Origin of the sequence: Burkholderia sp. AU27893 (assembly GCF_002223205.1) — a bacterium.
Taxonomy (GTDB): domain Bacteria; phylum Pseudomonadota; class Gammaproteobacteria; order Burkholderiales; family Burkholderiaceae; genus Burkholderia.
Window position 1 is genome coordinate 740,360 of the sequence record NZ_NKFD01000001.1, and the last position, 57,516, is coordinate 797,875.

Annotated in this window: 48 protein-coding genes (2 of these 48 only partly in view); 24 read left to right on the forward strand and 24 right to left on the reverse strand. The window is 67.9% G+C overall.

What is annotated here, in order from left to right:
* The 7 genes from recG to ubiA all read left to right on the forward strand — a co-directional run.
* Window positions 1-1,428 carry the 3' portion of an ATP-dependent DNA helicase RecG gene (gene recG / locus CFB47_RS03510; protein ID WP_089460434.1) on the forward strand. It extends 903 nt beyond the left edge of the window, so the window shows 1,428 of its 2,331 coding nt (coding positions 904-2,331); the start codon falls outside the window, past its left edge; its stop codon occupies window positions 1,426-1,428.
* Between the two features lie 125 nt (window positions 1,429-1,553).
* Window positions 1,554-2,513 (forward strand): hydrogen peroxide-inducible genes activator, encoded by a 960-nt coding sequence (locus CFB47_RS03515; protein ID WP_043189592.1) that lies wholly within the window; start codon window positions 1,554-1,556, stop codon window positions 2,511-2,513.
* Window positions 2,514-2,906: 393 nt separating this feature from the next.
* Entirely contained in the window at window positions 2,907-3,035 is a 129-nt protein-coding gene (locus CFB47_RS41630) for a hypothetical protein (RefSeq protein ID WP_256946636.1), read from the forward strand.
* A 100-nt stretch (window positions 3,036-3,135) separates the two neighbouring features.
* Window positions 3,136-5,322: a catalase/peroxidase HPI gene (katG, locus tag CFB47_RS03520; RefSeq protein WP_089460435.1), complete on the forward strand. Its 2,187-nt coding sequence runs from the start codon at window positions 3,136-3,138 to the stop codon at window positions 5,320-5,322.
* 101 nt (window positions 5,323-5,423) lie between these two features.
* Window positions 5,424-5,564, forward strand: a complete 141-nt coding sequence (locus CFB47_RS41060) for a hypothetical protein (RefSeq protein ID WP_179243613.1) — start codon at window positions 5,424-5,426, stop codon at window positions 5,562-5,564.
* 105 nt (window positions 5,565-5,669) lie between these two features.
* The gene (gene dpsA / locus CFB47_RS03525) at window positions 5,670-6,158 is read left to right on the forward strand and encodes a non-specific DNA-binding protein DpsA (protein ID WP_089439266.1); all 489 of its coding nucleotides are present in this window, start codon (window positions 5,670-5,672) and stop codon (window positions 6,156-6,158) included.
* Between the two features lie 276 nt (window positions 6,159-6,434).
* Window positions 6,435-7,298, forward strand: a complete 864-nt coding sequence (gene ubiA, locus CFB47_RS03530; RefSeq protein ID WP_089424539.1) for a 4-hydroxybenzoate octaprenyltransferase — start codon at window positions 6,435-6,437, stop codon at window positions 7,296-7,298.
* Window positions 7,299-7,452: 154 nt separating this feature from the next.
* Here ubiA and proC read toward each other — a convergent pair whose 3' ends face one another.
* The 6 genes from proC to CFB47_RS03560 form a co-directional block, all read right to left on the reverse strand.
* Entirely contained in the window at window positions 7,453-8,265 is an 813-nt protein-coding gene (gene proC, locus CFB47_RS03535; protein ID WP_089439267.1) for a pyrroline-5-carboxylate reductase, read from the reverse strand.
* Window positions 8,266-8,317: 52 nt separating this feature from the next.
* The gene (locus tag CFB47_RS03540; protein ID WP_089461335.1) at window positions 8,318-9,016 is read right to left on the reverse strand and encodes a YggS family pyridoxal phosphate-dependent enzyme; all 699 of its coding nucleotides are present in this window, start codon (window positions 9,014-9,016) and stop codon (window positions 8,318-8,320) included.
* A 131-nt stretch (window positions 9,017-9,147) separates the two neighbouring features.
* On the reverse strand, window positions 9,148-10,374 hold the full coding sequence (gene glcF / locus CFB47_RS03545; protein ID WP_089455609.1) for a glycolate oxidase subunit GlcF: 1,227 nt from the start codon (window positions 10,372-10,374) through the stop codon (window positions 9,148-9,150).
* Between the two features lie 7 nt (window positions 10,375-10,381).
* Window positions 10,382-11,470 (reverse strand): glycolate oxidase subunit GlcE, encoded by a 1,089-nt coding sequence (glcE, locus tag CFB47_RS03550; protein WP_089455610.1) that lies wholly within the window; start codon window positions 11,468-11,470, stop codon window positions 10,382-10,384.
* 185 nt (window positions 11,471-11,655) lie between these two features.
* Window positions 11,656-13,149, reverse strand: coding sequence for an FAD-linked oxidase C-terminal domain-containing protein (locus tag CFB47_RS03555; protein WP_069247182.1), 1,494 nt, complete (start codon window positions 13,147-13,149; stop codon window positions 11,656-11,658).
* Between the two features lie 41 nt (window positions 13,150-13,190).
* Window positions 13,191-14,600, reverse strand: a complete 1,410-nt coding sequence (locus tag CFB47_RS03560) for an FAD-binding oxidoreductase (protein WP_089461336.1) — start codon at window positions 14,598-14,600, stop codon at window positions 13,191-13,193.
* Window positions 14,601-14,773: 173 nt separating this feature from the next.
* Here CFB47_RS03560 and CFB47_RS03565 point away from each other — a divergent pair, with 173 nt between their 5' ends.
* Entirely contained in the window at window positions 14,774-15,325 is a 552-nt protein-coding gene (locus tag CFB47_RS03565; protein ID WP_089460436.1) for a cob(I)yrinic acid a,c-diamide adenosyltransferase, read from the forward strand.
* A 92-nt stretch (window positions 15,326-15,417) separates the two neighbouring features.
* On the forward strand, window positions 15,418-16,626 hold the full coding sequence (gene hmpA, locus CFB47_RS03570; RefSeq protein WP_089460437.1) for an NO-inducible flavohemoprotein: 1,209 nt from the start codon (window positions 15,418-15,420) through the stop codon (window positions 16,624-16,626).
* A gap of 72 nt (window positions 16,627-16,698) precedes the next feature.
* On the opposite strand, the gene CFB47_RS03575 is transcribed toward hmpA, so the two are convergent.
* The 6 genes from CFB47_RS03575 to CFB47_RS03605 all read right to left on the reverse strand — a co-directional run bounded on the left by CFB47_RS03575 (window position 16,699) and on the right by CFB47_RS03605 (window position 25,596).
* Window positions 16,699-17,088, reverse strand: a complete 390-nt coding sequence (locus CFB47_RS03575) for a type II toxin-antitoxin system VapC family toxin (protein ID WP_089460438.1) — start codon at window positions 17,086-17,088, stop codon at window positions 16,699-16,701.
* On the reverse strand, window positions 17,085-17,354 hold the full coding sequence (locus CFB47_RS03580) for a type II toxin-antitoxin system Phd/YefM family antitoxin (protein ID WP_089439272.1): 270 nt from the start codon (window positions 17,352-17,354) through the stop codon (window positions 17,085-17,087). The genes CFB47_RS03575 and CFB47_RS03580 overlap by 4 nt, the downstream gene beginning before the upstream one ends.
* 123 nt (window positions 17,355-17,477) lie before the next feature.
* Window positions 17,478-18,551 carry a 3-deoxy-7-phosphoheptulonate synthase AroG gene (gene aroG / locus CFB47_RS03585; protein WP_089424547.1) on the reverse strand — a complete coding sequence of 358 codons (1,074 nt, stop codon included), beginning with the start codon at window positions 18,549-18,551 and terminating at the stop codon, window positions 17,478-17,480.
* Between the two features lie 402 nt (window positions 18,552-18,953).
* Complete coding sequence (gene tldD / locus CFB47_RS03595) at window positions 18,954-20,420, reverse strand: metalloprotease TldD (RefSeq protein WP_039361365.1); 1,467 nt, start codon at window positions 20,418-20,420, stop codon at window positions 18,954-18,956.
* Between the two features lie 85 nt (window positions 20,421-20,505).
* Window positions 20,506-21,333: a carbon-nitrogen hydrolase family protein gene (locus tag CFB47_RS03600; protein ID WP_089439274.1), complete on the reverse strand. Its 828-nt coding sequence runs from the start codon at window positions 21,331-21,333 to the stop codon at window positions 20,506-20,508.
* A 63-nt stretch (window positions 21,334-21,396) separates the two neighbouring features.
* Complete coding sequence (locus tag CFB47_RS03605) at window positions 21,397-25,596, reverse strand: YhdP family protein (RefSeq protein WP_089460439.1); 4,200 nt, start codon at window positions 25,594-25,596, stop codon at window positions 21,397-21,399.
* Between the two features lie 226 nt (window positions 25,597-25,822).
* Between CFB47_RS03605 and glnE the strand changes: the two genes are divergently transcribed.
* Together glnE and CFB47_RS03615 are read left to right on the forward strand one after the other, a co-directional pair.
* Window positions 25,823-28,609 carry a bifunctional [glutamate--ammonia ligase]-adenylyl-L-tyrosine phosphorylase/[glutamate--ammonia-ligase] adenylyltransferase gene (gene glnE / locus CFB47_RS03610; RefSeq protein WP_089461337.1) on the forward strand — a complete coding sequence of 929 codons (2,787 nt, stop codon included), beginning with the start codon at window positions 25,823-25,825 and terminating at the stop codon, window positions 28,607-28,609.
* 137 nt (window positions 28,610-28,746) lie between these two features.
* Window positions 28,747-30,990 (forward strand): carbohydrate-binding protein, encoded by a 2,244-nt coding sequence (locus CFB47_RS03615; RefSeq protein WP_256946637.1) that lies wholly within the window; start codon window positions 28,747-28,749, stop codon window positions 30,988-30,990.
* A gap of 200 nt (window positions 30,991-31,190) precedes the next feature.
* Here CFB47_RS03615 and recN read toward each other — a convergent pair whose 3' ends face one another.
* Window positions 31,191-32,840, reverse strand: a complete 1,650-nt coding sequence (gene recN / locus CFB47_RS03620; RefSeq protein WP_089455617.1) for a DNA repair protein RecN — start codon at window positions 32,838-32,840, stop codon at window positions 31,191-31,193.
* A gap of 19 nt (window positions 32,841-32,859) precedes the next feature.
* Window positions 32,860-33,762, reverse strand: a complete 903-nt coding sequence (locus CFB47_RS03625) for an NAD kinase (protein WP_039361361.1) — start codon at window positions 33,760-33,762, stop codon at window positions 32,860-32,862.
* Between the two features lie 131 nt (window positions 33,763-33,893).
* Here CFB47_RS03625 and hrcA point away from each other — a divergent pair, with 131 nt between their 5' ends.
* From hrcA to CFB47_RS03640, 3 genes are all read left to right on the forward strand, one after another.
* A complete protein-coding gene (hrcA, locus tag CFB47_RS03630) occupies window positions 33,894-34,916 on the forward strand; it encodes a heat-inducible transcriptional repressor HrcA (RefSeq protein ID WP_031399637.1) in 1,023 nt (340 codons plus the stop codon).
* 157 nt (window positions 34,917-35,073) lie between these two features.
* Complete coding sequence (hemH, locus tag CFB47_RS03635) at window positions 35,074-36,138, forward strand: ferrochelatase (protein WP_089439277.1); 1,065 nt, start codon at window positions 35,074-35,076, stop codon at window positions 36,136-36,138.
* A gap of 5 nt (window positions 36,139-36,143) precedes the next feature.
* A complete protein-coding gene (locus CFB47_RS03640) occupies window positions 36,144-36,551 on the forward strand; it encodes an RNA-binding S4 domain-containing protein (protein WP_089455618.1) in 408 nt (135 codons plus the stop codon).
* Here CFB47_RS03640 and CFB47_RS41065 read toward each other — a convergent pair.
* Complete coding sequence (locus CFB47_RS41065; protein WP_006476841.1) at window positions 36,523-36,684, reverse strand: hypothetical protein; 162 nt, start codon at window positions 36,682-36,684, stop codon at window positions 36,523-36,525. The two genes, CFB47_RS03640 and CFB47_RS41065, sit on opposite strands and share 29 nt — an antisense overlap.
* Before the next feature lie 356 nt (window positions 36,685-37,040).
* Here CFB47_RS41065 and grpE point away from each other — a divergent pair, with 356 nt between their 5' ends.
* The 5 genes from grpE to CFB47_RS03670 all read left to right on the forward strand — a co-directional run bounded on the left by grpE (window position 37,041) and on the right by CFB47_RS03670 (window position 43,496).
* Window positions 37,041-37,586: a nucleotide exchange factor GrpE gene (grpE, locus tag CFB47_RS03650; protein ID WP_089424554.1), complete on the forward strand. Its 546-nt coding sequence runs from the start codon at window positions 37,041-37,043 to the stop codon at window positions 37,584-37,586.
* A gap of 10 nt (window positions 37,587-37,596) precedes the next feature.
* A complete protein-coding gene (locus CFB47_RS03655; RefSeq protein WP_089460440.1) occupies window positions 37,597-38,037 on the forward strand; it encodes a thioredoxin family protein in 441 nt (146 codons plus the stop codon).
* A 147-nt stretch (window positions 38,038-38,184) separates the two neighbouring features.
* Window positions 38,185-40,137, forward strand: a complete 1,953-nt coding sequence (gene dnaK, locus CFB47_RS03660) for a molecular chaperone DnaK (RefSeq protein WP_089460441.1) — start codon at window positions 38,185-38,187, stop codon at window positions 40,135-40,137.
* 265 nt (window positions 40,138-40,402) lie between these two features.
* Window positions 40,403-41,539, forward strand: coding sequence for a molecular chaperone DnaJ (dnaJ, locus tag CFB47_RS03665; protein WP_089430628.1), 1,137 nt, complete (start codon window positions 40,403-40,405; stop codon window positions 41,537-41,539).
* A 13-nt stretch (window positions 41,540-41,552) separates the two neighbouring features.
* The gene (locus CFB47_RS03670) at window positions 41,553-43,496 is read left to right on the forward strand and encodes a chorismate-binding protein (protein ID WP_089460442.1); all 1,944 of its coding nucleotides are present in this window, start codon (window positions 41,553-41,555) and stop codon (window positions 43,494-43,496) included.
* A gap of 120 nt (window positions 43,497-43,616) precedes the next feature.
* Here CFB47_RS03670 and panB read toward each other — a convergent pair whose 3' ends face one another.
* Genes panB through hda form a run of 6 tightly spaced genes read right to left on the reverse strand, consistent with a single transcriptional unit; the run spans window position 43,617 to window position 48,706 of the window.
* Window positions 43,617-44,432 (reverse strand): 3-methyl-2-oxobutanoate hydroxymethyltransferase, encoded by an 816-nt coding sequence (gene panB, locus CFB47_RS03675; RefSeq protein ID WP_089460443.1) that lies wholly within the window; start codon window positions 44,430-44,432, stop codon window positions 43,617-43,619.
* Window positions 44,433-44,477: 45 nt separating this feature from the next.
* Entirely contained in the window at window positions 44,478-45,164 is a 687-nt protein-coding gene (locus CFB47_RS03680) for a deoxynucleoside kinase (protein WP_089460444.1), read from the reverse strand.
* Window positions 45,161-45,703, reverse strand: a complete 543-nt coding sequence (folK, locus tag CFB47_RS03685; protein ID WP_089439282.1) for a 2-amino-4-hydroxy-6-hydroxymethyldihydropteridine diphosphokinase — start codon at window positions 45,701-45,703, stop codon at window positions 45,161-45,163. Before folK ends, CFB47_RS03680 begins: the two co-directional genes overlap by 4 nt.
* A 35-nt stretch (window positions 45,704-45,738) precedes the next feature.
* The gene (pcnB, locus tag CFB47_RS03690) at window positions 45,739-47,277 is read right to left on the reverse strand and encodes a polynucleotide adenylyltransferase PcnB (RefSeq protein WP_089460445.1); all 1,539 of its coding nucleotides are present in this window, start codon (window positions 47,275-47,277) and stop codon (window positions 45,739-45,741) included.
* Window positions 47,278-47,282: 5 nt separating this feature from the next.
* A complete protein-coding gene (locus CFB47_RS03695; RefSeq protein WP_089424564.1) occupies window positions 47,283-47,960 on the reverse strand; it encodes an HAD family phosphatase in 678 nt (225 codons plus the stop codon).
* An 11-nt stretch (window positions 47,961-47,971) separates the two neighbouring features.
* On the reverse strand, window positions 47,972-48,706 hold the full coding sequence (gene hda, locus CFB47_RS03700) for a DnaA regulatory inactivator Hda (RefSeq protein ID WP_006484992.1): 735 nt from the start codon (window positions 48,704-48,706) through the stop codon (window positions 47,972-47,974).
* Between the two features lie 250 nt (window positions 48,707-48,956).
* Between hda and purM the strand changes: the two genes are divergently transcribed.
* Window positions 48,957-50,012 (forward strand): phosphoribosylformylglycinamidine cyclo-ligase, encoded by a 1,056-nt coding sequence (gene purM, locus CFB47_RS03705; RefSeq protein WP_006484927.1) that lies wholly within the window; start codon window positions 48,957-48,959, stop codon window positions 50,010-50,012.
* Window positions 50,013-50,125: 113 nt separating this feature from the next.
* A complete protein-coding gene (locus CFB47_RS03710) occupies window positions 50,126-50,521 on the forward strand; it encodes an SgcJ/EcaC family oxidoreductase (protein ID WP_089460447.1) in 396 nt (131 codons plus the stop codon).
* Window positions 50,522-50,543: 22 nt separating this feature from the next.
* On the opposite strand, the gene tet is transcribed toward CFB47_RS03710, so the two are convergent.
* The gene (tet, locus tag CFB47_RS03715) at window positions 50,544-51,743 is read right to left on the reverse strand and encodes a Tet(A)/Tet(B)/Tet(C) family tetracycline efflux MFS transporter (RefSeq protein WP_089460448.1); all 1,200 of its coding nucleotides are present in this window, start codon (window positions 51,741-51,743) and stop codon (window positions 50,544-50,546) included.
* 57 nt (window positions 51,744-51,800) lie between these two features.
* On the opposite strand from tet, the gene tetR reads away from it, so the two are divergent.
* Window positions 51,801-52,433: a tetracycline resistance transcriptional repressor TetR gene (gene tetR, locus CFB47_RS03720; RefSeq protein WP_089460449.1), complete on the forward strand. Its 633-nt coding sequence runs from the start codon at window positions 51,801-51,803 to the stop codon at window positions 52,431-52,433.
* A gap of 5 nt (window positions 52,434-52,438) precedes the next feature.
* Here tetR and miaA read toward each other — a convergent pair whose 3' ends face one another.
* Both miaA and mutL read right to left on the reverse strand, forming a co-directional pair.
* Window positions 52,439-53,419: a tRNA (adenosine(37)-N6)-dimethylallyltransferase MiaA gene (gene miaA, locus CFB47_RS03725; protein ID WP_089460450.1), complete on the reverse strand. Its 981-nt coding sequence runs from the start codon at window positions 53,417-53,419 to the stop codon at window positions 52,439-52,441.
* Complete coding sequence (gene mutL, locus CFB47_RS03730) at window positions 53,416-55,404, reverse strand: DNA mismatch repair endonuclease MutL (protein WP_089460451.1); 1,989 nt, start codon at window positions 55,402-55,404, stop codon at window positions 53,416-53,418. The genes miaA and mutL overlap by 4 nt, the downstream gene beginning before the upstream one ends.
* A gap of 173 nt (window positions 55,405-55,577) precedes the next feature.
* On the opposite strand from mutL, the gene CFB47_RS03735 reads away from it, so the two are divergent.
* Window positions 55,578-56,261 (forward strand): DedA family protein, encoded by a 684-nt coding sequence (locus CFB47_RS03735; protein WP_179258915.1) that lies wholly within the window; start codon window positions 55,578-55,580, stop codon window positions 56,259-56,261.
* A gap of 125 nt (window positions 56,262-56,386) precedes the next feature.
* Window positions 56,387-57,516 (forward strand): IS3 family transposase gene (locus CFB47_RS03740; RefSeq protein WP_089460453.1). Its coding sequence is split into 2 segments (ribosomal slippage): window positions 56,387-56,752 and window positions 56,755-57,516, totalling 1,221 coding nucleotides (it continues 93 nt past the right edge of the window); the frame shifts between segments, so codons are not numbered across the junction.

Here is a 57,516-nt window from a genome sequence, read left to right on the forward strand (position 1 = left end):
GAGCTGCTCGCGCAGCAGTTGTCGCTCAAGCGCGCGCACGAGGAGCGCCGCACGCGTGCGGCGCCCGCGATGCCGCGCCGCAGCGCGAGCGATGCCGATGCGTTGACGACCCGGCTCTACGCCGCACTGCCGTTCACGCTGACGGGCGCGCAGGCGCGCGTCGTCGACGAAATCGCGAACGATCTTACCCTTGCGCACCCGATGCAGCGCCTGCTGCAGGGCGACGTCGGCAGCGGCAAGACGGTCGTCGCGGCGCTGGCCGCCACGCAGGCGATCGACGCCGGCTACCAGGCCGCGCTGATGGCGCCCACCGAAATCCTCGCGGAACAGCACGCGCGCAAGCTGCGCGCGTGGCTCGAGCCGCTGGGCGTCACGGTCGCGTGGCTCGCGGGCAGCCTGAAGGCGAAGGAGAAGCGCGCGGCGATCGAGGCGGCCGCGCTCGGCACCGCGCAGCTCGTGATCGGCACGCACGCGATCATCCAGGACACGGTCGAATTCGCGCGGCTCGGCCTCGTGATCGTCGACGAACAGCACCGTTTCGGCGTCGAGCAGCGGCTCGCGCTGCGTGCGAAGGCCGCGAATGCGGCCAACGGCGCGCGCGACTTCCAGCCGCACCAGCTGATGATGTCGGCCACGCCGATTCCGCGCACGCTCGCGATGACGTATTACGCCGATCTCGAAGTCTCGACGATCGACGAGCTGCCGCCGGGCCGCACGCCCGTGCTGACGCGCCTCGTCGGCGATGCGCGGCGCGAGGAGGTGATCGCCCGCGTGCGCGAGGCCGCGCTGACCGGGCGCCAGGTGTACTGGGTGTGCCCGCTGATCGAGGAGAGCGAGACGCTGCAGCTGCAGACGGCCGTCGAGACCTACGAGACGCTGGCCGCCGCGCTCCCGGAGCTGAAGGTCGGGCTCGTGCACGGCCGGCTGTCGCCGGCCGACAAGGCGGCCGTGATGGAAGCGTTCACGCGCAACGACGTGCAGCTGCTCGTCGCGACGACCGTGATCGAGGTCGGCGTCGACGTGCCGAACGCGTCGCTGATGGTGATCGAGCACGCCGAGCGTTTCGGCCTGGCGCAGCTGCACCAGCTGCGCGGCCGGGTCGGGCGCGGCACCGCGGCATCGGTATGCGTGCTGCTGTACACGGGGCCGCTGTCGCTCACGGGCCGCGAGCGGCTGAAGACGATGCGTGAGACGACCGACGGCTTCGAGATCGCACGGCGCGACCTCGAGATCCGCGGCCCCGGCGAATTCCTCGGTGCACGCCAATCGGGTGCGGCAATGCTGCGCTTCGCGAACCTCGAGACCGACGGCTGGCTGATCGAGCCGGCCCGGGAAGCCGCGTCGCGGCTGATTGCCGCGTATCCGGAGGTCGTCACGCAGCATCTCGCGCGCTGGCTCGGCGCGCGGGAACAGTATCTGAAGGCCTGATCCGCAGGTCGGGGCCGGATTTAAAACCGCCGTTTGACGCATTCCGATGCAGAGAAACTTGGCGAACCGGTGTCACAGGGTGTATAAATTAAACCTATCGCTTGTATATCTCTGATTGACCCACAATGACGCTGACTGAATTGAAATACATCGTCGCGGTCGCGCGCGAACGGCATTTCGGCCGCGCGGCCGAAGCATGCTTCGTGAGCCAGCCGACGCTGTCGGTGGCGATCAAGAAGCTCGAAGACGAGCTCAACGTGCAGATTTTCGAACGCGGCGCGAGCGAAGTGAGCGTCACGCCGATCGGTGACCAGATCGTCACGCAGGCGCAGCGCGTGCTCGAGCAGACCTTCGCGATCAAGGAGATCGCGAAGCAGGGCAAGGATCCGCTGGTCGGCCCGTTCCGCCTCGGGGTGATCTACACGATCGGGCCCTATCTGCTGCCGACGCTCGTCAAACAGATGATCCAGCGGGTCCCGCAGATGCCGCTGATGCTGCAGGAAAACTACACGCTGAAGCTGCTCGAACTGCTCAAGCAGGGCGAGATCGACGCGGCGATCATGGCGCTGCCGTTTCCGGAAACCGGCCTGATGGTGCGCCCGCTGTACGACGAACCGTTCGTCGTCGCGCTGCCCGCCGGCCATCCGTGGGAGAAGCGCGAGGAAATCGATGCCGAGGATCTCAAGCAGGAAACCATGCTGCTGCTCGGCAACGGCCACTGCTTCCGCGATCACGTGCTCGGCGTGTGCCCGGAGCTGATGCGCTTCTCGCAGACGGCCGACGGCATCCAGAAGACCTTCGAGGGCTCGTCGCTCGAGACGATCCGCCACATGGTCGCAAGCGGTGTCGGCATCACCGTGCTGCCGCGGATGTCGGTCGCCGAGGTCGGCCCGCGCGCGAACGGCCCCGATGCCGAACTGTTGTCATACGTGCCGTTCAACGAGCCGGTGCCCGACCGCCGCGTGGTGCTCGTGTGGCGCAAGAGCTTCACGCGGATGCCCGCGATCGACGCGATCAGCGACGCGATTTCCGCGTGCGAGCTGCCGGGTGTCGCGAAGCTCGACATGCCGGCGACGATGAACTGAGCACGCTGCGCCATGCGCGTGTGGCAGCATGATGAACGGGGTCTTGCGACCCCGTTTATTTTTCTCTATCGAATAGATGAAATTTATCAAATTCAATTGATCGATAGATCTATATAGAATCTTCTCCATGGATCGGCGTGAGGTCGACGACCGATCAGCACGTTGAATGCAAGCGTCAAAGGAGGATGTCATGATGCGGTCGGTATTGCAGCACGCGCAGCGGAACATCCCGTCGCGCGACGCGGTCGTACATCGCGCCAGGGCGGCGGTTCGCAGCCTGCGTCCGATTGCGTTCGCGTACCTGGCGGACCGTGTGTATGGCGGATGAGTGCCGCCGCACGCCGGTCCTGTGTGCCCCCGACTAACTGCCGCCGAGCCATGAGGGAGCATTGCATGTCCGATACCCGAAAAGCTGCCCGCGGCGCCGGCACGACGACCGCCGGCAGCCGCGTTCCCGAGCGCGCCGCCTGCGGCGCGTCGCAGCGGGAACGCGGGTCGCAGGCCGCGCACGACGTCCCGTAGTACGACAGGAGGAACCGCCTGTTCCGTTTCATCCCCCCGCAATGCTCCACGAACCGCGCCTGGCACGTGGGGGCCTATGAGCAAGACAAGGAGAAAAAGCATGTCGAACGAAACGAAGTGCCCGTTCAACCACACCGCTGGTGGCGGCACGACGAACAAGGACTGGTGGCCGAATCAGCTGAACCTGAACGTCCTGCATCGGCATTCGGCGCTGTCCGATCCGATGGACCCGGATTTCGACTACGCCGAAGCGTTCAAGCAGCTTGACCTCGAGGCGGTGAAGAAGGACCTGCACGCGTTGATGACGGCGTCGCAGGACTGGTGGCCGGCCGACTTCGGCCACTATGGCGGCCTGTTCGTCCGCATGGCCTGGCACAGCGCCGGCACGTACCGCACGGCCGACGGCCGCGGCGGCGCGGGCGGCGGGCAGCAGCGCTTCGCGCCGCTCAACAGCTGGCCGGACAACGTCAGTCTCGACAAGGCGCGCCGCCTGCTGTGGCCGATCAAGCAGAAGTACGGCCGCAACATCTCGTGGGCCGACCTGTTGATCCTGACCGGCAACGTCGCGCTCGAATCGATGGGCTTCAAGACCTTCGGCTACGCCGGCGGCCGCGTCGATACGTGGGAACCGGACGACGTGTACTGGGGTTCGGAAAAGATCTGGCTGGAACTGAGCGGCGGCCCGAACAGCCGCTACTCCGGCAAGCGCGAGCTCGAAAGCCCGCTCGCCGCGGTGCAGATGGGCCTCATCTACGTGAACCCGGAAGGCCCGGACGGCAACCCCGACCCGGTCGCCGCCGCGCATGACATCCGCGAGACATTCGCGCGCATGGCGATGAACGACGAAGAGACGGTCGCGCTGATCGCGGGCGGCCACACGTTCGGCAAGACGCACGGCGCCGGTCCGGCGTCGAACGTCGGCCCCGAGCCGGAAGCCGCGGGCCTCGAGGAGCAGGGGCTCGGCTGGAAGAGCACGTTCGGCACGGGCAAGGGCAAGGATGCCATCACGAGCGGCCTCGAAGTCACGTGGACCTCGACGCCGACGCAGTGGAGCAACGACTTCTTCAAGCACCTGTTCAGCTACGAGTGGGAGCTCACGAAGAGCCCGGCCGGCGCGCACCAGTGGGTCGCGAAGGACGCAGGCGAAGTGATTCCGGATGCGTTCGACGCGTCGAAGAAGCATCGCCCGACGATGTTGACGACCGACCTGTCGCTGCGTTTCGATCCGGCCTACGAGAAGATTTCGCGCCGTTTCTACGAGAACCCGGCCGAGTTCGCCGACGCGTTCGCACGCGCGTGGTTCAAGCTCACGCACCGCGACATGGGCCCGCGTTCCCGCTATCTCGGTCCGGACGTGCCGGCGGAACACCTGCTGTGGCAGGACCCGATCCCGGCCGTCGATCATCCGCTGATCGACGAAGCCGACGTCGCGGCGCTGAAGGCGAAGGTGCTGGCCACGGGCCTGTCGGTGTCGCAGCTCGTGTCGACCGCCTGGGCGTCGGCTGCGACGTTCCGCGGGTCGGACAAGCGCGGCGGTGCGAACGGTGCGCGGATCCGCCTGGCGCCGCAGAAGGACTGGGAAGTGAACCGTCCGGCTGAGCTCGCGAAGGTGCTCGAGACGCTCGAGGGCGTGCAGAAGGCGTTCAACGATGCGCAGACGGGCGGCAAGAAGGTGTCGCTCGCCGACCTGATCGTGCTGGCCGGTGCGGCCGGCGTCGAGCAGGCCGCGAAGAATGCGGGTATCGCCGTGACGGTGCCGTTCGCACCGGGCCGTGCGGATGCGTCGCAGGAAGAGACTGATGTCGAGGCGATGGCCGTGCTCGAGCCGGTGGCGGACGGGTTCCGCAACTACCTGAAGAGCGCGTACAAGACGCCGGCCGAGGCGCTGCTGGTCGACAAGGCGCAACTGCTGACGCTGACCGCGCCCGAGATGACGGTGCTCGTCGGTGGCCTGCGCGTGCTGGGGGCGAACGCCGGCGATGCGAAGCGGGGCGTGTTCACCGACCGTCCGGAAGCGCTGACGAACGACTTCTTCGTGAACCTGCTCGACATGGGCACGGAATGGAAGCCGGTGTCGGCCGCGAACGACGTGTTCGAAGGGCGCGATCGGGCGACGGGCCAGGTCAAGTGGACGGGCTCGCGCGTCGACCTGATCTTCGGCTCGCATGCGCAACTGCGTGCGCTGGCCGAGGTGTACGGCAGCGCGGATGCGAAGGAGAAGTTCGCGCACGACTTCGTCGCGGCCTGGAACAAGGTGATGAACCTGGACCGCTTCGACCTCGCGTAAGCGTCGCCGCGCGGTAGTGCGGTGAGGCAGTAACGGGAAACGGCCGGTCGTCCGGCCGGCCGTTTCTCCCGACCCTGGGTTTTGTTGAAGGAGTGACGATCATGACGCAAATGATGCAGAACATGCGTGCTGCCCTGGCGACGCCGGGCGAGGTCGCGCGATACGTTGTCGGATCCGCCATCGTCATCGGCGGTGCGGCCGAACTGGTGTCGCAGGCGCTGCACGCGATCGCGGCCGCCTGAGCGCGGCGTTTCGCTCGCCACGCGCGTGCGGCAGGTGTGGTATCAATAGGCAGGTAGTCCCGATTCACTTTCGTTGCCCTGCTTCATTGAATAAGGAGTCCGAACATGGCCAGGAAAGCTCAAGCTGCCCAGATCAACATCGGCATCAGCGACAAGGACCGCAAGAAGATCGCGGAGGGCCTGTCGCACCTGCTTGCCGACACGTTCACGCTGTACCTGAAGACCCACAATTTCCACTGGAACGTCACGGGGCCGATGTTCAACACGCTGCACCTGATGTTCGAGGAGCAGTACAACGAACTGTGGCTCGCGGTCGATTCGGTGGCCGAGCGCATTCGCACGCTCGGCGTCGTCGCGCCGGGCACCTTCGGCGATTTCGCAAAACTGTCGTCGGTGCCGGAAGCGAAGGGCGTGCCGGCCGCGGAAGACATGATCCGCCAGCTCGTCGAAGGGCACGAGGCCGTCGTGCGCACCGCGCGTGCGATCTTTCCGCTTGCCGATGCGGCGAGCGACGAGCCGACCGCCGACCTGCTGACGCAGCGTCTGCAGATTCATGAAAAAACCGCGTGGATGCTGCGGTCGCTGCTCGCATAGGCGCGCAACGCGCGGCAGGCTGGCCGAGGCCTGCGCATCGGGACTCCGGCCCTGATTGATCCACCGCCGCCGGGCCGAACCCAGTCCGGCGCCCGGCGCGGATCCGTGCCGGGCGCCGGCTCTGTCCCTTGATTGATGCGCGTTGCGGCTCGGCCACGTGCAGCGGGCGCGGGCCGCGCGCCGGCGTCCGGCCGTGATCGCCCGCGGGCCGCGCCGACATGACGCGAAGCACCGCTCGGCTCTAAAATGCCGGGGTTATCTTCCCGGTGCTTCGCCATGCTTGCCCGCTTTCCCCTGTATCTGCGGCTCGTCCGGATGGACAAGCCGATCGGCAGCCTGCTGCTGCTGTGGCCGACGCTCAACGCGCTGTGGATCGCGTCCGACGGCCATCCGCGCTGGCCGCTGCTCGTGATCTTCTCGCTCGGCACGCTGCTGATGCGCTCGGCCGGTTGCGCGATGAACGACTACGCCGACCGCGACTTCGACCGCCACGTGAAGCGCACGGCCGACCGGCCGCTGACGTCGGGCAAGATCCGCGCATGGGAAGCCATCGCGATCGCGGTCGGGCTCGCCTTCATCTCGTTCCTGCTGATCCTGCCGCTCAACACGCTGACGAAGCAGCTGTCCGTCGTCGCGCTGTTCGTCGCGGGCTCGTATCCGTTCATGAAGCGCTTCTTCGCGATTCCGCAGGCCTATCTGGGCATCGCATTCGGCTTCGGCATCCCGATGGCGTTCGCGGCCGTGCAGGACACGGTGCCGACGATCGCGTGGGTGATGCTGGTCGCGAACATTTTCTGGTCGGTCGCGTACGACACCGAATACGCGATGGTCGATCGCGACGACGACATCAAGATCGGCATCCGCACGTCCGCGCTGACGTTCGGCCGCTTCGACGTCGCGGCCGTGATGCTGTGCTACGCGGTGACGCTCGGCATCTACGTGTGGATCGGGGTGACGCTCGGCTTCGGCCTCGCATACTGGGCCGGCTGGGCGGCGGCGGTCGGTTGCGCGCTGTATCACTACACGCTGATCAAGGACCGCGAGCGGATGCCGTGCTTCGCGGCATTCCGGCACAACAACTGGCTCGGCGGCGTGCTGTTCGCCGGGATCGCCGTGCATTACCTGCTGGCGGGGAGCTGAATGTCGCGGTCTCACCGCAGGCGGTAGGCGGTGCGGGACGCGGTACCAACAAAAAAGCGGCCTGGGCCGCTTTTTTGTTGTTCGTGCACGTCAGCATGACGGGGCGGGGCGCCCAACGCATGAAGCGTGCGCCGGGCCGGCACCGCCGGCGCGTTTATGCGCGGCCGAGCTCGTCGCCCATTTCCTTCGCGCGCGCTTCGGCCGCGAGTGCGCCGCGCACGATCGCATCCTTCACGTGTTGCGCGTCGAACGACGCGAGCGCGGCGGCCGTCGTGCCGCCCTTCGACGTCACGCGCTCGCGCAGCACGCTTGCCGGCTCGCCCGATTGCGCGGCGAGTTGCGCGGCGCCCGTGAACGTCGCGACCGCGAGCGCGCGGCCCTGTTCGTCGTTCATGCCGAGCTGGCGCGCGGCTTCCTGCAGCGCTTCGATGAAATAGAACACGTAGGCCGGGCCGCTGCCCGAAATGGCCGTGACGGCGTCGAGCTTCGACTCGTCGTCGAACCACACGATTTCACCGACTGCACCCAGCACGTTCGACGCGAGTTCGCGGCCCGCCGCGTCGACGCCCGGCAGCGCCGCGAGGCCCGTCACGCCCATGCCGACGAGCGCGGGCGTGTTCGGCATCGTGCGCACGACGCGTGCGTAGTCGCCGAGCCAGCGCGCGAGATCGCTGCCGCGGATTCCGGCCGCGATGCTGATCACGAGCTGCGTCTTCAGGTGCGGCGCGAGCGCCTGCGCGACGTCCTTCAGTACCTGCGGCTTCACCGCGAGCACGACCGCGTCGTAGTCGGCGAGCGTCGCGTCGATGGCCGCGCCGGTGCGCACGCCGAACTGCTGGGCGGCGCGCGTGCGCACCTCTTCGTTGACGTCGATGGCATACAGGCCGTCAGCGGCGACGCCGCGCTTGATCAGGCCGCCGATCAGGGCCGCGGCCATGTTGCCGCCGCCGATGAATGCGATTTTCATGATGTCGGATTGAGCGAGTGAGTGAACGGAAAGGCGTAAAAGGGCGTGGCGTTCAGTGCGAGTAATCGCGCGCGCCGAAGATCGCGGTGCCGACGCGCACGATCGTCGCGCCTTCGAGCACGGCCGCGTCGAGATCGGCGGACATGCCCATCGACAACGTGTCGAGCGGCAGGCCGTCGGCGCGCAACGTGTCGAACAGCGCGCGCAGCGCACGATGCGGCGCGCGTTGCGCGTCGGTGTCGCCGGCCGGTTCGGGAATCGCCATCAGCCCGCGCAGCCGCAGCGACGGCAGCGCGGCGACCGCGCGCGCAACCTCGGCCACGTCGGCCGGCGCAACGCCGCTCTTCGACGCCTCGCTGCTGATGTTCACCTGCACGCACACGTTGAGCGGCGGCAGGTGCGCGGGGCGCTGTTCCGACAGGCGCTGCGCGATCTTCAGCCGGTCGACCGAATGGACCCAGTCGAAGCGTTCGGCAACGGGGCGCGTCTTGTTCGATTGCAGCGGCCCGATGAAATGCCATTCGAGGTCCGCACGCAGGTCGGCGAGCGCGTCGATCTTGTCGATCGATTCCTGCACGTAGTTTTCGCCGAACGCACGCTGCCCGGCCGCATGCGCGGCGCGCACGTCGTCGGCGGGAAACGTCTTGGACACGGCGAGCAGCGACACGGTGGCGGGATCGCGGCCGGCCGCGCGGGCGGCGTCGGCGATGCGGCGATGAACGGAGGCGAGACGGGCGGCGAGATCGGACATGACGGGCACGAAAGCAGGCACGGAAGCGGGCATGGTGCGGATGCGCCGCGGCACGCGACGCATCGATTCGCCCATTATACGGACGCCGTGCGCGACGCCCTGCGTCCCCCCGTCATTCGTATGCGCACGCGCTAGCCGTACAGCAGATGCTCGACGAGCTGGATCCAGTGGCTGACCGGAATCTGCGTGCCGCTTTGCAGGTGCGCGATGCAGCCGATGTTGCCGGAGACGATCATCTGCGGTTCGAGCGCCTGCAGCTTCAGCAGCTTCTGCTTGCGCAACCGGTACGACAGCGACGGCTGCGTCAGCGAATAGGTGCCGGCCGACCCGCAGCACAGGTGGCTGTCGGCCGGCAGCCGCACGTCGATGCCGAGCGTCTCGAGCAGGCGTTCGACCTTGCCGCGCGACTGCTGGCCGTGCTGCAGCGTGCACGGCGGGTGGTACGCGACCGTATGGATCGCGCGCCGCCGCGCGAGCGTCGCGAGCTCGGCCTCGAACGCGAGCAGCACGTCGGAGATGTCGCGCGTGAGCGATACGATGCGCTGCGCTTTCTCCGCGTAGGCCGGGTCGTCGCGCAGCAGGTGCGCGTATTCGAGCACCGTCGCGCCGCAGCCCGACGCGTTCATCACGATCGCCTCGACACCCTGTTCGACATGGGGCCACCACGCGTCGATGTTGCGGCGCGCGTCGTCGAGCGCTTCGTCGTGATAGTTCAGGTGCAGTCGGATCGCGCCGCAGCAGCCCGCGTCGGGCGAGACGACCGTCTCGATGCCGAGCGCGTCCAGCACGCGCGCGGTCGCGATGTTGATGTTCGGCAGCATCGACGGCTGCACGCAGCCGCCGAGCATCAGCATCTTGCGCGTATGCGTGAGGTGCGGCCATTCGAGCAGCCGCGTGCGCGGCGGCACCTTGTCGCGCAGCCGCTTCGGCAGCAGCGGCCGCACGTGCTGGCCGAGCCGCATCACCGGCGAGAACAGCGCCTCGTTCGGCACCAGGCTCGCGAGCAGGCGGCGCACGAGACGCTGCTGCGCCGGGCGCTGCACCTGCGCCTCGACGTGCTTGCGGCCGATCTCGACGAGCCGGCCGTACTGGACGCCGGACGGGCAGGTCGTCTCGCAGCTGCGGCACGTGAGGCAACGGTCGAGGTGCTGCTGCGTGCTGCGCGTGACGGGTGCGCCTTCGACCATCTGCTTGATCAGGTAGATCCGGCCGCGCGGGCCGTCGAGTTCGTCGCCGAGCAACTGATAGGTCGGGCAGGTCGCGGTGCAGAACCCGCAATGCACGCACTTGCGCAATATCGCGTCGGCTTCGTCGCCGTCGGGCGTATTGCGGATGAAATCGGCGAGGTTCGTTTGCATCGAGCCCTCAGAGATCGGGATAGAGCCGGCCGCGGTTGAAGATGCGCGCGGGATCGAACGCGGCCTTCAGCCCGCGGTGGATTTTCATCATCGGGGCGGGGAGCGGCGTGAACACGCCCGCGCTGCGGTCGTACGCGTCGCCCGCGCGGAACAGCGTCGCGTGGCCGCCGGCCTGCTTCGCGCTCATCCGCACGGTCTGCGCGTCGGCGTCGGTGATCCACCAGCGCTGCGCGCCTCCCCATTCCATCAGCTGGGTGCCGGGCAGGTGCATCGGTTCGGTGATCGACGGCAGCGCGAGGCGCCACAGTGCGTAGCCTGGCGGGATGCCGTTGAAGAACGGGTCGGTATGCTCGCGCAGGCCGGCCCAGAAGCGCTCGGCCTCGACCGCGTCGACGACTTCGCCGCCGAGCAGCGTCTTCGCGGCTTTCACGGCCGCTTCGGCGCCCGACAGGCGCAGCACGAGCGTGCCGTTGCGCCAGCCGCTCGCGCTGACGGGCAGCGGATGGCCGCCCCATTCGTTGAGCTTGCGCACCGCGTCGGTCGCGGTCATCTCGAACTTCAGCGTGACTTCGGCGACGGGCATCGGCAGCACCTTGATCGACAGGTCGAGCATCAGCCCGAGCGTGCCGAGCGCGCCGGCCATCAGCCGCGACACGTCGTAGCCGGCGACGTTCTTCACGACCTGACCGCCGAACCGCAGCATTTCGCCGCGGCCGTTCATCAGCGTGACGCCGAGCACGAAATCGCGCGGCGCGCCGCAGGTGGCGCGTCGCGGGCCCGCCAGGCCGGCCGCGACGCAGCCGCCGACGGTGGCCGCACGGCCGAAATGCGGCGGCTCGAACGGCAGCATCTGGCCGCACTCGGCGAGGACGGTTTCAAGCTGCGCGAGCGGCGTGCCCGCGCGGACCGTGACGACGAGTTCGGCCGGGTCGTACGACACCACGCCCTGAAACGCGCGCGTGTCGAGTATTTCGCCCTCGAGCGCCTGGCCGTACCAGTCCTTGGTGCCGCCGCCGCGAATCCGCAGCGGCCGGCCGTCGGCACTGGCGGCGCGGACACGCTCGGCCCATCCGGCGACGATGTCGTCCTCTTCCATGTTCTGTTGCTGCCTCGACTTGTTGTTCGGTCGATTGTACCGGGGTGGCGCGAATCCACATCGCGACTATCCCTAAGCCCCGTATTGCAGGCCGCAAGCTTGCGCCGTCGCTCGAGCGGGCCGCGCGGGCGCGTCCCGCCGCCGCGACCCGCCCGCCGGCACGGGCCGCGTACCGAGGGTGAGGCTCAGAAGCGCGGCAGGTCGGGGTGCGGCAGCAGCCCGCCGCGCACGTGCTGGCGACCGTACTCGGCGCAGCGCGCGCGGGTCGGGATGCCCTTGTCCGGGTTCAGCAGCCCCGCCGGATCGAACGCGCGCTTGACCGCGAAGAACGCATCGCGCTCCTGCGGCGAGAACTGTACGCACATCGAATTGAGCTTCTCGATGCCGACGCCGTGCTCGCCCGTCACGCTGCCGCCGAATTCCACGCAGCATTCGAGGATTTCCGCGCCGAACTGCTCGGCACGGTGCAGCTCGTCCGGATCGTTCGCGTTGTACAGGATCAGCGGATGCATGTTGCCGTCGCCCGCATGGAACACGTTGATGCAGCGCAGCCCGTAGCGCGTTTCGAGCTGTTCGATGCGCGCGAGCAGCGGGCCGATCGCGCGGCGCGGCACGGTGCCGTCCATGCAGTAATAGTCGGGCGAAATCCGGCCGGCGGCCGGGAACGCGTTCTTGCGGCCCGACCAGTAGCGCAGCCGCTCGCTCTCGTTGCGCGATACCTGAATGCGTGTCGCGCCATGCTCGCGCAGCACGGCCGTCATCCGCACGATCTCCTCGGCGACTTCTTCCGGCGTGCCGTCCGATTCGCACAGCAGGATCGCCTTCGCGTCGAGGTCGTAGCCGGCATGCGTGAAGGACTCGACGGCCTGCGTGGCCGGCTTGTCCATCATTTCGAGCCCGGCCGGGATGATGCCCGACGCGATGATCGCCGCGACGGCCTCGCCGCCCTTGACGACGTCGTCGAAGCTCGCCATCACGAGCTGGGCCGTTTGCGGTTTCGGGATCAGTTTCACCGTGACCTCGGTGACGATCGCGAACATCCCTTCGCTGCCGATCATCACGGCGAGCAGGTCGAGGCCCGGCATGTCGAGCGCGAGCGAGCCGAATTCGACGATCTCGCCGTCGATCGTCACCGCGCGCACGCGCATCACGTTGTGCACGGTCAGCCCGTATTTCAGGCAGTGGACGCCGCCGGAATTTTCCGCGACGTTGCCGCCGATCGTGCACGCGATCTGCGACGACGGATCGGGCGCGTAATACAGGCCGTACGGCGCGGCGGCTTCCGAGATCGCGAGGTTGCGCACGCCGGGCTGCACGGTCGCCGTGCGCGCGTAGGGATCGACTTCGACGATGCGCGTGAAGCGCGCCAGCGACAGCACGACGCCGAGCGCGATCGGCAGCGCGCCGCCCGACAGGCTCGTGCCCGCGCCGCGCGGCACGATCGGCACTTCCATGCGGCGGCAGATCTGCACGATCCGCTGCACCTGCGATTCCGTTTCGGGCAGCGCGACCGCGAGCGGCAGGCGGCGGTATGCGGACAGGCCGTCGCATTCGTACGGCGCCGTGTCTTCGTCGCGGTACAGCAGGCAGTGCGTCGGCAGCACGGCCATCAGCGCCTGCACGACTTCGCGCTGGCGCTGCGCGCGTGCCGCGCTCGACAGTTCGACGGGAGCGTTCATGGAGTCTCCTGCAGCAGGCGGCGCGGTATCGCGCCACCGTGTCAGCACGTGAAAATCTTGCCCGGATTCATCAGGTTGCGCGGATCGAGCGCGAGCTTGATCGCCCGCATCGTGTCGATCGCGTTGTCGCCGTGCTCCTTCGGCAGGAAGCGCATCTTGTGCAGCCCGACGCCGTGCTCGCCCGTGCAGGTGCCGCCGAGGCGCAGCGCGCGTTCGACGATCCGGTCGTTGATGTGCTCGGCCTCGGCGATTTCCTCGGGCTTGTCGGGATCGATCAGGATCGCGACGTGGAAATTGCCGTCGCCGACGTGGCCGACGATCGGGCAGGGCAGCGACGACGCGCGCAGGTCGACCTCGGTTTCCTCGACGCACGCGGCGAGCTGCGAGATCGGCACGCACACGTCGGTCGTCACCGCGCGGCAGCCGGGTTTCAACTGCAGCATCGCGAAATACGCGTTGTGGCGGGCGGCCCACAGACGGCTGCGATCCTCGGGGCGGGTCGCCCATTCGAAGCCCTGGCCGTTGTTCTGGCCGGCGAGCGCCTGCACGAGCTCGGCCTGCTCCTTCACGCCGGCCTCGGTGCCGTGGAATTCGAAGAACAGCGTCGGCGCTTCGGCGAGCGTCAGGTTCGAATGGCGGTTGATCGAGCGCACCGCGAGCGCGTCGACGAATTCGACGCGCGCGATCGGCACGCCGATCTGGATCGTCTCGATCACGGTGCGCACCGCGTCGCCCATCGACGGGAACGTGCAGATCGCGGCGGATACGGCTTCGGGCAGCGGATGCAGGCGCAGCGTGATCTCGGTGATCACGCCGAGCGTGCCCTCGGAGCCGACGAACAGGCGCGTGAGGTCGTAGCCGGCCGACGACTTGCGGGCGCGCGAGCCGGTTTTCACCACGCGGCCGTCGGCGAGCACGGCGGTCAGGCCGAGCACGTTCTCGCGCATCGTGCCGTAGCGCACGGCGTTGGTGCCCGACGCGCGCGTGGCGGTCATCCCGCCGATGCTCGCGTCGGCGCCCGGGTCGATCGGGAAGAACAGACCGGTGTCGCGCAGCGCTTCGTTGAGCGCCTTGCGCGTGATGCCCGGTTCCACCGTCACGGTCAGGTCTTCGGCGTTGATCGACAGCACGCGGTTCATTTCCGACAGGTCGAGCGACACGCCGCCGCGCACCGCGAGCAGATGGCCCTCGAGCGACGAGCCGGCGCCGTACGGGATCAGCGGCACGCTGTACAGCGAGCACAGCGACACGACTTCGCGCACGTCGTCCGCGCTGTGCGCGAACACGACGGCGTCGGGCAGTTGCGGGTCGAACGGCGATTCGTCGCGGCCGTGGTGGGCGCGGACGGCGTCAGCGGTCGACACGCGCTCGCCGAAGGCGGCGCGCAGCGCATCGAGCATGGCAGGGGGAAGGGGGCGGCGCGTGGCGGCCGGCCGGGCAGGGTGATTCACGTACGTCTCCTTGTCGATCCGGGTGAGCGCGTTGGCGCCGGCCCGGCTCCCGTGCTGCAGGGTTTCGGCCCATTCTACGCTGTAACGCCCGCTGCGCCCGCCTCCGCGGGCTGCGATAATCGCGTTCGAACGCAACCGGGCCGCGTCGCGGCCACGCACGAGAGGACATTCGCATGGGCAACCGCTTGAGCAAGATCGCCACGCGCACGGGCGACGATGGCACCACCGGGCTCGGCGACGGCCGGCGCATCGGCAAGGACGACACGCGGATCGCCGCGATCGGCGACGTCGACGAACTGAACTCAAGCCTCGGCGTGCTGCTCGCCGAAACGCTGCCGGACGAGATCCGCACGGCGCTCGTGACGATCCAGCACGACCTGTTCGATCTCGGCGGCGAACTGTGCATTCCCGGCCATTCCGTGCTCGACGACACGCATCTCGCGCGTCTCGACCGCTGGCTCGCCGACTACAACGCGACGCTGCCGCCGCTGAAGGAATTCATCCTGCCGGCCGGCTCGCGCGCGGCGTCGCTCGCGCACGTGTGCCGAACCGTATGCCGCCGCGCGGAGCGTTCGATCGTCGCGCTCGGGCGCACCGAGACGCTCAACGACGCGCCGCGGCGCTACGTGAACCGGCTGTCGGACCTGCTGTTCGTGCTGGCCCGCGTGCTGAACCGCACCGACGGCGGATCCGACGTGCTGTGGGAGCGCGGCCGCGTCCGCTGACGGTTTGCCCCTTTGACGCACTGCGACAATTTGCCCGGGGAGCGTTCATTTTTAAAGATGTATTGTGTGTGCATGTTTAACGGAGAACGAACATGACCCACATCACCGCTGACCAGATGGCTCGCGTGAAGGCCACTGCCCCTGTCCTCGCCGTGCACGGCGCGACGATCACGAAGCACTTCTACCAGCGCATGTTCGCGCGCCATCCGGAACTGAAGAACCTGTTCAACCAGACGCACCAGAAGACGGGCAGCCAACCGGAAACGCTCGCGAAGGCCGTCTACGCGTATGCGGCGAACATCGACAACCTCGGCGCGCTGGGCGGCGCCGTGACCCGGATCGCGCACAAGCACGCGAGCCTGAACATCCGCCCCGAGCATTACCCGATCGTCGGCGAGAACCTGCTCGCGTCGATCGTCGAAGTGCTGGGCGACGCGGTCGATGCCGAGACGCTCGAAGCGTGGCGCGTCGCGTACGGCCAGCTCGCGCAGATCCTGATCGGCGTCGAGGCCGACCTGTACGCGGGCGCGGCGTGGAGCGGGTTCCGTCCGTTCAAGGTCGAGCGCAAGGTGCGCGAAAGCGACGAGATCACGTCGTTCTACCTGATGCCGGCCGACGGCGGCGCGGCGCCGATGTTCGAGCCCGGCCAGTACATCACGGTGAAGCGCTTCGTCGGCGACCTCGGCGTCGATCAGCCGCGCCAGTACAGCCTGTCCGACGCGCCGCACGGCAAGTGGCTGCGCATCTCGGTGAAGCGTGAAGCCGGCAAGCCGGAAGTCATTCCGGCCGGCAAGGTGTCGACGCTGATGCACGACGGCGTGGAAGAGGGCGCGATCGTCGAAGTGACCGCGCCGATGGGCGACTTCTCGCTGAAGCGTGGCGTCGAGACGCCGGTGGTGCTGATCTCCGGCGGCGTCGGCATCACGCCGATGATGTCGATGGCGTCGACGCTGATCGCCGAGGGCAGCCAGCGCGAGGTGCGGTTCGTCCATGCCTGCCGCTCGGGCGCGGTGCACGCGTTCCGCGACTGGCTGAACGATACGGTGCGCGACCATGCGAACGTCAAGCGCACGGTGGTGTACGAGCTGGTTGGCCCGAACGATCGCGCCGGCATCGACCACGACCTGGAAGGGCGCCTCACGCCGGAACGCATGCAGCAATACGCGCTGGTGCCGGACGCCGACTACTACATCTGCGGCCCGATCGGGTTCATGAAGGCGCAGCGTGACGCGCTCGTCGCGCTGGGCGTCGCGCCGGAACGCGTGAATACCGAGATCTTCGGCTCGGGCGCGCTCGAGTGATGCCCTGGCGGAGGGGCTCCGGCCAATGAAAAAGCCCGGCCGAGCCGGGCTTTTTGTTGAGCGCATAGGGCGTCAGGCGCGCAGCATCAGCGTCGCGTGATAGCGCCACACTTTCGGATCGGCACTGACGAGCGGCATGCCTTCATGGAGCGCCTGCGCGACCATCACGCGGTCGAACGGATCGGCGTGATCTGGAAAATCGGGCAACGCGGCGACACCTTCGACGTGATCGCTGCTGATCGGTAACTCCGCAAAACCGGCGAGCCGAAATGCCGAGCGTGCATCACGTGGGTGAACGGGCAGATTGCCTTTGCGGTATTTGATCGCGATTTCCCAGATGGACGCGGCGCTGACGTACAGCGTGTTCTCGGGATACTCGATCAACGCGGCGGCGGTCGCCGAAAGTTGAGGTGCGCCTTCAGCCGCCCAGAGTGCGATGTGCGTATCGAGCAGCAGCTTCACGGTGCGAGCCCCTGTTCCGAACTGGCATCGAAGTCGGCCGCGATCGATTCGTCACCGGCATTGAATGCCTCGACGGTTGTCGGGATGTTCAGCCCGGCAAGCAATTGACGAGCGGCACCGATTCGCTTCGGCGCCGCGTAAGGAACGATCCGCGCAACCGGATGACCATTGCGGGCGATCACGATTTCGGACTCGCGCCCCAATTCAAGCGCTTCGACGAGGCTTGACAGCCGCGACTTGGCATCGTGCATGTTGACGGTCGGCATCGTCGCTCCCCTGGTTAGCTAGATAACGTTAGCTAGTCTAGCAGAGCGAAATGACGACCGCACGCTGGCCGCACGGCCAATCCACCGACAGGCGGGGTCATGCGGCCAGCCTGTTTGCGTCCGTCAGTTCCCGCTGCCGCGCGTGACGCGGCGCGCCTTCACCGACTCCGCGAGGCCTTCGAGCACCTTCACGCTGTCGTCCCATGCGATGCACGCGTCGGTGATGCTCTGGCCGTAGGTCAGCTCGCAGCCTTCCTTCAGGTCCTGGCGCCCCTCGACGAGGTGCGACTCGATCATCACGCCGACGATGCGGGCGTCGCCGGCCGCGATCTGGCGGCCGATGTCGGCACAGACGGGGATCTGGTTCTCGTGCTTCTTCGAGCTGTTCGCGTGGCTCGCGTCGATCATCAGGCGCGCGGCGAGGCCGGCCTTGCCGATGTCTGCGCACGCGGCGTTCACGCTGTCCGCGTCGTAGTTCGGCGCCTTGCCGCCGCGCAGGATCACGTGGCAGTCCTCGTTGCCCGCCGTCGACACGATCGCCGAATGGCCACCCTTCGTCACCGACAGGAAATGGTGCGGCTGCGACGCGGCCTTGATCGCATCGACCGCGATCTTCACGTTGCCGTCGGTGCCGTTCTTGAAGCCGACCGGGCACGACAGCCCCGACGCGAGCTCGCGGTGCACCTGCGATTCCGTCGTGCGCGCGCCGATCGCACCCCACGAGATCAGGTCGGCGATGTACTGCGGGCTGATCATGTCGAGGTATTCGGTCGCGGCCGGCAGCCCCATCTCGTTGATCTGCAGCAGCAGCTCGCGCGCGGTGCGCAGCCCTTCGTTGATCTTGAAGCTGTTGTCGAGGTGCGGATCGTTGATGAGGCCCTTCCAGCCCACCGTCGTGCGCGGCTTCTCGAAGTACACGCGCATCACGATTTCCAGCTCGCCCTTGAAGCGCTCGCGCTCCTTCACCAGCCGGCCCGCGTATTCGATCGCCGCCTTCGTGTCATGGATCGAGCACGGCCCGATCACGACGATCAGCCGGTCGTCCATCCCGTGCAGGATGCGGTGCATCGACTGGCGCGAGTTGTAGATCAGCTCGGACGCGGCTTCGGAGCACGCGAATTCGCGGATCAGGTGGGCGGGCGGCGTCAGTTCCTTGAGTTCGCGAATGCGGACGTCGTCGGTGTTGTGCGGGGGCATGCTGTTTCTCCTTGGTTCCGGGCGCGGTTCGGTCAGTGCGAGTGCGCGTGCGGCAGATTCATCAATTCAAGCAATTCAGTGGTGTCGGTCGGGGCCGCGGGACCGCTGCGGCGGTGACCGGGTGGCGAAGGGCGAAAAAAAACCGCCGGGTTCGCCGGCGGTTTTTTCGGGAATTTCGGTTGCGCTTTACGCGCCATCAACCCTCTCGATCCGCCAGCGGTCTGAGATACCAAAAAAAGTAAAAGTAAAACTTGGCGGACATGACGGAGATTCGGTTCGTCAAAAAAGTTGATTCGGAATTTATACCCCGTCGCCGGGCGGCTGGCAACCGGGAGACGTCGAAAATGCGGACATTCCGCGCGTTTTCTTCAAAATGCGCGGAATGTCTGCGCTGCGATGCGGTTATGCCGTACCGCCGACCGTCATCCGGTCGATCCGCAGGGTCGGCTGGCCGACGCCGACCGGCACGCTCTGGCCTTCCTTGCCGCACACGCCGACACCCGAGTCGAGCGACATGTCGTTGCCGATCATGCTCACGTCCTTCAGCGATTCGGGGCCGCTGCCGATCAGCGTCGCGCCCTTCACCGGGTAGGTGATCTTGCCGTTCTCGATCATGTACGCCTCGGACGCCGAGAACACGAACTTGCCGTTCGTGATGTCGACCTGGCCGCCGCCGAAGTTCACCGCGTACAGGCCGTTCTTCACCGATGCGATGATTTCCTGCGGATCCTTGTCGCCGTTCAGCATGTAGGTGTTGGTCATGCGCGGCATCGGCAGCGCCGCGTACGACTCGCGGCGCGCGTTGCCGGTAACCGGCATCTTCATCAGGCGCGCGTTCAGCGTGTCCTGGATGTAGCCCTTCAGGATGCCGTCCTCGATCAGTGTCGTGCACTGCGTCGGGTTGCCTTCGTCGTCGATGTTCAGCGAGCCGCGGCGGTTCGGCAGCGTGCCGTCGTCGACCACCGTCACGCCCTTCGCGGCGACGCGCTCGCCGATCCGGCCCGCGAATGCCGACGAGCCCTTGCGGTTGAAGTCGCCCTCGAGGCCGTGGCCGATCGCCTCGTGCAGCAGCACGCCTGGCCAGCCCGGCCCGAGCACGACCGTCATCGCGCCGGCCGGCGCGGGGCGCGCGTCGAGGTTCACGAGCGCCGCATGCACGGCGTCGTCGACGTAGCGCGACAGCACGTCGTCGGTGAAGTAGCCGTAGTCGAAGCGGCCGCCGCCGCCGCCGGAGCCGATCTCGCGGCGGCCGTTCTGCTCGGCGATCACCGTGACCGACACGCGCACGAGCGGGCGGATGTCGGCCGCGAGCGCACCGTCGCTGCGGGCGACCAGCACGACGTCGTATTCGCCGGCGAGGCCTGCCATCACCTGCGTGATGCGCGGGTCGCGGCCGCGTGCCATCTGCTCGATGCGCTCGAGCAGCTTGACCTTGGCCGTCGCGTCGAGCGACGCGAGCGGATCGGACGGCAGGTACAGGTCGCGGCCCGAGATGCCCTTCAGCGACGATGCCGCCTTGATCTTTTGGCGGCCGCCGCCGGCCGCCGCGATTGCCTTGGTGGCCGCCGCGGCTTGCGCGATCGCTTCCGGCGACAGGTCGTCGGAATACGCGAACGCGGTGCGGTCGCCCGCGACCGCGCGCACGCCGACGCCCTGGTCGATGCTGAAGCTGCCCGATTTGACGATGCCTTCCTCGAGGCTCCACGCTTCGCTGCGGGTCGCCTGGAAGTACAGGTCCGCGTAGTCGACGCGATGCGTGAAGATGTCGGCGATCGTGCGCGTGAGCAGGCTTTCGTCGAGGCCGTACGGCGTGAGCAGGATGTCCTTCGCCAGCGCGAGGTTGCGGATGCCGGGTTCGATGATGTTCATGCGGATATCGGGGTTTCTCAAAAAGTTGTCGGGTGCTTCTGGGCAGATGGGTTGGCCGCGCGGCGTTTCAAGCGGCGCGGCGGATTCAGGTCAGCACGCGGTGCCGCCACGCGGGCAGGCTCTGGCGCACGTCCGCGATGCGCTGCGGATCGATCGCGCCGAGCACGACGCTGGCGCCCACGTCGCGGACCGCGACGATCTCGCCCCACGGGTCGATCAGCATGCTGTGGCCCCAGGTGCGTCGGCCGTTCTCGTGCTTGCCGCCTTGCGCGGCCGCGAGCACGTAGCACTGGTTCTCGACGGCCCGTGCGCGCAGCAGCGTTTCCCAGTGCGCGCGGCCCGTTGTATACGTAAACGCCGACGGGACGACGATCAGCGTGCAGTCGCCCATCCTGCGATACAGCTCCGGAAAGCGGAGATCGTAACAGACCGACAGGCCGACCCGCCCGAACGGCGCATCGAACGCGACGACCGTATCGCCCGCGCGGATCGTGCGCGCCTCGTCGAACGACTCGTCGCCTTTCTCGAAGTTGAACAGGTGGATCTTGTCGTAGCGCGCGGCTTCGTTGCCGGACGGATCGAACACGAGCGTCGTGTTGAGCACGCGATCGGGTTCCGGCGCCTTCAGCGGCAGCGTGCCGCCGATCACCCAGACGCCGTGGCGACGCGCGGCGTCCGCGAGGAAGCGCTGGATCGGGCCGTCCTGGTAGGGTTCGGCGAGCGCGAGCTTGTCGGTGTCGCGGTGGCCCATGAAGCAGAAATACTCGGGCAGCAGCACGAGCTGCGCGCCTTCGCCGGCGGCTTCCGCGATCAGGCGGCGGGCTTCGGCGAGATTGCGCGCGACGTCCGGCGTGCTCACCATCTGCAGCGCGGCGACCTGGAAGGGCGTGGCGGAACGGGTCTGGTCGGTCATCGCAGGATCGGTTGCGTCATAAATGGGGTGCGGCCCGGCACCGCGCGCGATTCGACTCGCGGCTCAGTGATTCGCCGCATCGGCCGGACCGTGATTCATCTTACCCTGATCGCCCCGCACCCGCTCGATGTGCGGGTGCGCCCACGAGCCGGTGATCGCGTAGTCGAGCGCGAACGCGTGCGACAGCGTCTCCGACAGCGCGTAGTTCGCGGCCAGCACGCCGACGCCGAGCAGCGGGTTGATGATGGCTGCCCCGATCGCGGCGGCGCCCGCGCTGATCTTCGGTGCGACGTGCGCATGCAGGTCCTGCGTCTCGGCGCCGAGATCGACCGCGCCGCGCACGGAGACGTTCGCGGGCCCCGTCATCATCGAGAAGTCGTCGGTGCGGGCGATCCCGTTCGAGATCTGGCCGGTGCCGGTGATCTTGTCGAACGGCAGCCCCTTGCCGATCACGTCGCGGAAATTCAGCGTCAGGAAGCGCGCGAGGCTCTGCAGGCTCAGCACGCCGAGCAGCTTCGCCGCGCCCGGGTCGACCTTCAGGATCTGGCCGTGTTCGAGATCGATCGCGATCTGGCCGCCGAGCGACGGGAAGTCGAGCCCGGTCGGGCCGCCGCGCCAGCCGACCTTGCCGGTCACCGAGCCGTGGCCGGCCGCCAGCGTGCGCGGCAGGCCGACGCGGTCGAGCAGCGCGCCCGCGTTGCCGATGTCGAGCTTGAAGTCGAACACGGTGCGGCGCGGTGCGCCGCTCTCGTCGGCGCCGCGGGCGAGCGCACGGCGCGACGTGCGCCAGTTGCCGGTCGCCGTCAGCTTCGCGTCCGGGTTCGACAGCTCCAGCTTGTCGAGCTGCCAGACCGGCGTGCCGGCTTCGTCGATATTGCGCGCGTTGACGACGAGGCGGCCGATGTCGTGGTTGCGCGCGACGACCTGGTCGACGATCAGATCGATCGACGGCATCGGGCGGTCGGTCGGCGTCGGCAGGTTCATCGCGCGGCCGACGAGATCGTGCTGTGCGCTGTCCGGGATCACGAGCTTCGCGAGCCGCGCGTTCAACACGCCCGCGCCGTTGTGGCCGCCGCCCGGCGCCCACGACAGGTAGCCCGACACCTGGTTCGACGCGATGTTCGCCTGCCACAGCTCGTCGACGTGCGACGCGCCGATGATCACGTTTTCCCAGTTGCGCTTGAGCAGCTTCAGCGTGCCGAAGTGGAGCGCGAAACGCTTCGGCGCGAAGCTTGCGACATCGACGCGCGGCGTGGCCTGCGGCTCCGCCGCGCGCGGCGTGTCGGGCTTCAGCGTATGGGCCAGCGCGAGCCAGGCGTCGGCGTCCAGTTCGTTGACGTCGACGGCCGCGCTCACGCCGTCCTGCGGCATGTCGGGCATCCGGTGGATGCCCATCGCGCCGCGCACCGCGCGCAGCGGCTGGCCGGGCGTCGCGTCGAGCAGGTAGGTCGCGGACACGGGGCCGAGCGTCAGGTCGGCGTGTTCGAGGCGCTTGCCGTCCGTCTGCGGCGCCGGCTGCAGCGTGAAGCTGAACGGCATTGGCGTGCCGGCCGCCTTCGCGAACGGCGCGGGGAAATTCAGCGCGACGCCGGTCAGGTCGGAATGCGCGCCGATGTCGGGCAGGCGGCCCGGCGCGCCGCGCACGGCGACCTTGTACGGCGCGTCGCCGACCACGTGCTCGAGCAGCGCGGCGGCCGGGCCGTGCAGGTTCAGGCCGCGTGCGGCGTCGAGTGCGAGCCGGCCGTCGACGTCCACCGTGTACGGCCCGTGCGACTGGAAGTTGCCGTTCGCGCGCACCGGGCCGCCGAGGAAGCGCCCCGAGAGTTCGTGCAGCGACGCGCCGGCCTCGGTGAACCGGACGCTGCCGCGCAGTGCGGACAGCGGCGGCACGCCGTTGGTCGTTAGCGTGTTGCCGCCGAATGCGAGCGCGCCTTCGACGTGCGTGTGCGGATGCGCGACGTGCTGCGGAATCGTGATCTTGAGCCCGAGCGACGCGGGCCCCTGCGCGTCGATCCGCTGGCCGATATGTCCGCTCATCGTGCCGAGCGAGCTGTTGTCCGCGTAGTCGATCAGGTCGGCGAGCGGGCCCTGCGCATGGCCGTCGATGATGAGCGGCGAGTGGCTCGGATTGCCGAGATCGTCGATGCGGCCGGCGACCTTCGTCAGCGCGACGCGCTTGTAGTGTGCGCGGTGGATGTCGAAGCGCAGCTTGTTCTGCGCGAGTTCGAATACGCCGTCGATCCCGTCGAGCGCCGGCCAGACGCTCGGCGTGCCGTTCGCGAGCTTGCGCGGCGGGTACGGCGTCGGTTCGAAGCGGCCGCCGGTGAACGGCGCGACGATGTGGAACACGCCGGCGTCCGGCTCGTGTTCGAACGGGAATTTCTCGAGCGGGCCACGGGCGACGATCGACGCGCCCTTGGCCACCTGGCCGTCCTGCAGCGCGTGGCCGAGATAATCGCGCAGGTGTTCGGACATCCCGGTCGGCAGGTAGCGCGGGATGCGCGCCACCGACGCGCGGGCGAAATCGGCGCGCAGGTCGAGCGAGCCGCGGCCGTGGCCGGGGTTCGCGTACGAGCCCGACACCGCGATTTCGGCATCGGGGTTCGACACGAACAGGTCGGGCAGCGAGACGTCGACGCGTGCGTGTTTCTCCCCGGGCGCGGGCGTGATCGTCCATTTCGCATTGCCGCGCAGCCGGTCGAACGTCAGGCGCGGCTCGTCGAATTCGCCGGGCACCGTGACGGCCGCGTTGACCGTGTCGAAATGCGCGGAGCCGCCCGTCTCGTTCGCGTCGACGCGGCCCCACAGGTTCTCGACACCCGGCCAGCCGGCGCGCGGGTGGCCGCGCGGCGATAGCCCGGGCGGCGGTTCCTGCGCGGCGAAGCTGATGCCCTGGAGATCGCCGAGGAAGCGGTAGCGCACGATTGGCGCGGCGCCCATGCGCCGCTCCTCGTCGGCGAGGTCCGCGTGCGCGGGTTTCGCGCGCTCGACCTCGATGTGATAGTTCGACACCATTCCGCGCGGGTCGATCTTGATCAGTTCGTTGCGCAGGCGTGCCGGCAGCGGCAGCCCGCGGATGAATTCGCTGAGGATGCCGAGATCGACGCGGTCGCCGACGACGCTCAACAACTGCCCCTGGTTCGCGGTCGGCACGCGGTAGCGGGCCGTCAGCGTCGACAGCGCGAGCGAGCGCGCAAGCGGCGTGCCGTCCGGCAGGGGCGGCTGGCCGAGCTCTGCGTTGAAGCGCGTCAGGTGCAGCGTGTAGTCGTGGCCGGCGTTCAGCTGCATGTCCCAGCCGAAGCCGACCGTCGGCACGTCGAGCCGCGGCTGCGTCGGGCGCACGCGCAGCGCGACGTCCGCGCCCTGCAGGTCGCCGCCCGCCGAATGCAGGTGGCCGTCGCTGAAGGTGGCCCAGATCGCGTTGTCGATCCGGCCCGCGTGGATCGTCAGCGGCATGTCGAGGTAGCGCGCCAGCGTCTGCAGGTCGACCGGGCCCGTCGACAGGTACGCGTCGCCCGTCCAGTTCGACGGCTTGCCGACCGGCGCGAGCGGCTTGTGCTTGAAGCGTGCGCGGAAGTCGAGCGGACCGAGCAGCAGCGTGCCGTTCGCGGGCGCCTGCAGCGCGGCCTTGTGTACGCGGCCGTCGTTGAGCACCGCGAGCCGGATGCCCGACAGCACGAGTTCCGGCGCGTCATGCTGCGCGTCGCGCCAGCGCAGCGTACCGCCGCGCAGCACGATCGCTTCCTGTTTCAGCAGCCACGTGCCGAACGTGTCGTTGCCGCCGTGGGTGGTCGCCACGCCGACGCCCGCGATGCTCAGCGAGCCGTCGGCCGCCCGCGCGACGACCAGGTCGGGCTGGTCGACGATCAGGCTCGACAGCGCGGGCGACAGCCGCAGCAGCGACAGCCACGACAGCGCGGCCGTCGCATGCGGCACCGACAGCGCGACCTTGCCGTCATGGCCGCGGATCGTCAGGTTCGTGAGTTCGACGCCCGGCTGCATGCCGGACCAGTTCGGGGAAAGCTTGCCGATTGAAAGCTGCGCGTGGAGCTTGTCGGACACCGCGCGTTCGATGCGCGGGCGGAATTCGTCGATGCGGGGCAGCAGGACGTAGCGCAGCCCGAGGAACGCGCCGGACGCGACGAAGTAGGTGCCGATCCCGACTGCCAGCGTCACCCTGAACACGCGACGCAAGACCGGGTGATCGTGCTTCGGAGGTCCCGCTTCGGGCGCAGCTACGGCGGATTCCTGACGGTCGGACATGCGGCGGACGGGCGGCGATATGGTAGTTTTGCAGACTGACGTTGAAATGTATCACACGGGTTCGTGCCGGGCGCCGTTGCGGCAGCGCGGCACGGGCTTTCCGGCGCGCGGTTTCGCGACGGGCGCACCCGCCCCGCGACGCCGCGCCGAGTCCATGGAGCCGGTCGGGAGCGGGGCGCGCGTGCGTTCCCGTGCCGGCCGGCCGTTCCGCCAGGCCCGCTTCTCGATGACCGACGCTTCCGCCCTGATCTGCACGTCCTATTCCCGTTACCTGGCCCGCGCGGCCGCCGCGCGACCCGCGCTCGCCGACCAGGTCGCCGCGTGGGCGGCCGCGCCGCTCGGTCGCACGCAGCTCGACGCGCGCCTCACCGAACTGCTGGCAACGCCGGCCGGCGCCGCGCCGACCGAGGAGCACCTGAAACGCGCGCTGCGGCAACTGCGTGCCGAGGCATTCGGCGCGGTGGCGGAGCGCGACCTGCGCGGGCTGGCGGACGTCGCCGAGGTGACGGGCGCGATGACCGATCTCGCGGAAGTGGCCGTGCAGCGCTCGCTCGCGCTGCTGTCGGCCGAGCTCGAGGCGCTGTACGGCGAGCCGCGCGGCGCCGACGGCCAGCGCGTCGTGCTCGGCGTGGTCGGGATGGGCAAGCTCGGCGGCCGCGAGCTGAACGTGTCGTCGGACATCGACCTGATCTTCGTCTACGAGGACGACGGCGAGACGACCGGCGGCGCGCGTTCGCCGCTGTCCACCCAGGAATATTTCACGCGGCTCGGCCGGCGGCTGATCGGCGTATTGTCGGAAGTCACGGCCGACGGCTACGTGTTTCGCGTCGACATGCGGCTGCGTCCGAACGGCGATTCGGGGCCGCTCGTCTGCAGCCTCGGCATGCTCGAGGAGTATTTCTACGTACAGGGGCGCGAGTGGGAGCGCTATGCGTGGATCAAGGGGCGGCTCGTGTCGGAAGGCGACAGCGACGCGGCGCAACGGCTGGCGTCGCAGCTCGAGTCGCTCGTCAAGCCGTTCGTGTACCGCCGCTACCTCGACTTCGGCGTGATCGGCGCGATCCGCTCGCTGCACCAGCAGATCCGGCAGGAAGCCGCGCGTCGCGCGTCGATGCGGCCCGACAAGGCCGACGACATCAAGCTCGGGCGTGGCGGGATCCGCGAGATCGAATTCAGTGCGCAGGTGTTCCAGCTGATCCGCGGCGGCCAGGATGCGGAATTCCGCGTGCGGCCGACGCTTGCGGTGCTGCGCCATGCGCAGGCGCGCGGGCTGATCGGCGAGGATGTGCGCGCGCGCCTGACCGAGGCCTACAACTTCCTGCGCACGCTCGAGCACCGTCTGCAGTACCGCAACGACGCGCAGACGCATGCGATGCCGGTCGAGCCGGACGAACGCGCGGCGCTGGCCGCGTCGCTGGGCTTCGCCGACTATGCGGCGCTGATGACGGTACTGGACGGCCACCGCACGTTCGTCGAAGCGCAGTTCGACCAGATTTTTGCCGACAAGGCGAGCGGCGCGCCCTGCGCGGGCGGCGACGACACGGCCGCCGCGTGGATCTGGAGCGGCGCGCTGGCCGACGACGGCGAGGACGACGCGCTGGTCGCGCGTCTCGACGGCCTCGGCTTTGCGGATCCGGCCACCGTGCTCGCCCGGCTGCGCGCGATCTGGCAGTCGTCGCGCTACACGGGCCTGCCGGAAAAGAGCCGGCAGCGCTTCGACAGCGTCGCGCAGCGGGCGCTCGACGCCGCGCCGAACATCGACGCCGCGCGCCGCGACGATACGATCGTGCGCCTGTTCGACCTGCTCGAGACGGTCAGCCGGCGCGGTGTCTATCTCGCGCTGCTGACCGAATATCCGGCCGCGCTCGACCGCGTGCTGTCGGTGCTCGGTGCGACGCGCTGGGGCGGCGGCTACCTGATTCGCCATCCGCAACTGCTCGACGAGCTGCTCGACGACGAGGCGATCGCGAGCCCGTTCGACTGGCCCGCGTTCAAGGACGCACTGCGCGCACGCCTCGCCGCGGCCGACGGCCCCGAGCAACAGATGGACCTGCTGCGGCACGCGCAGCACGCGGAGGTGTTCCGGATCCTGCTGATCGACCTGGCCGGGCAACTGTCGGTCGAGCACGTGAGCGACCGGCTGTCCGAGCTGGCCGACGCGGTGCTCGACGTGACGATCGAAGTCGTCTGGTCGCAGCTCGCGAAGCGCCATCGCGACGTGCCGAAGTTCGCGGTGATCGCGTACGGCAAGCTGGGCGGCAAGGAGCTCGGCTACGCGTCGGATCTCGACCTGATCTTCCTGTACGACGACGCCGACGAGCGCTCGGCGGACGTCTACACGACCTTCACGCGGCGCCTGATCACGTGGCTCACCACGGCGACCGGGGCGGGCGCGCTGTTCGACATCGACCTGCGGCTGCGGCCGAACGGCGAGGCCGGGCTGCTCGTCACCGATCTCGACGCGTTCCGCCGCTACCAGCTGCGCGAAGGCGACGCCGCGAACACCGCGTGGGTCTGGGAGCACCAGGCGCTGACGCGGGCCCGCTACAGCGCGGGCGACGCGCAGATCGGCGCGGACTTCGAGGCGATCCGCCAGCAGGTGCTGACGACGCCGCGTGACGGCGGCGTGCTCGCGAAGGAAATCGTCGACATGCGCGGCAAGGTGTTCGCCGGCCACCCGAACCAGACCGAGCTGTTCGACCTGAAGCACGATCGCGGCGGGATGGTCGACATCGAGTTCATCGTCCAGTACTGGGTGCTGCTGCACGCGTCGAGCGATGCCGAGCTGATCCGCAATACGGGCAACATCGCGTTGCTGCGCGAGGTCGCGCGTTTCGGGCTGATGAGCGAGGACGAGGCCGAGCGCGTCGGGGCGGCGTACCGCAAGTACCGGAAGCTGCAGCACAAGCTGCGGCTCGACGGGATGGAGAAGGCGCGGGTCGATCCGGCCGTGGTGGCCGACGAGCGGGCGGCCGTGACGGCGCTGTGGGAGCGGGTGTTCGGCGGAATCTGACCGCGGCATGCCGCGCGCGCCGCGGCGGCCTGCATTGAGATTCGTTTGAGATTGTTTGAGCGCAAGGGCGGGTATCGGAAGAATCCGGCTTTCCGTTCAACCGGTGCCGTGTGCGCCACAAGCGATCTCAACTCATCTTGAAACCTATCCGCTACTCTCTTGCCACGACGGCGCTGTCCGCGGCCGTCGCTGGACTGTTCTCCGTTTCCGCTGGTGCAGCGGAAACGGCTTCCACCCCGCTGAAGAACCTGTCGCGTGGCGATGGCCAGTGCCTGGCCTGGCAGCCGGCCGACAACGCGGCCGTGTTCGCGGCATGCGACGGCAGCGCCGTGCAGGACTGGACTTTCGAGCCGCGCGACGGCTTCCAGCGCATCATCAACGCCGGCGCGAGCGCGGCGCGCGGCACGAAGATGTGCCTGCATTCGGCCACCGGCGACAACGGCATGGGCCGCGTGTCGGTCGGCGTCTGCAGCGAGGGCGACCAGACGATGCGCGACTGGCGGGCCGACATCGGTATCGACGGCCGTGTGTCGTTCGGCAACCGGTACCGGGTCAACACCGGCCGGTCCGGCGAAGTGCTGGCGCCGCGGGAAGGGAGTGCCGGCGTCGCGATGCAGAACCTGCGCGGCCAGCCGGCGTCGGTCTGGCGGTCGTCCGCCTCGATCGCGCCGTCGCAGCGCCCGCTGCTCGGCGACAAGTCGGCGTTGCTGATGATCACGCACTTCAACGACTCCCAACCGGCCGATAGCGAAGTGGTGCGCAAGGCGGTGTTCGGCGACGGCGACGACTATTCGTCGCTGCGGCGTTATGTCGAGGTCGCGTCCCACGGCAAGCTGACGTTGCACGGTCAGACGCTCGACAGCGTCAACCTGGGCGACCGCCCGGCCAGCTGCGATTCCGGCGCGCTACGCGCGGCGGCGCGCAGCGCGGCGTTCGCCCGCGGTGTGAACCCGGACAAGTTCGACTACCTGTTCGTCGAACTGCCGAAAATGAGCAGTTGCGACTGGGCCGGCCTGGCGGCGATGCCCGGCAACTGGATCCTGTCGAACGCGAGCGGCCAGGGTTACTGGATGTGGTCCCACGAATTCGGTCACAGCCTGGGCGCGCGGCATCCGGGCTCGCTCGTCAACTGCCCGACGCCGGGCGGCACGGTCGAGGTAGGCAGCGCGTGTCGCGCGGGCGGGGTCGACGATCCGTCCGACACGATGGGCGGCGGTGGCCGGCGTTTGTATCCGGCGAGCTACCAGTTGTTCAGAGGCTGGCTGACCGAAGCCGACGTACCCGAGATCAAGGGCGAGGGCACGTACCAGCTCGCGCCGCTGTGGGGCAAAGCGTCGGGTGCGAAGGCGTACCGTCTGGCGCGCGCCGACGGCTCGACGCTGTGGCTCGAGTTTCGCCAGCCGCAGCCCGGCTTCGACAACTGGAAGTCCGACGACCCGTTCGTCAATGGCGTGATCGTGCGAACCGTCGCACAAGCCGGCAATGTGCTGGCCAATACGCTGGTCGATGCGACGCCGGGCAGTGCGCAGGGAATGAAGGACGCGCTGCTGATGCCGGGTCATGCGTTGCACGACACGCTGTCGGGCAAGATCGTCACCGTCAAGTCGGTCGGGCCGAACGGCGCGGTGGTCGAAGTGAAGAACGACGGGGTGCTGCTGCCGCAGGCGGCCGTCATCGGCCCGCAACAGGCGAACGCGGGCGCGACGGTCGTGTTGTCGGGCGCGTCGTCGGTCGGCGAGCAGTTGCGCCATGCGTGGACGGCCCCGGCCGGCATCGATGCGAAACCGAACGGCGCGGAACTGAAGTTCGTTGCACCCGCGCTCGAACGGGACCGCGATTACGCCTTCGATCTGACCGTGACCAATGACAAGGGCTACACGGCGCAGGCGTCGCATGTCGTCAAGGTGAAGGCGCAGGAAATCGTCCCGCCGCCGCGGGCCGCGATCAGCGGGCCGGCGACGGTCGACGGTGGCGCGACCGTCGCGTTGTCCGGCGCGGCGTCGACCGGCAAGGGGCTGAAGTATGCGTGGACCGCGCCGGCAGGAATCGCGATCGACCAGCAGGGGGCGAATGCATCGTTCGTCGCGCCGAAGGCGACGCAGGCGCAGCGCTACGACGTGAAGCTGACCGTGACGGATGCGCAGAACCGCAGTGCGGTGGCGACGCATGGCGTGACGGTGCGTGCCGACGTGGCCACGGGCGCGCCGGCCTGGGACAAGAAGAAGACCTACGCGACGCCGTGCCACGAGGTCAGCCACGCCGGCAAGACCTGGCTCAACGGCTGGTGGGTGCTCGGCGATGTGCCGGGGACGGGCGGTGAGTGGGGCGCATGGCGCGAGAAGGGTGTCGCGAACATGCATGCGGCGTGCAAGGGCAAGTAGGCACGGCGAGGTGCCGGCGCGGGCGACCGCGCTGGCGCGTGCCGCGCGCCGTTCGATCGGGTGCCATCCGGTAAGTTCGTCGTGCCGCGAAGCGCGTCGGACAAGTCGGAACCCGTCAAAAGGCCGCTCCGGTATTACCCGGAACGGCCTTTTTTACGTTTTCACGTTGGCCGAGCGTGCTGTTTCGCGTATCCGATGCCTTATGCGGCGAGCATTTCCTTCGCGTGCTTGCGCGTGGTCGCCGTGATCTCGAGCCCGCCGAGCATCCGTGCGACTTCCTCGATGCGGTTGGCGCGGTCGAGCGCGACGACGGTCGACACCGTGCCGCCACGGTCGTCGGCGCCTTTTGCGACCTGGTAGTGATGATCACCGCGCGCGGCGACCTGCGGCAGGTGCGTCACGCACAGCACCTGGCGATCGCGCCCGAGCTGGTGCAGCAGGCGGCCGACCACTTCGGCGACGCCGCCGCCGATCCCCGTATCGACTTCGTCGAAGATCAGCGTCGGCGTCGGGCTTGCCGCGCTGGCGATCACCGCGAGCGCGAGGCTGATCCGCGCGAGCTCGCCGCCCGACGCCACCTTCGCGAGCGGCCGCAGCGGCACGCCGGGGTGCCCGGCGACCCGGAATTCGACCTGCTCGAGCCCGTGCGGGCCGCCGTCTGCGAGCGGCACGAGCGCGACTTCGAAGCTCCCGCCCGCCATCGACAGTTCCTGCATGCCGGCCGTGACGGCCGTGCCGAGCGCCTTGGCGGCCTGCGCGCGTGCCTTGGACAGGTGTTTGGCGTCGGCGAGATAGGCTTCCCGCGCCTTGGCCTGCGCCGCCACGAGCGCGCCGAGATCGGCCGCCGCATCGAGTGCGGCGAGCTGCGCGCGGCGTGCCGCGTGTTCTTCGTGCAGCGTGTCGGGCGGCAAGCGGAACTTGCGGGCGGTCGAGTGCAGCGCATCGAGACGCGTTTCGACCTGCGCGAGCCGTTCGGGATCGAGATCGACGCGCTGCGCATAGTGCTGCAGCGAATAGACGGCTTCCTGCAACTGGATCTCGGCGGGTTCGAGCGACGCGAGCGCGTCGCTGAGCGAGGTGTCGTAGTCGGCGAGGCTGCGCAGCTTCGACACGATCGCGCCCAGCTGCGCGAGCATCGCGTCGTCGGACTCGGACAGCGCGTTGAGCGCACCGCGCACGCCTTCGATCAGGTTCGCCGAATGCGACAGGCGCTTGTGCTCGTTGCTGACTTCGTCCCATTCGCCGGGCTGCGGCGCGAGCTTGTCGAGTTCGGCGAGCTGCCAGGCGAGCTTTTCGCGTTCGAGCTGCAGCTCGCGCTCGTGCGCTTTTGCAGCGTCGATCGCCTGCGTCGCGTCGCGCCACACGCGCCATGCGCGCGCGACGTTCGCGGCCTCGGCGACGAGCCCCGCGTGCGTATCGAACAGCTCGCGCTGCGCATCGGGCCGCATCAGCAGCTGGTGCGCATGCTGGCCGTGGATGTCGACGAGCATCTCGCCGAGCTCGCGCAGCTGCGCGAGCGTCGCGCTGGTGCCGTTGATGAACGCGCGCGACCGGCCGTTCGCATCGATCACGCGGCGCAGCATCACGGTGTCCTCGGTGTCGAACGCATGTTCGTCGAGCCAGCGCGCGACGCGGTCGTGCGGCGTGAATTCGGCGGTGATGTCGGCGCGGCTGCAGCCGGTGCGCACGACGCTCGCGTCGGCACGCTCGCCGAGCGCGAGGGCGAGGGCGTCGATCAGGATCGATTTCCCGGCGCCGGTTTCACCGGAAAAGACGGAAAAGCCGCTGTCGAATTCGAGATCGAGCGCGGCGACGATGACGAAGTCGCGGATCGAGAGGTGGCGGAGCATGGTGTCGGGCAGAGCGGCGTCAGGACGCCTTGTCGTCTTCGTTCGAGGCGTGTTCGTTCCAGTGCAGCTTCTTGCGCAGCGTCGCGTAGTAACTGTAGCCGATCGGGTGCAGGAACGGCACCGTGTGCTTCGAGCGGCGCACCTCGATCGTGTCGTTCAGTTCGAGCGCGGTGAACGACTGCATGTCGAAGTTCACGTTGACGTCGCGCCCGCCGACGATCTGGATCGCGATTTTCGAATCGTCGGGCAGCACGATCGGCCGGTTCGACAGCGCGTGCGGCGCGATCGGTACGAGCACGATGCCCGCCAGCTGCGGATGGAGGATCGGGCCGGCCGACGACAGCGCGTAAGCGGTCGAGCCGGTCGGCGTGGCGACGATCAGGCCGTCCGAACGCTGGTTGTACATGTACCGGCCGTCGACCGAGGCGCGCAGCTCGACCATCCCGGAGAAGCCGCTGCGGTTCACGACGACGTCGTTGAAGGCGAGCGCGTGGTAGATCGGTTCGCCGTCGCGCATGATCCGGGCCTCGAGCAGCGCGCGCTCCTCGCGTTCGAACTTGCCCGACAGGATCACCGGGACGAGCGCCTGCATGTCGGCCGCCGCGATATCGGTGATGAAGCCGAGCCGCCCGTGGTTGATCCCGATCAACGGTGTCCTGTACGGCGCGAGCTGACGGCCGATGCCGAGCATCGTGCCGTCGCCGCCCAGCACGACCGCCACATCGGCGCGCGCCCCGATTTCGGCCGGGGTCAGCGCCGGGTAGCCGGTGATGCCGATCTCGCGCGCGGTCTCGGCTTCGAAGACGACCTCGAAGCCCCGCTTGGCGACGCAGGCGGCCAGCGTGGCGAGCGGCTCGGCGATGTTCGGCGTGTTGCTCCGGCCGACGAGCGCGACAGTGTTGAACTGATTACCGGTTTTCATGCCGGCATTACACCATAGCTCGTTGACGAAAAGAACCGGCTGTGCGCGGGCGGGGCCGGATCGGGCCGGCCCGCGCAACGGCAGCCGACGCCACTCGCCGCGGTCGCGCGGTTGCGCTAAAATTTTCCACCATGCTAGATCCTCGCGCACGAACCCTCCTGAAAACCCTGATCGAACGGTATATCGCCGACGGTCAGCCAGTCGGATCGCGCACGTTGTCCCGTTACTCCGGGCTCGAGCTGAGCCCGGCGACGATCCGCAACGTGATGTCCGACCTGGAGGAGCTCGGCCTCGTGTCGAGCCCGCACACGTCGGCCGGCCGCGTGCCGACGCCGCGCGGCTACCGGCTGTTCGTCGACACCATGCTGACGGTCGAGGCGCCGATCGACGCCGAAGCCGTCGCGCGGCAGGTGCAGAACACGCTGCAGGCCGGCGAGCCGCAGCAGCGGGTCGTGGCGGCCGCCGCGAGCGTGCTGTCGAACCTGTCGCAGTTCGCGGGCGTGGTGCTGACGCCGCGCCGCAGCCACGTGTTCAAGCAGATCGAGTTCATGCGCCTGTCGGACAAGCGCATCCTGCTGATCATCGTCACGCCCGAGGGCGACGTGCAGAACCGGATGCTCGCGACGCCGCGCGATTACTCGCCGTCGCAACTGACCGAGGCGTCCAACTACATCAACGCGCACTTCGCCGGCCTGTCGTTCGACGAGGTGCGCCGCCGCCTGCGCGACGAGATCGACCAGTTGCGCGGCGACATGACCGCGCTGATGCACGCCGCCGTGACGGCCAGCACCGAGGTGCCGGACACCGAGGACACCGTGCTGATTTCCGGCGAGCGCAACCTGCTCGAAGTGGCGGATCTCTCGTCCGACATGGCGCGGCTGCGCAAGCTGTTCGACGTATTCGACCAAAAGACGGGCCTCCTGCAACTGCTCGACGTGTCGAGCCACGCCCAGGGCGTGCAGATCTTCATTGGCGGCGAATCGACGCTCGTGCCGATCGAGGAAATGAGCGTCGTTACCGCGCCTTACGAGGTGAACGGGCAGATCGTCGGCACGCTCGGCGTGATCGGCCCGACCCGCATGGCGTACAACCGTGTGATACCGATCGTCGACATCACCGCGCGCCTGCTGTCGCTCACGCTGAGCCAGCAGTAGCCTGCCGTCGCCTGCCCGATCCTGCCCGATCCTGCCCCGTCATCGTGCCGCGGCGCCGCGTGTGCCGGTAGTCGGCCGAACGGCCAGCCGACCGGCGCGGAGCGGGCCGCTATAATTGAGAGCCGTCCGGTTCCGTGCCCCGAGCACGTCATTGCCCATGCGTTTCGATCTTGAGCCGCCCTCGACCACCGCGGCTGCCCATCGCATCGGTGTGTTGCTGATCAATCTCGGCACGCCCGACGCCCCGACACCGCGCGCGGTGCGGCGCTACCTGGCCGAATTCCTGTCGGATCCGCGGGTCGTCGAGATTCCGCAGGCCGTCTGGCAGGTGCTGCTGCGCGCGGTGATCCTGCCGCTGCGCGGCCGTGCGTCCGCGAAGAAGTACGCGGCCGTCTGGATGCCCGAGGGCTCGCCGCTGCGCGTGTACACCGAGCGCCAGACTGACAGCGTGCGGCACCTGCTCGTGTCGAACGGCTATCACGTGCAGGTCGACTACGCGATGCGCTACGGCAGCCCGAACATCTCGCACGCGCTCGCGCAGTTCAAGCGGGCGGGCGTCGAGCGCGTGCTGCTGATGCCGATGTATCCGCAGTACTCGGCGTCGACCACGGCCACGGCGTTCGATGCCGCCTTCGACGCGCTCGCGCGCATGCGCAACCAGCCCGAGGTGCGCACGGTGCGGCACTACGCCGACCATCCGGCCTATATCCACGCGCTGGCAGAGCAGGTGCGCCAGTATTGGGCGCAGCACGGCCGGCCCGACTTCGCGGCCGGCGACAAGCTCGTGCTGAGCTTTCACGGCGTGCCGAAGCGCACGCTCGATCTCGGCGACCCCTATCACGACCAGTGCCAGCAGACGGGCGCGCTGCTGATGGCCGCGCTCGGGCTGTCGACCACCGAATGCCGCGTCACGTTCCAGTCGCGATTCGGCAAGGCCGAATGGCTGCAGCCTTACACCGCGCCGACGCTGCGCGAGTTCGGCGAGGCCGGCGTGCGGCGGGCCGACGTGTTCTGTCCCGGTTTCACGGCCGACTGCCTGGAGACGATCGAGGAGATCGGCATGGAAGTGCGTGACGAGTTCCTTGCCGGCGGCGGCAAGGCGTTCCACCGGATTCCGTGCCTGAATGGCGCATCCGCGTGGATCGGTGCGCTCGGCGAGATCGTCGCCGAGAATCTGCAGGGCTGGCCGGTCAGGGCCGCGCAGCCCGAAACGGTGAGTTGAGCGCGATGAATTACAAGATTTCGACCGAACCGGGCGCGAAGCTGCGCGTCGACAAATGGCTGTGGGCGGCCCGGTTCTTCAAGACGCGCTCGCTCGCGACCGATGCGGTCGACAAGGGGCACGTGAAGATTGGCGGCGCGGCGGTCAAGCCGGCGAAGGAAGTGCGCGTGGGCGACGAGGTCGAGATTGCGATCGACGGCATCGTCTGGCACATTGCCGTGCTCGGCGTGTGCGACGTGCGCGGGCCGGCGAGCGTCGCGCAGACGCTCTACGCGGAGACGGAAGCAGGGCGGGCCGCGCGGCTCGCCGAACTGGAGCGGCGCCGCACGTATCGCGAGCCGGCAGCCGAATTGCACGGCCGGCCGACGAAGCGCGACCGGCGCATCATCGACAGATTTTCTGGTGGGAGCTGAACATCTGGTCGAACGTCGCCCGCGCGCTTCCGTATTCGGTCGTGCGGTCGGTGACGGCTCCCGACAGGCAGATGGTGGTGGTGCCGGCAATGAGTACCAGCGCGACCACCGAGATCGCAAACGTCAGTTTCATGGTACTCCCCTCGGGAAGAAGGGTGAAAAACGGCGCCAGGTGGATGTCAGGCGTCAGTCAGCTAGGGGTAAACACGCTTTTCCGACGCTTGAGTGGAGTGTAGTGCAGCGGGCCTGTGCCAAGCTAGTACTTGCCAGGTAAGCGTTGTTACCGGCCGTTTCGCCCGATCTGGCGGACTATGCGGCCGATGCCCCGGCGTGACGCGCGGTTGTTTCGCGGTATTGGAGAATGCCGGCGAATAACCCTCTTGAAATCGTCGTTTTCACCCTTATTTGCACCAGCAATGTGCGGTGCCACCGGATATACGGTCCGGCGGTTGCCGATTTGGCTTCAACCTCTAATCGACTTTCAGCGACATGGAAAACACGCAAGAGAACCCGGCATCCCAATCGGCCGAAGAGATCGGCAGCGAGAAGCAGGCGGCGCAAGGCGCCGCTCCCGCCGCCGAAGCAGCCGACGCGGCGCTCGCGGAGGCTCAAGCCAAGGTCGCCGAGCTGCAGGAGAGCTTCCTGCGGGCGAAGGCCGAAACCGAGAACGTCCGCCGCCGCGCGCAGGACGACGTCTCGAAGGCGCACAAGTTCGCGATCGAGAGCTTTGCGGAGCACCTGCTGCCCGTGCTGGACAGCCTGGAAGCGGCCGTCAACGATACGTCCGGCGACATCGCGAAGGTGCGCGAGGGCGTCGAACTGACGCTGCGCCAGCTGACGAGCGCGCTCGAGAAGGGCCGCGTCGTCGCGCTGAACCCGGTCGGCGAGAAGTTCGATCCGCACCAGCACCAGGCCATTTCGATGGTGCCGGCCGACCAGGAGCCGAATACCGTCGTCACCGTGCTGCAAAAGGGCTACATGATCGCCGACCGCGTGCTGCGCCCGGCGCTCGTCACCGTCGCGCAGCCGAAGTAAGGCCGTCGCGATGCTGCCAGCCGGCGTCGATCCGGCCGCGTTCGACGCGTTCGACATGCAGGCGCTGGACGCCGGCACGTTCGACGCGGCGCTCGACGGCGCGGGCGATGCGCTCGCGGTGGTGTTCTTCTGGGGCGTCGACTGCTTCAACTGCGAGATCGCGAAGAAGGCGATGCTCGCCCAGCCCGACGCGATCCGCGCGCTGGACCTGAAGTGGTTCCATTGCAACGTGTACGAACACCCTCAGCTGGGGCGCCGCTTCGGGCTGCACGGCGTGCCGACGTGGTTCTTCTTCCACCGCGGCAAGCGGCTCGGCCGCGCGACCGGCTGGCATGGCCTCGCGCAGTTCCAGGCAGCGGTGTCGGCGGCACGGGCGAAAGTCGCGGCGGCGGGCAGCAATCCGCTGGGCGGCAATCCGCCGGGCGGCGATCCGCTAGCCGGCGGCGATTGAAAAAATTTAATATCCGCATCGCACGTCGGGTCTTGAAAACGAACCGGACGGACGCATTTCGGGAACAGAGTTGAATTCTGGCGCGCGAAACCGCCCCAAAACGCAGGTTTTTGCGCAGCAAACAAGCATTTCTGGAGATTAGGAAAAATGGGAAAGATCATCGGTATTGACCTCGGCACCACGAACTCGTGCGTCGCCATCATGGAAGGCAACCAGGTCAAGGTCATCGAGAACTCGGAAGGCACGCGCACCACGCCGTCGATCATCGCCTACATGGACGACAACGAAGTGCTGGTCGGCGCACCGGCCAAGCGCCAGTCGGTGACCAACCCGAAGAACACGCTGTTCGCCGTGAAGCGCCTGATCGGCCGCCGCTTCGAAGAGAAGGAAGTCCAGAAGGACATCGGCCTGATGCCGTACGCCATCATCAAGGCCGACAACGGCGATGCATGGGTCGAGGCACACGGCGAGAAGCTCGCGCCGCCGCAAGTGTCGGCGGAAGTGCTGCGCAAGATGAAGAAGACGGCCGAAGACTACCTCGGCGAGCCGGTCACGGAAGCCGTGATCACGGTGCCGGCGTACTTCAACGACAGCCAGCGCCAGGCAACCAAGGATGCCGGCCGCATCGCGGGCCTCGAAGTCAAGCGGATCATCAACGAACCGACCGCGGCTGCGCTCGCATTCGGCCTCGACAAGGCCGAGAAGGGCGACCGCAAGATCGCCGTGTATGACCTCGGCGGCGGTACGTTCGACGTGTCGATCATCGAAATCGCGGACGTCGACGGCGAAATGCAGTTCGAAGTGCTGTCGACCAACGGCGACACGTTCCTCGGCGGCGAAGACTTCGACCAGCGCATCATCGATTACATCATCGGCGAGTTCAAGAAGGAGCAGGGCGTCGACCTGTCGAAGGACGTGCTCGCGCTGCAGCGCCTGAAGGAAGCCGCTGAAAAGGCCAAGATCGAGCTGTCGTCGAGCCAGCAGACCGAAATCAACCTGCCGTACATCACGGCTGACGCATCGGGCCCGAAGCACTTGAACCTGAAGATCACCCGCGCGAAGCTGGAAGCGCTGGTGGAAGACCTCGTCGAGCGCACGATCGAACCGTGCCGTATCGCGATCAAGGACGCAGGCGTCAAGGTGTCGGACATCGACGACGTGATCCTGGTCGGCGGCCAGACGCGCATGCCGAAGGTGCTCGAGAAGGTGAAGGAATTCTTCGGCAAGGATCCGCGCCGTGACGTGAACCCGGACGAAGCGGTCGCAGTCGGCGCGGCGATCCAGGGCCAGGTCCTGTCGGGCGACCGCAAGGACGTGCTGCTGCTCGACGTGACCCCGCTGTCGCTCGGCATCGAGACGCTCGGCGGCGTGATGACGAAGATGATCAGCAAGAACACGACGATCCCGACGAAGCACGCCCAGGTGTACTCGACGGCGGACGACAACCAGGGCGCCGTGACGATCAAGGTGTTCCAGGGCGAACGCGAAATGGCAGCCGGCAACAAGCTGCTCGGCGAGTTCAACCTCGAAGGCATCCCGCCGGCACCGCGCGGCGTGCCGCAGATCGAAGTGACCTTCGACATCGACGCGAACGGCATCCTGCACGTCGGCGCGAAGGACAAGGCGACCGGCAAGGAAAACAAGATCACGATCAAGGCGAACTCGGGTCTGTCCGAGGCTGAAATCGACCAGATGATCAAGGACGCGGAAGCGAACGCAGCGGAAGATCACAAGCTGCGCGAGCTGGCTGATTCGCGCAACCAGGGCGACGCGCTGGTCCACAGCACGAAGAAGGCGCTGACCGAGTACGGCGACAAGCTGGACGCGGGCGAGAAGGAAGCCATCGAAGCGTCGCTGAAGTCGCTCGAGGACGTGCTGAAGGACACGTCGGCCGACAAGGCTGCGATCGACGCGAAGGTCGAGGAGCTCGGCAAGGTGTCGCAGAAGCTCGGCGAAAAGATGTACGCCGACATGCAGGCCCAGCAAGCAGGGGCGGCCGGCGCAGCGGGTGCAGCGGAAGGCGCGGCCCACGCGGGCGGAGCACAGCAGGCTGCCGACGATGTCGTCGACGCCGAGTTCAAGGAAGTGAAGAAGGACTAAGCCGGGTTGCCCCGGTGCCGCACGCCGCGCGCAACCCGCGCGCGGCGCGGCTGACGGGTTGGCTGACAAGCGGTCTGTCTTTCCTTCCGGATGGCCGGATCGACTCCACGCCTGGCGGGCTTCGCGGCCCTCCGGGCACATTTGTTTTTTGGCGGGTGCTGCACGCGCCGTCCGCGGCGGGCGCAGCGCCAGACGAGTCGAGAGACTTTACTGCAGGCGAAAGGAGCCGCCGTGTGCGCGATGCGTGGCGGCACAGTGAATCGATATGGCGAAACGGGATTACTACGAGGTTCTGGGCGTCGCGAAGAATGCGAGCGACGACGAAATCAAGAAGGCGTATCGCAAGCTTGCGATGAAGTATCACCCTGACCGCAATCCGGACAGCAAGGATGCGGAAGAGCATTTCAAGGAGGTGAAGGAAGCCTATGAAATGCTGTCGGACGGCCAGAAGCGGGCAGCGTACGACCAGTACGGCCACGCGGGCGTCGATCCGAACATGGGCGGTGCGGGCGCACAGGGCTTCGGCGGCTTCGCGGACGCGTTCGGCGACATCTTCGGCGACATCTTCGGTCAGGCAGCGGGCGGCGCCGCGCGCGGCGGCCGTGGCGGCCCGCAGGTGTATCGCGGCGCCGACCTGCGCTACAGCATGGAAATCACGCTCGAGCAGGCCGCACACGGCTACGACACGCAGATCCGCGTGCCGAGCTGGGTGTCGTGCGAGGTCTGCCACGGGTCGGGCGCGAAGCCCGGCACGAAGCCGGAAACCTGCCCGACCTGTCACGGCCAGGGCACGGTGCGCATGTCGCAGGGCTTCTTCAGCATTCAGCAGACCTGCCCGAAGTGCCATGGCACGGGCACCTACATCCCCGAGCCGTGCGTGCATTGCCACGGGTCGGGCAAGGTGAAGGAAACCAAGACGCTCGAGGTGAAGATCCCGGCCGGGATCGACGACGGGATGCGGATCCGCTCTGCCGGCAACGGCGAGCCGGGCATCAACGGCGGGCCGCCGGGCGACCTGTACGTCGAGATCCACATCAAGCCGCACTCGGTGTTCGAGCGCGACGGCGACGATCTCCATTGCCAGATGCCGATCCCGTTCACGACCGCCGCGCTCGGCGGTGAGATCGAGGTGCCGACGCTGGCCGGCCGTGCGTCGTTCCCGGTGCCGGAAGGCACGCAGTCGGGCAAGACGTTCCGCCTGCGCGGCAAGGGCATCAAGGGGTTGCGTTCGAGCATCGCGGGCGATCTGTACGTCCACGTGCAGGTCGAGACGCCGGTGAAGCTGACCGACAACCAGCGCGACCTGCTCAAGCAGTTCGAGAAATCGCTGGCCGAGGGCGGCGCGCGTCACAGCCCGCAGAGCAAGAGCTGGTTCGACCGTGTGAAGAGCTTCTTCGAGTAACTCGAGTAACAGCATGACTGAAGGCAACGAGAGCGCGTCGTTCGCGCTCTTGGACGATTGCGACTCGACCGCGCTTGCGCGGTCGAGTCGTTTGTATTCGGGGTTCGTGCGCGAACGCGTGTGCACGGATCCGGCTCGGCTCGACGAGGTCGATGCGGCGGTGGCGCAGGATCTGCGCGACGGGCTGCATGCGGTCGTCGTCGGCGACTACGAATTCGGACGCAACCTGCAACGAGCGCAGCCGGGCCACGCCCCGCTGCGCTTTTTGCTGTATGCGCGCTGCGAGCGCCTGTCGCGCGACGAAGTCGACGCGTGGCTCGCGCAGCAGGACGGCGGCGGCACGCCGTCGATCGCGGGCGTCGCGCATGTCGAAAAGAGCGTGTCGCGCGATGCGTTCGACGCGGCGATCGCCGCGGTGCACGACGCGCTGCGTGCGGGCGATTCGTATCAGGTCAACTACACGTACCGGCTGAACTTCGACGTGTTCGGCACGCCGCTCGCGCTGTACCGGCGGCTGCGTGCGCGCCAGCCGGTGCGCTACGGCGCGCTGATCGCGTTGCCCGACGGTCCGTGGGTCGTGTCGTGCTCGCCCGAGCTGTTCGTCGAGAAGCACGGCGACGTGCTGCGCGCCCGGCCGATGAAGGGCACGGCACCGCGTTCGGCCGATCCTCGCGACGATGCGGCGGCGGCCTCGTTCCTCGCGAACGACCCGAAGAACCGCGCGGAAAACGTGATGATCGTCGACCTGCTGCGCAACGACGTGTCGCGGATCGCGCGCACCGGCACGGTCCGCGTGCCGGCGCTGTTCTCCGTCGAGCCGTATGCGTCGGTGTGGCAGATGACGTCGACGGTCGAGGCCGGCTGGCGCGACGGGACGACGTTCGCGCAGATGCTGCGGGCGCTGTTTCCGTGCGGATCGATCACGGGCGCGCCGAAGCACAAGACGATGGAACTGATCGACGCGATCGAGTCGACGCCGCGCGGCCTCTATACGGGCGCGATCGGCTGGCTTGACGCTGCGAAGCAACGCGCCGATTCCGATGCGCCGGGCGATCGCCTGGCCGGTTGCGGCGATTTCTGCCTGTCGGTCGCGATCCGTACGCTGACGCTCGACGCGGCCGGCGAAGGTGCCGCCAGTGAAGGCGCTGACTGCGAAGGTGCGACGGGTACCGAAGCACGCCATCCGACAACGGTGATCGCCGCCCGGCGCCGCGGCACGATGGGCGTCGGCGCGGGCATCGTGCTCGACAGCGTCGCGGCCGACGAATATGCGGAGTGCGAATTGAAAGCGCGATTCCTGACGGACGCCGATCCCGGCTTCCAGCTGTTCGAAACGACGGCCGCCACGCGTGCGGACGGCATCCGGCATCTCGATCGCCATCTCGCGCGGCTGCAGCGTAGCGCGGATGCGTTCGGCTTCCGCTTCGACGCCGATGCGTTACGTCGCGAGATCGACGCGCGCTGCGCGGCGCTCGACGGCGACGGCGCGTACCGGATGAAGCTCGCGCTCGCCAAGGACGGCACGATCGAGATCATCGCGGCACCGCTCAAGCCGCTGCCGGCGGGGCCGGTCGGTGTGCTGCTGGCGTCCGCGCACGGTTTCGCACCGACCCGTGCGGGCGATGCGCTGCTGCTGCACAAGACCACGCGCCGCGCCGAATACGATCGCGCGTGGCAGGCTGCGGAGGCGCTTGGCGGCTTCGACATGCTGTTCGTCAACGAGCGTGGCGAGGTGACGGAAGGCGGGCGCTCGAACCTGTTCGTGAAGCTCGACGGCCGGTGGGTGACGCCGCCGCTCGAGTCCGGCGTGCTGCCGGGCGTGATGCGCGGCGTGCTGCTCGACGATCGTGCGTTCGGCGCGACCGAGCGGATCGTGACCCGTGACGATCTCGCGCGTGCGGAGGCGCTATTGCTGACCAACGCGCTGCGTGGCGCGCTCGACGCGGTACTCAAGTGATCGGCAGATAGCCGACCGCTGTCGGCAGCGTGAGAAAGAAAAAAGCGCGGCACCCTGCAAAGGGCGCCGCGCTTTTTTCATCGAGGGCCGACGAACGCATCGCCGGCACCGCGCCGGACGTCAGAACGAATGCTCGGGGCCGGGGAACGAACCGTCCTTCACCGCGCGCACGTACGCTTCGACGGCTGCCTGGATGTTCGGCTCGCCCTGCATGAAATCCTTCACGAAGCGCGGCCGCTTGCCGGGGAACACACCGAGCATGTCGTGCAGCACGAGCACCTGGCCCGAGCAGTCGGCGCCCGCACCGATGCCGATCGTCGGCACGCGCAGCATCTGCGTGACTTCGGATCCAATCAGCGTCGGCACGGCTTCGAGCAGGACGACCTGCGCACCGGCCGCTTCGACCGCGCGTGCGTCGCGCAGCAGTTGCGCGGCGCCGGCTTCGGTCTTGCCCTGCACCTTGAAGCCGCCGAACGCATGCACCGACTGCGGCGTGAGGCCCACGTGCGCACACACGGGCACCGCGCGCTCGACGAGGAAGCGGATCGTCTCGGCGAGCCATTCGCCGCCTTCGAGCTTGACCATCTGCGCACCGGCGCGCATCAGCTTCACGCTGCTGGCGAATGCCTCGGCCGGCGTGCCGTACGTGCCGAACGGCAAGTCGGCCATGATCAGCGCGCGCGGCTGCGCCCGGGCGACACAGGCGGTGTGATACGCGATGTCGTCGAGCGACACGGGCAGCGTGGTCGTGTGGCCCTGCAGCACGTTGCCGAGCGAATCGCCGATCAGCAGCACGTCGACGCCCGAACGGTCGAGCAGTGCGGCAAAGCTCGCGTCGTAGCAGGTGAGCATCGCGATCTTCTCGCCGGCGTCGCGCATTGCCTGCAGCTTGGGCACCGTGACGGCAGGCCGGCTCGATTCCTGGAGATAGGTCATGGGAAATCCGGTTCGAATGGGGGTGGAACGACAGGCGAGGACGCGTCAGCGCGTCGTCTCGCCCTTGACGAAGAATTCCTTGCGGCCGCGCATCGTCTCGATGCGCTCGACCAGCAGGGCGAGATCGTCGGGGGAATCCAGCGGGTTCAGGTGTTCGGCTGCGACCGTCAGCACCGGCGTGCGGTCGTAGTGGTAGAAGAATTCGTTGTACGCGTCGACGAGCGAGCGCAGGTACGCATCGCTGATCTGCAGCTCCATCGGCAGCCCGCGCTTCTGGATGCGCGAGAACAGCACTTCGGGGCTCGCCTGCAGGTAGACGACGAGGTCGGGCGACGGCGCCTGCGGCACGTCCACGTGCGTCGCGACCGAGCGGTAGAGCTGCCACTCGTCTTCCGGCAGGTTCAGCCGCGCGAAGATGTCGTTCTTCTGCGGCATGAAATCGGCGATGACCGGGCGGCCCGTGTCGAGCGCACCGATCAGCTCGCGTGCCTGCTGCGCGCGCTGCAGCGCGAACGACAGCTGCACGGGCAGCGCGTAGCGTGCGGTGTCGCGATAGAAGCGTTCGAGGAACGGGTTGTCCTGCGGGCGCTCGAGCAGCGTCTGCATCGACCAGCGTTCGCCGAGCAGGCGCGCGAGCGTCGTCTTGCCGACGCCGATCGGGCCTTCGATCACGAGATAGCGATGCGGGGCGCGCAGGTCGGGCGCGGTGACGGTGAGGGGAGTCGGGGTCATCGGCAGCGGTTCTTGTCGGCGTCTGCGCTGGCAGCGAGCGCCTTCTGCATCAGGCACTGGCAGGTCTGCACCTTCTCGACGCGCTGGTCCGCGACGGCGGCGAGGAACGCGTCGGCCCGGCCGCGCGCGGGGATGTCGAGTGCCGGCTCGATCTCGACGAGCGGCACGAGTGCGAACGCACGGTCGGTGAGGCGCGGGTGCGGGACGATCAGGTCGGGCTCGTCGATCGAATCGTCGCCGAACAGCAGGATGTCGAGATCGAGCGTGCGCGGCGCATTGCGATACGGGCGCTCGCGGCCGAAGTGATGTTCGATCTTCTGGCACAGCGCGAGCAGCTCGCGGGCCGACAGCGTCGTGTCGAGCTTGACGACGCAGTTGTAGTAGTCGTCGCCGCCCGCTTCGAAGGGCGCCGTGCGATACAGGCTCGATTTGCCGAGGATCGAGATGGTGCGCTGCTGCGCAAGGCACACCACCGCGTCCTTCAGGGTCTGGCGCGCATCGCCGAGATTCGCCCCCAGTCCGATATATGCAACCGTCATGGCATCACTTCCTACGTCGTTCGCCGGCGAGCGCGTCAGTCGTCGGAACCGCCCGAGGCGTCCGGTGCCGGCTCGGCGGCCCCTTCACCCGGCTTGCGGTTTCGCACGCCGCCGCGGCGGCGCCGCTTGCGGGGCGATTTTTCCTTCGTGCCGCCCTGCGTGAGCAATGCCTCGCGAGCGGCCGCGTCGCCTTCGATGAAATCCGTCCACCACTGTCCGACTTCCGCATCGAGCTCGCCGGATTCGCAGCGTAACAGGAGGAAATCATACCCCGCTCTAAACCTTTGGTGTTCCAGCAGCCGCATCGCGCTGCGGCCCGAGCGTTTCTCGAGGCGCAGCTGCAGGCCCCAGATCTCGCGCATGTCGGCCGAGTAGCGCTTGTGGATCGCGAGTTTCTCGGTCTGCATGTCGAGCACGTCGTCCATCGCGCGATGGAGCGCCGGCACCGGGATTTCGCCTTCCGCCGTGTATTGCTCGAAGCGCTGGCGCATGTCGTGCCACAGCAGCGTCGCGAACAGGAAGCCGGGTGATACCGTCTTGCCGGCGCGCACGCGTGCATCGGTGTTGTTCAGCGCGAGCGTGATGAACTTCTCGCCCTGCGGCTGTTCGAGCACGACGTCGAGCAGCGGCAGCAGCCCGTGGTGCAGGCCTTCCTTGCGCAGCCGCTGCAGGCACGCGAGCGCGTGGCCCGACAGCAGCAGCTTCAGCATTTCGTCGAACAGGCGCGCGGCCGGCACGTTGTTGATCAGGTCGGCGAGCGCGTTGATCGGTTCGCGCGTATGCGGCTCGATCTCGAAACCGAGCTTGGCTGCGAAGCGCACGACGCGCAGCATCCGCACCGGATCCTCGCGGAAGCGCGTGGCCGGATCGCCGATCATCCGCAACAGGCGGGCGCGCACGTCGGCCATCCCGTCGTGGTAGTCGAGCACCGTCTGCGTCGACGGGTCGTAGTACATCGCGTTGATCGTGAAGTCGCGGCGCGCGGCGTCTTCGTGCTGCTCGCCCCACACGTTGTCGCGCAGCACGCGGCCGCTCGCGTCCACCGCGTGCGTGCGGCGATCGAGTTCGTCGCGCTTCAGGCGCTTCGGCGGCTCGGCAGCGGCCGCCTCGGGCGGCGCATCGACCAGCGCGCGGAACGTCGACACCTCGATCAGCTCCTGGCCGAACTGCACGTGGACGATCTGGAAGCGGCGGCCGATCAGGCGTGCGCGGCGGAACAGGCGCTGCACTTCGGTCGGCGTGGCATCGGTCGCGACGTCGAAGTCCTTCGGCGCGATGCCGAGCAGCAGGTCGCGTACCGCACCGCCGACGATGAACGCACGGAAGCCCGCCTGCTGCAGCGTGTCGGTCACGCGCACGGCATTCTTCGAGATCAGCGCCGGGTTGATGCCGTGCACGCTGGCCGGCACGACGGTCGGTTCATGGTTGCTGCGCGGTTTCTTCGCGCCGCCGCCGCGGGCGCCCTTCGGGGTGCGCGGGGTAGCAGGGGCCGCTTCGTCGGCCGGGGCCGTTGCGGGAGAGGTTTGCTCGGTTTCGTCCTGGCCGAGCAGCTTGCGGATGAATTTTTTGATCACGACGTTCAGAAGAGATCGAGGATGCGCCAGCCGCGGTTGCTTGCATGCGCACGCAGCGTGTCGTCAGGGTTGGTCGCGATCGGGTCGGTGACTTTCTCGAGCAACGGGATGTCGTTGTGCGAGTCGCTGTAGAAATAGGTGTGCGGGAAGTCGCTCCATTGCTTGCCGAGCGACGCGAGCCACGCTTCGGTCCGCACGATCTTGCCTTCGCGATAGCTCGGCGTGCCGGTCGGCCGGCCCGTGTACGGCGAATCGGGATGCCCGTCGGTCGTTTCGACCTCGCAGGCGATCAGCGTGTCGACACCGAACGCGGACGCGATCGGGCGCGTGATGAATTCGTTGGTCGCCGTCACGACGCAGCACAGGTCGCCCGCATCGAGGTGCTTGCGCACGAGCTCGAGCGCGGCGGGCGTCATGGCGGGCCGGATCACCTCGTGCATGTACTGATCGTGCCATTCGGCCAGCTGCGCGCGCGAATACTTCGCTAGCGGCGTGATCATCGCCGTGAGGTACGCGTGGATGTCGAGCTTGCCGGCCTTGTAGTCGGCGAAGAACTGATCGTTCTGACGCGAGAAGCTTTCCGCGTCGACGATGCCGAGCTTCACCATGAAGCGGCCCCATTCGTGGTCGCTATCGGTCGGGATCAACGTGTGATCGAGGTCAAAGAGTGCCAGATTAGTCATGGAAGCGCATTTTACTCGAAGCGGTTCGGGCCCGTGCCCGGTGGGGTGATGTCGTCGCCGGGACGCGCCAGCATGCGGCGCAGCAACGGCAGCGTGACGGCGCGTTTCTGCTCGAGCGAAAAGCGGTCGAGCGCGTCGAGCAGCGCCATCAGGCTCGGCATGTCGCGGCGGAAATGGGTCAGCAGGTAGGCGGCGATGTCGTCGGTGAGCGCGATCCCGCGCTCCTTCGCCGCGAGCTTGAGCACGGCGATCTTGCCGGCATCGGACGGCGGCGACAGGTGGAACACGAGCCCCCAGCCGAGGCGCGTGCGGAGATCCTCGCGCACGTCGAGCGCGAGCGGCGCCGCGGGGCCCGCCGCGACGAACGCGCTCGACGGGTGCGCGCGCACTTCGTTGAACAGGTTGAACAGCGCGACCTGCTGCGTGTCGCTCATCCGGTCGCAGTCGTCGATCGCGTAGATGCCGATGCGCGGGTCGAACGTGAACGCGCCGAGCGGGCTCTGCGGCGTCAGGTAGCGCGCATAGCCGTACGATGCGTCGCTCACGAGCGCCTGCAGCAGATGGGTGCGGCCGCAGCCGGGCTCGCCCCAGATGTAGAACGACCGGTCCGGCACGGGGCCCGCCGCGAGCGCGAGGTCGAGCTTCTGCAGGCGCGAGATGAGCTCGTCGTTCTCCTCGTTCATGATGAAGTTGTCGAACGTGGCGGGCGGCGGCGTGCCGAGATCGAGCGTCAGTTGACGAGACACAACAGTCACAATGCAGGTCGGTTGAAAATACGCGCGCCGTACGCCGGGCACGCGCCGGGGCTTGCGTCTTCACGGGCTTCACGCGCGGCCGCACGCACGGCGCCACGCCGGTTTCGGCGCGGTTCGCTCGGCGATGAAAACGGGGACGTGTTGACCAAGATGCAATCCCTGACGATTCGGTGCTGGGAATTCCGGCCAACGGGCCGGCTTCGGGTAAAATCGCATTTTACCGACCTTCTCGCATTCCCCCATGAATCCTCCGAAATCCGCTCCCGACGCTCAGGGTCTGTCCTATCGCGACGCAGGTGTCGACATCGACGCGGGCGACGCACTCATCGACAAGATCAAGCCTTTTGCGAAGAAAACCCTGCGCGACGGCGTGCTCGGCGGCATCGGCGGGTTCGGCGCGCTGTTCGAAGTGCCGAAGAAGTACAAGGAGCCCGTGCTGGTGTCGGGCACCGACGGCGTGGGCACCAAGCTCAAGCTGGCGTTTCATCTGAACAAACACGACACCGTCGGCCAGGATCTCGTCGCGATGAGCGTGAACGACATCCTCGTGCAGGGCGCCGAGCCGCTGTTCTTCCTCGACTACTTCGCGTGCGGCAAGCTCGACGTCGACACCGCGGCAACGGTCGTCAAGGGCATCGCGCAGGGTTGCGAACTGTCGGGCTGCGCGCTGATCGGCGGTGAAACGGCCGAAATGCCGGGCATGTACCCGGACGGTGAATACGACCTGGCCGGCTTCGCGGTCGGCGCGGTCGAGAAGAGCAAGATCATCGACGGCAGCACGATCGCCGAGGGCGACGTGGTGCTGGGCCTCGCATCGAGCGGCATCCACTCGAACGGCTTCTCGCTCGTGCGCAAGATCATCGAACGCGCGAACCCCGACCTGTCGGCCGATTTCCACGGCCGCTCGCTGGCCGACGCGCTGATGGCGCCCACGCGCATCTACGTGAAGCCGCTGCTCGCGCTGATGCAGAAGCTGTCGGTGAAGGGCATGGCGCACATCACGGGCGGCGGTCTCGTCGAGAACATTCCGCGCGTGCTGCGCGAAGGCCTCACCGCCGAGCTCGACCAGAACGCCTGGCCGCTGCCGCCGCTGTTCAAGTGGCTGCAGGAGCACGGCGGTGTCGCCGATGCGGAAATGCACCGCGTGTTCAACTGCGGCATCGGCATGGCCGTGATCGTGTCGGCGGCCGATGCGGACGCAGCGATCGCCGACCTGACCGCCGCCGGCGAACAGGTGTGGAAGATTGGCACCGTGCGTGCGACCCGCGAAGGCGAGGCGCAGACGGTCGTGGTCTGACGCACTGCCTGCAGCAGATGCAGCAAGGAAAGCCGCCCGGAGTCGATCCGGGCGGCTTTTTTTTTTGGGCGTGGCGTCGCGTTCGGGCGCGCGCCGGTGAAGGAGGGACGACGATGACCGAAGACGAACACGCGATCCGCGAACTCGTGGACAACTGGTTCGTGTCGAGCCGGCGTGGCGACCTGGTGACGGTGCTCGACCTGATCGCCGACGACGCGATCTTCATGGTGGTCGGCAAGCCGCCGTTCGACAAGGCGGCGTTTGCGGCCGCGTCACGCGACGCGAACGCCGGGGGCGGCCACGCGCCGAAGATCGACGGCCGTTACCGGATCGACGAGCTGCGCGTGCTGGGCGACTGGGCGTACATGCGCAATTTCATCGAGATCGAGGCGACCCCGCCGGACGGCGAGACGATCCGCCGGTCGGGCCATACGCTGACGATCTTCCGCAAGGCCGACGGCCGCTGGCAGCTCGTGCGCGACGCGAATCTGGTGACGCTCGCGCAGTGAGCGCGACGGGGCGCGCCGACGCTCATGCGGACGGCCGTGCCGCGCCCGCCGGCCGCGCACCGGCCAGCAATGGCGGGACGAGCAGATAAAGCAGTGCGGCCGCGGCCCAGACGAGCCCCGGCCACGTCGCACGTGTCGCCGCATAGGTCGCGGTGACGACCAGCGGCCCCGCGACGCCGATCAGGCTCGCCACGCTCGCGAGCGCGCCTTGCAGTTCACCCTGGCGCCCATCGTCGACCTGCCGCGCGAGCATCGCCTGCAGGGCCGGCAGCGTCATGCCGCCTGCTGCGAACAGCGGCAGCAGCGCGAACGGCACCCATGCGGCGGTCGCGAACGCGATCGCCACGAGCCCGAGCGCGTCGCCCGCGAGGCCCAGAGCCAGCGCGCGGCGCTCGCCGAGCCGCGCGATCAGCGGCCCGATCGCGAAGGCCTGCGCGAGTGCGTGACACGCGCCGTAGCCCGCCAGCGACAGCCCCGCGATCGGCGTCGACCAGCCGAAATGCTCCTGGCCGTACAGGATCCACAGTGTTGCGGGCGCCTGCGACACCAGCGCCACGATCACGTAAATGCCGATCAGCGGGGCGAGCGCGGGCGCGCCGGTCAGCCGGCGCAGGCTGGCGAACGGATTGAGTGCGCCAACCGCGTGGCCTTCGCGGGCCGAAGGCGGCCGTGATTCCGGCAGCGCACGCCAGACCAGTACGAGGTTGAGCGCATTGAGCACGGCGGCCGCGACGAACGGTGCGCGCAAGTGCAGCGCGCCGAGCAGGCCGCCGATCAGCGGGCCCGCGATGAAGCCGATGCCCATCATCGCGCCGAGCTGGCCGAAGCGTCGTGCGCGATCGGGTTCGGCGGTGACGTCGGTGACGTAGGCAGTCGCGACCGCGACGTTCGCGCCGGTGATGCCCGCGATCAGCCGCCCCACGTAAAGCCAAGCGAGGGTCGGCGCGAGCGCCATCAGCAGGTAGTCGAGCGCAGCGCCCGCGAGCGAAACGAGCAGCACGGGCCGGCGGCCGAAGCGGTCGCTCAGCGCGCCGAGCAGCGGGGCGCACAGGAACTGCGCGAACGCATACAGCGCGAGCAGGATCCCGTAGTGGGTATCGGTGCTGCCTGCGTCGGCGAGCGAGCGCAGCAGCCCGGGCAGGATCGGCATCACGATCCCGACGCCGATCGCGTCGAGCAGGACCGTGGCCAGGATGGCAATCAGGGACGGATTCAAGAGCATGACTCTATCGGTGATAGAGTGGCGATTATTCCACAGCTTTCCCTATCGGTGATAGAGATGAAGGACACAGGGGCGCGGCTGACGCGCGACACGGTATTGCGCGCGGCGCTCGAGCTGCTCGACGAAGTCGGCATCGACGGGCTGTCGACGCGGAAGCTCGCCGAGCGGCTCGGCGTGCAGTCGCCGACGCTTTACTGGCATTTCAAGAACAAGGGCGAACTGCTCGATGCGATGGCCGAGGCGATCATGCTCGAGCGTCACGATGCGTCGCTGCCGCGGCCGGGCGAAGCGTGGGATGCGTGGCTTTTGGACAACGCGCGGAGTTTCCGTCGTGCGCTGCTGGCCTATCGCGACGGCGCGCGCCTGCATGCCGGTACGCGGCCGCGCGCGCTGCATTTCGGCTCGATCGAGCGCAAGGTCGCGCTGCTCGGCGCTGTGGGTTTCGCGCCGGACGAGGCGGTCGACGTGATGTATGCGCTGGGCCGCTTCGTGGTCGGATGGGTGCTCGAAGAGCAGGCGGAAGCGGACGGCGACGCCGATGCGCCGCTGCCGGACGCGGCCGAGTATCCGCTGCTCGCGAAGGGCTGGGCCGCGTTGCGCGCGCGCAGCGGCGACGAGGCGTTCGAGCGCGGCGTCGCGTTGATCGTCGACGGCGCCCGCGCGCATCTGGCAGCGCGAGCGCGCGGCTGACGCGGTCAGCCCGGCGTGCGGCCGTCGAGCACGCGTTCGAGCGCGTCGAGTGCGCGGGCCGTCGAGTCCGGCGCGATGCAGTCGACGACAATCCGCTCCGGCATCGCGCGCAGCCAGGTGATCTGGCGCTTGCAGAGCTGGCGCGTCGCGAAGATGCCCTTGTCGCGCATCGTTCGGTAGTCGGTATCGCCGTCGAGGAATTCCCACGCCTGCCGGTAGCCGACGCAGCGCATCGACGGCAGGTCGGGATGAAGATCCTCGCGACGGCGCAGCCGCTCGACTTCGTCGATGAAGCCCGCGTCCAGCATTGCGTCGAAGCGCTGCGCGATCCGTTTGTGCAGTACCGCGCGATCCGACGGTTCGAGCGCGACCGGCACGAAGCGGTAAGCGGCGGCCGCATCGTCGGTGCGGCGCGGCGCGGCAAGCAGCACCGACATCGGCTGCCCGCTCAGCATGAACACTTCGAGCGCACGCTGGATCCGCTGCGAATCGTTCGGCGCGAGCCGCGCGGCCGTGTCGGGGTCGACCTGCGCGAGCCGCGCGTGCAGCGCGGGCCAGCCATCGCGCTCGGCGTCGGCATCGAGTGTCGCGCGTACGTCCGGATCGGCGCCCGGCAGGTCGTTGAGCCCCTGCGTCAGCGCCTTGTAGTACAGCATCGTGCCGCCCGCGAGCAGCGGCGTGCGGCCGCGCGCGGCGATCTCGCCGATCAGGCGCAGCGTGTCCGCGCGGAAGCTCGCGGCCGAATACGCGTCGGCCGGATCGATGATGTCGATCAGGTGATGCGGCACGCTCGCGCGCTCGTCGCGCGAAGGCTTCGCGGTGCCGATATCCATGTCGCGGTAGACAAGCGCCGAATCGACGCTGACGATCTCGATCGGCCGACGCGCGGCGAGCGCCAGCGCCGCGGCCGTCTTGCCCGATGCGGTGGGGCCGAGCAGGCAGGCGATCGTCGTCGGGCTGGGGTGGGCGTGCGGTGTTGCGCTCATTGCCCGCGCATGAAGAGGCGGTCGAGATCGTTCAGCGTGAGCTGATACCACGTCGGCCGGCCGTGATTGCACTGGTCCGCGCGTTCGGTCGCTTCCATCTGCCGTAGCAGCGCGTTCATCTCGTCGAGCGTCAGGCGCCGGTTCGCGCGCACCGCGTGGTGGCACGCGAGCGTGCCGAGCAGTTCGTGCTGGCGCTCGGTGAGCACCCGCGAGCCGCCGAACGCGTGCAGGTCGGCGAGCACCGCGCGCGCGAGCGACTGCAGGTCGGCATCCTTCAGCAGCGCCGGCACCGCGCGGATCGCGAGTGTCGTCGGCGACAGCACCGCCAGGTCGAAGCCGAGCGATTCGAGCGTGTCGCGCTCTTCCTCGACCGTGCCGATCTCGACCGGCGTGGCCGTCATCGAGATCGGCAGCAGCAGTGCCTGCACGGCGACCGAGCGGTCGGCGAGCGCGTTCTTGAACTGTTCGTACAGGATCCGCTCGTGCGCCGCGTGCATGTCGACGATCACGAGGCCGTGTGCGTTCTGTGCGAGCACGTAGATGCCGTGGATCTGGCCCAGCGCGAAGCCGAGTGGCTGCTCGTCGTGCGTGGTCGCGGCGATCGGCGACGCGGTGAAGCCCGACAGCGGTGCGATCGGCGCGTCGGCCGAATCACGGGCGAGGGTCGTCGTGCCGTCCGGCGTGCCCGCGCCGGTGTCCTTGCGGCCGAACAGCGCGTCATAGAGCGCGAGCGGCTGCGCGACGGGCAGCGTGCCCTGGGTCATCCGCGCCTGACGCATCCACGTGTTGCCCGACGACGAGGACGACGATGGCGACGAGAAGCCGCTACCGCCGAACGCATTGCCTTGCTGGCTCTGGCCGAGTGGCGTATCCAGGAACGAAGAAGGCCCGCGTGGCGTCGGTTCGATATGTGCGGCATGGCCGCCCGCCGTGGTTTCCGGCGACGCGCCCGCATGGCGCGCCAGCGCGCGCTGGACTGCATGGAACACGTACTGGTGGATCGAGCGCGAATCGCGGAAGCGCACCTCGATCTTCGACGGGTGCACGTTCACGTCGACGGCTTCGGGCGGCAGGTCGAGGAACAGCACATACGACGGGTAGCGGTCGCCGTGCAGCACGTCCTCGTAGGCCGCGCGTACCGCGTGCGTCAGCAGTTTGTCGCGTACGAAGCGGCCGTTGACGAAGAAGTATTGCTGGTCGGCGCGCCCGCGGCTCGCGGTCGGCAGGCCGGCGCAGCCGTAGACCGCGAGCGGGCCGGCCTGCTCGTCGAGCGGCAGGTGCGCGGTCGCGAAGCTGTTGCCGAGGATTTTCGCGACGCGCTGCGCCGGCTCGGTCGCGTTCCAGTGTTCGACCGCCTTGCCGTTGTGCAGCACCGAGATCGCGACGTCCGGCCGCGCGAGCGCCGCGCGGCGAATCATTTCCAGGCAGTGGCCGAACTCGGTCTGCTCGCTCTTCAGGAACTTGCGGCGCGCGGGCGTGTTGAAGTACAGCTCGCGCACCTCGATCGTCGTGCCGGTCGCGCCGGCGGCGGGCGACAGCACGCCCGTCTGCGCGTCGATCTTCATCGCGTGCGCGGCATCGGCCGTCCGGCTCGTGATCGACATCTCGGCGACCGACGCGATCGACGCGAGCGCTTCGCCGCGGAACCCGAGCGTCGCGACCGCCTCGAGCTCCTCCAACGAGCGGATCTTGCTGGTCGCATGGCGCATCAGCGCGAGCGCCAGCTCGTCCGGTGGAATCCCGCAGCCGTCGTCGGTGATCGAGATGCGCTTGACGCCGCCTTCTTCCAGCACGATGCGCAGCGTGCTGGCACCGGCGTCCATCGCGTTTTCGAGCAGCTCCTTGACGACCGACGCCGGGCGTTCGACGACCTCGCCGGCGGCGATCTGGCTGATCAGCTGGTCGGGCAGGGGCTGGATCGCGCGCAGCGGGCGCGGAGCAGGGGCGGGCGCGGCGCCCGCGGCCGTTTCGGTGATATCGGACATGGCCGAATTATAGCGAGGCGGCGATTGCGTGCCGGGGTGGCCGGCCGTTACGTTTTTTCACGGAGCCTTAAGGTAGTTTCGGTATCATGGGTCCGTAACACCCCCGGCCTTGACCGGCGGGCGCTTCAGCCTTTTTCGGCCGTTCCGGCCCTATCGCCTTCGAGGAATCGCATTTGGATACGCTGCTTCATTTCGTCAACCTTGTCCTGCATATCGACGCCTTCCTCGGCGATTTCATCCGGCAGTACGGCGCGTGGGTCTATCTCGTGCTGTTCCTGATCGTGTTCTGCGAGACGGGGCTCGTCGTGTTCCCGTTCCTGCCCGGCGATTCGCTGCTGTTCATCGGCGGCGCGTTCGCAGCGACGGGCGAGATGAATGTCGGCCTGCTGATCGTGCTGCTGCTCGTCGCGGCGATTTCCGGCAACACGGTCAATTACGTGATCGGCCGCTGGATCGGCCCGAAGGTGTTCAATACGCATATCCCGGTGCTCGAGCGCTTCCTCGATCGCGCCGCGCTGCAGAAGACCCATTCGTTCTACGACAAGCACGGCGGCAAGACGATCGTGCTCGCACGCTTCATTCCGGTCGTGCGGACGTTCGCGCCTTTCGTGGCGGGGGCATCGTCGATGAGCGCCGCGCGTTTCCAGCTCTTCAACGTGATCGGTGCGCTGGTGTGGGTGCTGCTGCTCGTGCTGCTCGGCTATTTCTTCGGCAACATCCCGTTCATCCGCCAGTACCTGAACGTGATCGTGCTGGTCGGGATCGGGGCAGCGGTCGTGCCGGTTGCGCTTGGTGCGGTGTGGAAGCTGGTGCGCGGGAAGCAGTCGGATAATGTGCCGAAGGCGGGCGGGCGTTGAGCGGGAGCGTTTCGTTCTCGTCTTGGTGCAGTAAAAAAAGCGTGGCGGGTGCCACGCTTTTTTTCGTCCGGTTGACCCGTCCTGAAATAGGTTGACACTTTTTCGCTGAAACGAAGAGGTGCCAAGTGGAGCAAGAGATCAAGCGGACGCAGCGAGACTACAGCCTGGCTTTTAAGCTATCGGTGGTCGAGCAGGTCGAAAAAGGCGAATTGACGTACAAAGAGGCACAGCGCCGCTACGGAATCCAGGGGCGCTCGACCGTGCTGGTATGGTTACGTAAGCACGGCTTGCAGGATTGGGCCGATCCATCCGGCCGTGCGCGATCGGGTTCCATCATGTCAAAGCAAGACGCAAAGCCGCTCACGCCGGAGCAGCGCATCAAGGAGTTGGAGACGCAGTTGCGGGAAGCGCAGGAGAAAGCCGCGCTGTTCGAGGCGGTACTCGACGTGATGCGCAAGGACTACGGAATCACCGTAAAAAAGCCTTCGGGCAGGTCGTCGCGCAAAGGCGGATCAAAAAGCTGAGCGTCGAGCGAGCCTGCCGATACATGGGCATCAGTCGCCAAGCGTATTACAAGCGCTTCCAAAGTGAGGAACGTCGCTGCGCGCAGGCCGATATCGTGACGACACTAGTACGGGATGTACGGCTGCGTCAGCCCCGACTAGGGACACGGAAACTGCATCATCTGCTCGGGCCAGCGTTGGTCGAGCGTGGCATCAAGTTGGGGCGAGATCGACTGTTCGATGTACTGCGCGCCGCGCGCCTGCTCGTCGTGCCCCGCCAGGCGTACCACAAGACAACGCAAAGCCATCATCGCTTCCGGCGCCATCCGAATTTGCTGAAACCGGGACCAGATCAGATCGTGCCGACTGGCCCTGAGCAGGTATGGGTGGCCGACATCACGTACCTGCCGACGGCTGGCCCGTTTGTATATTTGAGTCTCGTCACGGATGCGTTCTCGCGCAAGATCGTTGGCCATCACGTTCACGATAGCCTGCAAACCGAGCAGGTCAGTCAGGCGCTCAAGAAGGCGTTGCGCAGGCGTCGGAGCGGGCAGCCGTTGATCCACCACTCCGATCGTGGGGTGCAATACTGCTCGACCTACTATCAGGACATCCATCGACGTCACGGCTTGCGCTGTTCGATGACTCACGGGTACGACTGCTATCAGAACGCACTGGCCGAGCGGGTCAACGGCATCCTGAAGGATGAGTTCCTGTTGCAACGTCCTGTTGACCTTGAGCAGGCTGCCAAG

Excerpts from the sequence above, each read along its gene's own strand:
- CFB47_RS03515 (WP_043189592.1), top strand. The coding sequence starts at position 1,554 with ATGACGCTGACTGAATTGAAATACATCGTCGCGGTCGCGCGCGAACGG.
- CFB47_RS41630 (WP_256946636.1), top strand. The coding sequence starts at position 2,907 with ATGTCCGATACCCGAAAAGCTGCCCGCGGCGCCGGCACGACGACCGCC.
- katG (WP_089460435.1), top strand. The coding sequence starts at position 3,136 with ATGTCGAACGAAACGAAGTGCCCGTTCAACCACACCGCTGGTGGCGGC.
- CFB47_RS41060 (WP_179243613.1), top strand. The coding sequence starts at position 5,424 with ATGACGCAAATGATGCAGAACATGCGTGCTGCCCTGGCGACGCCGGGC.
- dpsA (WP_089439266.1), top strand. The coding sequence starts at position 5,670 with ATGGCCAGGAAAGCTCAAGCTGCCCAGATCAACATCGGCATCAGCGAC.
- ubiA (WP_089424539.1), top strand. The coding sequence starts at position 6,435 with ATGCTTGCCCGCTTTCCCCTGTATCTGCGGCTCGTCCGGATGGACAAG.
- proC (WP_089439267.1), bottom strand. The coding sequence starts at position 8,265 with ATGAAAATCGCATTCATCGGCGGCGGCAACATGGCCGCGGCCCTGATC.
- CFB47_RS03540 (WP_089461335.1), bottom strand. The coding sequence starts at position 9,016 with ATGTCCGATCTCGCCGCCCGTCTCGCCTCCGTTCATCGCCGCATCGCC.
- glcF (WP_089455609.1), bottom strand. The coding sequence starts at position 10,374 with ATGCAAACGAACCTCGCCGATTTCATCCGCAATACGCCCGACGGCGAC.
- glcE (WP_089455610.1), bottom strand. The coding sequence starts at position 11,470 with ATGGAAGAGGACGACATCGTCGCCGGATGGGCCGAGCGTGTCCGCGCC.
- CFB47_RS03555 (WP_069247182.1), bottom strand. The coding sequence starts at position 13,149 with ATGAACGCTCCCGTCGAACTGTCGAGCGCGGCACGCGCGCAGCGCCAG.
- CFB47_RS03565 (WP_089460436.1), top strand. The coding sequence starts at position 14,774 with ATGGGCAACCGCTTGAGCAAGATCGCCACGCGCACGGGCGACGATGGC.
- hmpA (WP_089460437.1), top strand. The coding sequence starts at position 15,418 with ATGACCCACATCACCGCTGACCAGATGGCTCGCGTGAAGGCCACTGCC.
- CFB47_RS03580 (WP_089439272.1), bottom strand. The coding sequence starts at position 17,354 with ATGCCGACCGTCAACATGCACGATGCCAAGTCGCGGCTGTCAAGCCTC.
- aroG (WP_089424547.1), bottom strand. The coding sequence starts at position 18,551 with ATGCCCCCGCACAACACCGACGACGTCCGCATTCGCGAACTCAAGGAA.
- tldD (WP_039361365.1), bottom strand. The coding sequence starts at position 20,420 with ATGAACATCATCGAACCCGGCATCCGCAACCTCGCGCTGGCGAAGGAC.
- CFB47_RS03600 (WP_089439274.1), bottom strand. The coding sequence starts at position 21,333 with ATGACCGACCAGACCCGTTCCGCCACGCCCTTCCAGGTCGCCGCGCTG.
- CFB47_RS03605 (WP_089460439.1), bottom strand. The coding sequence starts at position 25,596 with ATGTCCGACCGTCAGGAATCCGCCGTAGCTGCGCCCGAAGCGGGACCT.
- glnE (WP_089461337.1), top strand. The coding sequence starts at position 25,823 with ATGACCGACGCTTCCGCCCTGATCTGCACGTCCTATTCCCGTTACCTG.
- recN (WP_089455617.1), bottom strand. The coding sequence starts at position 32,840 with ATGCTCCGCCACCTCTCGATCCGCGACTTCGTCATCGTCGCCGCGCTC.
- CFB47_RS03625 (WP_039361361.1), bottom strand. The coding sequence starts at position 33,762 with ATGAAAACCGGTAATCAGTTCAACACTGTCGCGCTCGTCGGCCGGAGC.
- hrcA (WP_031399637.1), top strand. The coding sequence starts at position 33,894 with ATGCTAGATCCTCGCGCACGAACCCTCCTGAAAACCCTGATCGAACGG.
- hemH (WP_089439277.1), top strand. The coding sequence starts at position 35,074 with ATGCGTTTCGATCTTGAGCCGCCCTCGACCACCGCGGCTGCCCATCGC.
- CFB47_RS03640 (WP_089455618.1), top strand. The coding sequence starts at position 36,144 with ATGAATTACAAGATTTCGACCGAACCGGGCGCGAAGCTGCGCGTCGAC.
- CFB47_RS41065 (WP_006476841.1), bottom strand. The coding sequence starts at position 36,684 with ATGAAACTGACGTTTGCGATCTCGGTGGTCGCGCTGGTACTCATTGCC.
- grpE (WP_089424554.1), top strand. The coding sequence starts at position 37,041 with ATGGAAAACACGCAAGAGAACCCGGCATCCCAATCGGCCGAAGAGATC.
- CFB47_RS03655 (WP_089460440.1), top strand. The coding sequence starts at position 37,597 with ATGCTGCCAGCCGGCGTCGATCCGGCCGCGTTCGACGCGTTCGACATG.
- dnaK (WP_089460441.1), top strand. The coding sequence starts at position 38,185 with ATGGGAAAGATCATCGGTATTGACCTCGGCACCACGAACTCGTGCGTC.
- dnaJ (WP_089430628.1), top strand. The coding sequence starts at position 40,403 with ATGGCGAAACGGGATTACTACGAGGTTCTGGGCGTCGCGAAGAATGCG.
- CFB47_RS03670 (WP_089460442.1), top strand. The coding sequence starts at position 41,553 with ATGACTGAAGGCAACGAGAGCGCGTCGTTCGCGCTCTTGGACGATTGC.
- panB (WP_089460443.1), bottom strand. The coding sequence starts at position 44,432 with ATGACCTATCTCCAGGAATCGAGCCGGCCTGCCGTCACGGTGCCCAAG.
- CFB47_RS03680 (WP_089460444.1), bottom strand. The coding sequence starts at position 45,164 with ATGACCCCGACTCCCCTCACCGTCACCGCGCCCGACCTGCGCGCCCCG.
- folK (WP_089439282.1), bottom strand. The coding sequence starts at position 45,703 with ATGACGGTTGCATATATCGGACTGGGGGCGAATCTCGGCGATGCGCGC.
- CFB47_RS03695 (WP_089424564.1), bottom strand. The coding sequence starts at position 47,960 with ATGACTAATCTGGCACTCTTTGACCTCGATCACACGTTGATCCCGACC.
- purM (WP_006484927.1), top strand. The coding sequence starts at position 48,957 with ATGAATCCTCCGAAATCCGCTCCCGACGCTCAGGGTCTGTCCTATCGC.
- CFB47_RS03710 (WP_089460447.1), top strand. The coding sequence starts at position 50,126 with ATGACCGAAGACGAACACGCGATCCGCGAACTCGTGGACAACTGGTTC.
- tet (WP_089460448.1), bottom strand. The coding sequence starts at position 51,743 with ATGCTCTTGAATCCGTCCCTGATTGCCATCCTGGCCACGGTCCTGCTC.
- tetR (WP_089460449.1), top strand. The coding sequence starts at position 51,801 with ATGAAGGACACAGGGGCGCGGCTGACGCGCGACACGGTATTGCGCGCG.
- miaA (WP_089460450.1), bottom strand. The coding sequence starts at position 53,419 with ATGAGCGCAACACCGCACGCCCACCCCAGCCCGACGACGATCGCCTGC.
- mutL (WP_089460451.1), bottom strand. The coding sequence starts at position 55,404 with ATGTCCGATATCACCGAAACGGCCGCGGGCGCCGCGCCCGCCCCTGCT.